The following is a 43,135-nucleotide window of genomic DNA, read 5'->3' on the forward strand; positions in this document are numbered from 1 at the left end:
AGGGCGCCGGCGTCGACGATCGAGGCGTGGCGCGAGCCGATGAAGTCGCTGGAGACCGCGTCGGGGGCGCTGATGAAGTCGATCTGGCGCTTGAGCGGCGAGGTCAGCGACACCTCGCGGAGGTGGTCGAGGACCTCCTCGCGGGTGGTCTCGCGGGCGAGCTGCAGGTTGAGGATGGCGATGGAGACGTCCGGCACCGGCACGCGGATCGAGCTTCCGGTGATCTTCGCCTTGAGGTCGGGCAGGGCCTTGGCGACGGCGGAGGCGGCACCGGTCTCGGTGATGACCATGTTCAGCGGCGCGGAACGGCCGCGGCGGTCGGACTTGTGGTAATTGTCCAGCAGGTTCTGGTCGTTGGTGAACGAGTGGACGGTCTCCACGTGACCGCGCAGCACCCCGTACTCGTCCGCCATGGCCTTCAGCGGCGGGACGATCGCGTTGGTGGTGCAGGACGCGCAGGACAGGATCTGCTCGTCCGGCTTGATGGTGTCGTGGTTGACGCCGTGGACGATGTTGGGGACGTCGCCCTTGCCCGGCGCGGTCAGGACGACCTTGTCGATGCCCGGGCGCAGGTGCTTGGACAGGCCCTCGCGGTCGCGCCACTTGCCGGTGTTGTCGATGAGGATCGCGTTCTTGATGCCGTACGCCGTGTAGTCGACCTGCGTCGGGTCGTCGGCGTAGATCACCCGGATCGCGTTGCCGTTGGCGAGGATCGTGCTGTTGTCCTCGTCGACCGTGATGGTGCCCTGGAACTGGCCGTGCACCGAGTCACGGCGCAGCAGCGAGGCCCGCTTGACGATGTCTTCGGCGGCCCGCTCGCCCCCGCCGCGAACGACGATGGCGCGCAGCCGCAGGCCGTTGCCCGACCCGGACTTCTCGATGAGCAGGCGGGCGACGAGCCGGCCGATGCGGCCGAAGCCGTACAGCACGACGTCGCGCGGCTCACGGCGGTCGATCTTGTTCGCACCCGTGGCCCCGGCGACGGCCTCGGCGGTGAACTCCGCCACCGTCAGCCCGCGGTCGTCGTCCTTGTAGGTCGCGGCGAGCATGCCGATGTCGATCTGCGACGGGCCGAGGTCGAGCGTGGTCAGGGCCTGCAGGAAGGGCAGCGTCTCGGTGACCGACAGCTCCGCGCCGGCGATCTGCCGGGCGAACCGGTGGGTCTTCAGGATGCTGACCACCGACTTGTTCACCAGGGAGCGGCTGTGCAGCAGGACGGTGACGTCCCGCTCCCGGTGCAGCTTCCCGATCATCGGGATCATCGACTCCGCGATCTCCTCGCGGTTCTTCCAGTTGGTGAACGAGTCGTCGTTGACAGTCACGTCTCTATCTTTCGAGCTAGGCGGCGCTCATATGCTAACCCGACCGACCGCGGTGATCGATCAAGTGGGCGGGACTGTGATCAATTGCGCAGCCGGCCGGTCCCGCGGGCCGGTGCGGCGAGCCAGGCGAGCGCGGCCACCGTCAGTGCCCGCACACCGGTGTCCAGCGTGGGCTGCAGGACGGGGGCGAAGGCCGGGCTGTGGTTGTGCGGCACCTCCTCCTGGACCGTCCCTTCCCGCTCCGCGGCGGCGTACAGCTGCGGATCGGTGCCGCCGATGCCCCAGTAGGTGTACGGCACGCCGAACGCCGCCGGGATCTCGCTCATGTCCTCGCTGGCCGTCTGGAGGTCGGCCGTGTGCGCGTCCGCGCCGAAGTGACCGGCGAAGGTGTCGGCCACGGTCGCGGTGACGTCCGCGTCGTTGACCGTGGGCGGGAACGACATCAGGTGCTCGATCTTCGGCTCTGCCGGGGCTCCGGACGCCTGGGCCTCGGCACGGACGATCCGTTCGACCGCGGCGAGCACCCGCTCGCGCACGGCGGGATCGTACGTACGGACGTTCAGCTGCAGGACCGCGTGGTCGGGGATGATGTTCGGGCCGGTGCCCGCCTGGATGCTGCCGACGGTCACCACCACGGGCGTGGTGGCGGCGGTCTCCCGCGAGACGACCGTCTGGAGCCGTACCACGCACATCGCCGCCATGACCACCGGGTCGACGGCGGCCTGCGGCGCCGAGCCGTGGCCGCCGCGGCCGTAGAGGGTGACGCGCAGGTTGTCCGCGGCGGACAGGAAGGCGCCGGGCCGGGTGCCGACGTAGCCGGCCGGATACGGCAGCACGTGCTGGGCGAGGACCACGTCCGGCCGGGGCACCTTCCGGGCCAGACCGTCGTCGACCATCGCCCGGGCGCCGTCGCCGTTCTCCTCGGACGGCTGGAAGAGGACCACCAGCGTGCCGCGCCAGGCTTCGGTGGCCGCCGCCATGAGCCGGGCGAAGCCGACCATGCAGGCCACGTGCACATCGTGCCCGCAGGCGTGCATGACCGGCCGCTCCGCGCCCTCGCCGTCGGTCGCCGTCACCGCGGACGCGTACGGCAGGCCGGTCGCCTCCCGCACCGGCAGGGCGTCCATGTCCGCGCGCAGCATCACCGTGGGCCCGGTCCCGCGCCTGAGCACGCCGGTCACGCCCGTGCCCCCGATGCCCGTCGTCACCTCGTACCCGAAGCCCCGCAGGGCCTCGGCCGCCTTCCCGGCCGTACGGTGCTCCCGGAGGCCGAGCTCCGGGTGGGCGTGCAGGTCCCGGTACAGGTCCTCCACGTCGGACCGGATGCCGTCCAGCCCGGCCAGCACGGCGTCCACAGCGGCCCCAGCGGTCATGGCGATGCCTTCTCTCCGTAGTGCTGCGCGGCGGTCCCTCGCTCGACGATCGGGCCCCGCGTCAGCGAAACACCTCCCCCGACGCGCTGCAACCGCCCCTCGGCGCGGGCAGCGGGGGCTTGATCGAAGGAGCCGGTCGGCCAAAGCCGGTGCCATGCACTCGACCCGGGTGTCCTGGCACGTGAACGCTCCGCGCGCGGCCGTGCACCGCGCCCTGGTCGACGCGGACGCCGTCGCGGCACGGCGTGCGCCGGAGGGCGTGACCGCCCAGGTGCACGCCTTCGACGCCGGTGAGGGCGGATCGTTCCGCGTCTCGCTCACCTACGACCTGCCGACCGGGCCCGGCAAGTCGGCTCCGCACACCGACACCTACCACGGGCACTTCGCGCGGCTCGTGCCAGGCGAGCGAGTGGTGGAGGTGCTCGAGTTCGGGACGCGGACCCGGCGCTGCGCGGCACGATGACGTCGACGACCACGCTGACCGACGCGGACGGCGGGACGGACGTCGTCGTGGAGCATGACGGGATCCCCGACGCGGTGCCCGCCGCGGACGACGAGACGGGCACGCGCATGTCCCTGGCGGAACCGGCCGCGCTGGTGGGGGCCGACGGGCGCCCCGCGAGGAGCCGGCCGGTTCAGCGCGCGGCGTCCCAGGTGTGGGCGACGTCCACCACCACGTGGCCGTCCAGCGTCAGCACCCGGAACGGCAGCCGGGCGCGCACGCCGAGCCCGACCTGCGTCTCGCCCTCGAAGCTGCCGGCGAACCGGGTGTCCCTGAAGGTGCGGTACCCGGCGAGGTCCACACCCGGCAGCGGCCGGCCCACCCGCCCGGGATACGTGGGGGAGCCGGTCTCCGGCCGGTAGCCGGGCGCGGCGACCCGCACCTCCAGCACGGCCCCGCCGGCGACCGGGACCGGGCGGCCCGAGCCGTCCTGATGGAGCCGGTCGACGTACCGGACGGTGTGACCGAGCCGGCCGGCACGCGCGCCGGGCACGTCGACGACCATCCGGTCGAAACACGTGTGACGGCCGGTCCTGACGTTCTTCACCGGGGTCGTCGTCGCCGTCGCCCGGGTCTTGTCCAGGCTGCCCCAGCCGCCCGGGCACTGCGTGGTCCGGGCCGCGGTGCCGGCCGGGGCGGCGTCCGCCGCGACCGTCGCCGTCAGGGCGGTGCTCGCGAGCACCACCGCCACCCATGCCGTTCTGCTTCGTCGCATCGCGTCCCCCTGGGATGTACATGTTCCGGTATTGACGGAGACAAGTCGATTGACCGAAAGGTTGCGGTCCTGACGGAGATGCACCCCTGCGGGGGCGGACCGGAAGCCGCCGCAGCCGCCCGCGTCGAACAGGATTGCCCCCGGGACGATCGGGTACGCGAGGCAGGACCGCGCCCCCGCCGATCAGGTCCGGGCGGGCCGCACGACCGCTGCTACCAGGGAACCTGCCATGGATACACCCGCGAACGAGAACCCCGTCACGCCCGCCCAGCGGGCTCTGGACGCGCTCGCCGAGAACACCGAGAACACGGCTGCGTTCGACACGCTCGCGAGCAGCGACGTGCTCGTCCCGGTGCCCGACGACGCGAGCGACCAGGACGCCGCCGACCCCGCGATGCTGGCACTGCCGGTACTGGAACAGCAGGGCGGCCGACAGGTCGTCCCCGTGTTCACCTCGGAGCTGGAGATGGCCGACCTGTTGCCGTTCGTCTCCCGCTACCGTGTGGTGCCGCTCGGTGCCCTCGCCGCGCAGTGGCCGGCCGACGACCTGTCGCTGTCCATCGACGCCGGCTCGGAGCACCGCCTCACGCTCACCTCGGACGGCGTACGCACCTTGCTGGCCCGGCCGTAGGGCCCGTCCGCGGGGCGGGCCCCCGGGTTCGGGATCAGACCTCTTCGTCGCCCAGCATGCGGGCCAGCACGGCCCGCTGCAGCGGCAGCACCTCGGCGTGCAGGTCGCGGCCGCGGCGGGTCAGGGCGACCCAGACGCCGCGCCGGTCCTCCACGCAGACGGACCGCTCCACCAGGCCGTCCTTCTCCAGCCGGGCGATGAGCCGGGACAGCGCGCTCTGGCTGAGGTGGACGCGGCCGACCAGGTTCTGCACCCGGCACTGGTCGCCCTCCTCGGGCGCCGCGGTCGCGAGGATGTCCAGCACCTCGAAGTCGCTCGCACCCAGGCCGTGCGGGTGCAGTACGCGGTCGATCTCGCACATCGTCCGCGCGTGCACCGCGAGAATGCCGCGCCACCGTTCCTCGAGCCGCGTGCCGGCCGCCTTCACTGCCATACCTGCACGGTAACACCGAAACGGTCTTTCATTGAGCGTGCAACTAGTGCGTCCACGGGCGTCTGCGGCACCCGCGCCCCTCATGTCGACTGCCGCCGCACCCGCTCCGTCGGCAGGATCACCGCCGCCGGGTCCTCGCCGCCGATCTGGGCCAGCAGCACCCGGACCATCTCGGCACCGATGCGGTCCCACGGCTGCCCGACGGTCGTCAGCTCGGGGCTCACGGCGACCGCGGCGGGGGAGTCGTCGAACCCGTTGACCGCCACGTCCTCCGGCACCCGCCGCCCCGCCCGCCGCAGTGCCGCCGGCACACCCTGCGCCTTGAGGTCGGAGGCGACGAACACCGCATCCACGTCCGGGGCCCGGGCGAGCGGCCGGTCCGCGCCCGCCTCGCCGTCGGCCCGGCTGTAGTCGCCGGAGACGATGTGCCGCTCGTCGATCCCGACTCCGGCCTCGGTGAGCACCTCCCGGTAGCCGGCCAGGCGCTCGACACCGCCCGGGGTGTCCGGCGGACCGGTGACCACGCCGACCCGTCGGCGCCCCAGCGACAGCAGGTGCCGCACCATGTCCCGGGCGCCGTCCCGGTCGTCCGCCGCCACGTAGCTCACCTTCGAGCCGAGCCCGATCGGCTTGCCGCACGCCACCAGCGGCACCCCCGCGGTGCGCAGTACCTCGGCCGTGAGCGCGCCGACGCCTGCTACGAGGCGCTCTACGACCGCCACCTCACGGTCGACTTCGCCCACCCGGAAGCCGACTTGTGGGCCCGTCCACCTTGTCGTCGTCCCCGCGCTGTACCTGATGACGGAGGCCGCCGGGAACGACCTCGCGGAGTACGTCGAGAGCGGCGGCACCCTCGTCGTGTCGTACTTCTCCGGCATCGTCGACGAGCACGACGCCGCGCACGAGGGCGCCTACCCCGGTGTGCTCAGGGACGTGCTCGGCCTCACCGTCGAGGAGTTCCCACCCTTGCTGGCGGACGAGCGGGTGCGCGTCACCGGCCCGGACGGCTCCGCACTGACCGGCGACGTGTGCACGGAGTTCGTCGTGCCCCGGGGCGCCGAGCCGGTGTGGACGTACGCCGACGGCCCGGCCGCGGGCCGGCCGGCCGTCACCCGCCACCGCCTCGGCGAGGGCACCGCCTGGTACGTCTCCACCCGCCTCGGCCCCGAGGGCCTGGACGCGCTCCTCGGCCGGGCGGCGCAGGACGCGCGCATCGCCCCGCGCGCCGACCTGCCCAGGGACGTCGAAGTGGTGCGCCGCGCAGGCGAGTCGGGCACCTTCCTGTTCGCGATCAACCACAACTCCTCGGACCCCAGGTGCCGCTGGAGGCGCAGGGCACCGAGTTGCTGACCGGGGAACGTGCCGCGGGCCTCCTCGCGGTCCCGGCGGGAGCCGTCCGGGTCGTCCGGCTCGACGGCTGAGCCGCGACTCCCCTCCGCCCGTGCGAGCGCACGAGCCGCGGGCGGAGGGGCCGTCCCTCCCTCGTACCGCCCCTGCCCGGCACACCGCGCGGCACGGCGATCCGGTACCGGACAAGGGCCGCGGAGTCCGGGACAGCCGGGCCCCGGCTGCGGGACAGTTGGGGGGCAGGTACGGGGACATCCCGGGGAAGGGAGGGCGGGATGCTGAGGACTCCCGTGGGCGGAACGCGTCTGGACATCCTGGAGTGGCTGAAGGACCCCGGCGTCCACTTCCCGCGAGCGCGCCGCGCCGACGTCGCCGCACAGGGTGTCGGCGCCGATCTCGTCGCCGCGAAGCTGGGCGTGCCCCGACGGGTGGCGCTGACCCACCTCGAACTGCTCGTGGACCTCGGCCTGCTCCGCACCAGCAGGATCCGCCGCCGGACGTACTACCGGCGCGACGAGGTGAGGATCGCCGAGGTCGCCCGGATGTTCGAGAAGGGCTGGTAGGCGCCGGCGTGACCGGGGCCCGTCCCGGCGTTAACCTGGCCTCCGGCCGCGGTCACCGCCGCGGCACGGCGGTGGGGCCCGCCGTACCCCGGCCGCGGCACAGCCGCCGCCGACGGTCCCTACGTGCGAACGGGGGCACCTGCTGCCCGGCGAGCAGGAGACGAACCGGCCATGACAGCGCCAGAGACCACCCGGAATCCCGGCGTCCGTCGGGCCGCGCGGCGGCGGCCCGACTGGCGTGGCCAGGCACCCGTCGTGGCGGTCGTGGCGCTCGGCGGAGCCGTCGGCGCCTCCGCCCGGTACGGGGCCTCCCTGTGGTGGCCCACGCCGACCGGCGGATTCCCCTGGACGACCTTCTGGGTCAACGCCGCCGGCTGTGCCGTCATCGGCGTGCTGATGGTGGTCGTCACCGAGCTGCGGGCCGGCCACCGCCTGTTGCGGCCCTTCTTCGGCACCGGGGTGCTCGGCGGCTTCACCACCTTCTCGACGTACGCCGTCGACAGCCGGCAGCTGTTCGCCGCGGGCCACGCCCGTACGGGCCTGGCCTACCTCGCCGCCACCCCGCTCGCGGCGCTCGCGGCGGTGTGGCTCTCCGCGTGGGCGGCCCGCGGCGTCCTGACACGGAGGCAGCCATGACGAGGCCGACCCGCAGCGCCCTGCGCATGACCGTCCTCATCGGCGAGAACGACACCTGGCACCACCGGCCCCTGTACTCGGAGATCGTCCACCGGGCCCACGCGGCGGGCCTCGCGGGCGCGAGCGTCTTCCACGGCATCGAGGGGTTCGGCGCCTCGTCCCTGGTCCACACCGCCCGGCTGCTGTCCCTGAGCGAGAACCTGCCGGTGGCCGTCGTGATCGTCGACACGGAGGAGCGCGTACGGGCCTTCCTGCCGCAGCTCGACGGACTCGTCACCGAGGGTCTGTTGGTCCTCGACGACTGCGAGGTCGTCCGGTACGCCGGGCGGGCGGCGGAACCCGGCGCCCAGGAGGGGGAGAAGCCGTCGTGAACTGGCTGCTGGTCGTCGCGGGCGCCATGGTCGGCGCCCCGCTCCGCTATCTCACCGACCGCGCGGTGCAGTCGCGGCACGACTCCGTCTTCCCCTGGGGCACCTTCGTCGTGAACGTCGTCGGCTGCCTGGTCCTCGGGCTGCTGACCGGCGCGGCGGTGGCGGGAGCCGCCGGCTCCCGCCTCCAACTGCTGCTCGGCACCGGCCTGTGCGGCGCCCTGACGACGTACTCGACCTTCTCGTACGAGACCTTGCGGCTGGCCGAGACGGGCGCCCGCCTCCACGCCGCCGCGAACGTGGTGGCGAGCGTGGCGGCCGGCCTGGGGGCGGCGTTCGCGGGTGTCACCCTGGCCGAGGCCCTCTGGGCGTGACACCACGCGCGCCTCAGCGGGCGTTGCGCAGCGGCTCCCCGACGCTCCGCAGGTGGCCGAGCGCCTCCCGGTGCGAGGCGAGCAGCCCGGTCTGGTGGTACGGAATGCCCAGTTCGGCACAGTACCGCTCGGTGATCTCCTGGGCCCTGCCGAGGGCCGGCGTCGGCATGCTGGGGAAGAGGTGGTGCTCGATCTGGTAGTTGAGCCCGCCCATGAAGGCGTCGATGAGCACACCGCCCCGGACGTTGCGCGAGGTGAGGACCTGACGGCGCAGGAAGTCGAGCCGTGTGCCCTCCTCGATCATCGGCATCCCCTTGTGGTTGGGGGCGAAGACCGATCCGAGGTAGATCCCGAACAGGCCCTGGTGCACGGCGATGAAGGCGAGCGCCTTGCCGGGCGACAGCACCGCGAACAGACCGCCGAAGTAGAGGACGAAATGGACGACGAGCAGCGTCCCCTCCAGCAGCGGCCGCTTCATCGACGGGCTGCGCAGCGCCTTGAAGCTGCTGAAACTGAGGTTGAGCCCTTCCAGGGTGAGCAGCGGAAAGAAAAGGGCAGCCTGGTGCTTTCCGATGAAGCGCGGAATTCCTTGAGCCTTGCTCGCCTGCCGGCGTGACCACACCAGGATGTCGGGGGCGACGTCCGGGTCCTTTCCCTCGTGATTGGGATTGGCGTGGTGGCGGGTGTGCTTGTTCATCCACCAGCCGTAGCTCATGCCGAGCAGCAGGTTGGCGACCAGCAGACCGCCGGCTTCACTGGGGCGCCGGCGGGAGAAGACCTGCCGGTGGGCCAGGTCGTGTGCCGCCAGGCCGAGCTGTCCGAAGACCACCGCCAGGGCGGCGGCGACGATCAGCTGCTGCCAGCTGTCCCCCAGTACGAGGAAGGCGGCGACACCTCCCCCGAGCGTGAGGGCCACGGAGGCGAAACGCACGGTGTAATAAAAAGGGCGGCGCCGGAGCAGCCCCGCCTCGGTCATGCGGCGGGACAGTTCGGAAAAGTCGCTTCCCCTTTCCCCTTCGCGTGTGGACGTGTTCTCCGTGAGCACCATTGGATTGGCCATGCGCTCAAGTATGTGAACGGTTTTCCGGCCGCAGAATGACGCCTGCCCCCGAAGGAGGGTGGAGCCAGCCCCACCGTCCCCCGACCGGCGCGCCCCACCCGCCGGGAGGGACAATGGCGATCATGAGTGCGCCGACGACCTTCCAGCCGATCCTGGAGCGCATCGCCGAGGACATCGAGCGGACCCCCGGCCGCGGCCGGCCCGCCGACTACATCCCGGCGCTCGCCGCCTGCGACCCGCGCCGCTTCGGCATGGCCGTCGCCGAACCGGACGGCACGGTGTACGGCGTGGGGGACTGGCGCGAGCCGTTCTCCACGCAGTCCATCACCAAGGTCTTCACCCTCGCCCTCGACCTGGCCCGCGAGGGCGACGCCCTCTGGGAGCACGTGGGCCGCGAGCCGTCCGGCAACCCGTTCAACTCCCTGGTGCAACTGGAGTACGAGAACGGCATCCCGCGCAACCCGTTCATCAACGCGGGCGCCCTCGTCGTCACCGACCGGCTGCACACCCGCACCGGTGACGCGGCCGGTGAACTGCTGGCCTTCCTGCGGGCGGAGAGCGGCAACCCGGACCTGACCTACGACGAGGAGGTCGCCGCCTCCGAGGCCGCGCACGGCGACCGGAACGCCGCCCTCGGCCACTTCATGGCGTCGTACAGCAACATCGACAACCCCGTTCCCGTCCTGCTGGAGCAGTACTTCCGGCAGTGCTCCGTCGCCGCGTCCTGCGCCGACCTCGCGCTGGCCACCGGGTTCCTGGCCCGGCACGGCATCCGCGCCGACGGCACCCGGCTGCTGACCCGCAGCCAGGCCAAGCAGGTCAACGCCGTGATGCTGACCTGCGGCACGTACGACGCGGCCGGCGACTTCGCCTACCGCGTCGGACTGCCGGGCAAGAGCGGCGTGGGCGGCGGCATCATCGCCGTCGTACCGGGCCGCTGCACGCTGTGCGTGTGGAGCCCCGGCCTGGACGAGCGGGGCAACTCGGTGGCCGGCGTGGCGGCCCTGGACCGCTTCACGACGCTGACCGGACTGTCGGTGTTCTGAGCCGGGGCGGCCGGCCCCGCGGGGACCGGTCCCCGCGGACGTTCCCTCCTCGCTCACACGGCGGCCACACGCAGGCCGCCGGCCGGAAGGCGGCGCGTCGGTTTCCGGCCACCCGGCACCGGCATGCTGACCACGTGGTGTCCGCCCCGCCTTCCGTCGACCTCCGCCGCTGCCGGGCCATCGGCCTGGCCGGCACCGCCTGTCTCGCCGTCGGCGGCGAGACCGCCGGCGCCCTGCCCGTGCGGGAACTGTTCCCTCCCGCCTCCGCACCGGCCACCCTCGGCCTGGTCGCCGTGTACTTCGGTGTCGTGCTGCTCATCGCCGCCTGGGTGCTGCTGGGCCGCCGGCTGCGCGGGCCGGAGCCGCCGACCCCCCGCGCCCTGCTGCTCGTCCTCGCCGTCTGGTCGGCGCCCCTGCTGCTCGCGCCGCCGCTGTTCAGCCGCGACGTCTACAGCTACCTCGCCCAGGGCGCCATGGCCGACGCCGAGATCGACGTGTACACGCAAGGCCCGGCCCGGCTCGGCGGCCCGCTCGCGGCCGAGGTCGCCCCGCTGTGGCAGCACACCGGCGCTCCGTACGGTCCCGTGTTCATCGGTGTCGCCGCCGCCCTGTCCGGGCTCACCCGCGGCGAACTCCCCGCCGGTCTCGTCGGGATGCGCCTCGTCGCGCTGGCCGGGGTGGCGCTCATGGCGGTGGCACTGCCCCGCCTGGCCCGCGCCAGCGGCGCCGACCCGGCCGCCGCCCTGTGGCTCGGCGCCCTCAACCCGCTGGTGCTGCTGCATCTGGTCGCGGGAGCCCACAACGACGCCGTCATGCTCGGGCTGCTCGGCATGGGCCTGGTCGCCGCCCTGGGCCGGTGGCCGGCGGCGGCCGCCGTGCTCGTCACCCTCGCCGCACTGGTCAAGGCACCTGCCGTGCTCGGGCTGGCCGCGGTCGTCGTGCTCCAGGTCCGCGCGGGACGCCGCCCGGCAGGGGCCGTCCTGGCCACCGCCCTCACGGCGCTGGCCACGACCGTCGCCGCCACGGCCGTCACCGGCACGGGATACGGCTGGACCGCCACCCTCAACACCCCCGTGTCGACCGGGAACTGGGCCCTGACCAGCCTCCTCGGCCGGGCCAGCCGCACCCTCCTGGAGCATCTCGGCAGCGACCTCGCACGGCTGGCGGTCCCGGCCTGGCACGCTCTCGGTGTCGTGGCCGCCGTCGTCGCCGTGCTGGTGATCTGGCTGCGGCTGCGCCCGCACCCGGTGTACGCGGTCGGTCTGAGCCTGGCCGCGGTGGCCGCCCTCGGCCCGGCGATACGCCCCTGGTACGCGCTGTGGGGCCTGTTCCTCATCGCCGCCGCCGCGCCCAGCACCGCCGTACGGCACCGCACGGCCGCCGTGACCGGCGTACTCGCGCTCGTCACCCTGCCGGGCGGCGGCCCGGTGGACTCGGGGCAACTAGCGTCCGCGGTCTGTGGCGGTGTGCTCGCCCTGGTCGTGCTCTGGCAGGCACACCAGGTCCGCCACGCCCGGCCGGCCCCTGCGCCGGGAGGAGCGGCGTGAGGCAGCCCCGCACCGACCGCGGCCGGCTGCTGCTGGTCCTCGTCCTCGCCGCCGCCGTGACCGTCTTCACCGCGACGGTGCCGCTGCTGCGGGACTGGTTCGACCTGCGCGTCTACCACGGAGCAGTGCACCACTGGGTCCACGACGGCGGGCGGCTGTACGACTACCGGGTGCCCGGCACGGCGTACGGCTTCACCTACCCGCCGTTCGCGGCGCTCGCCATGCTGCCGATGGCCCTGCTCGGCCTGGGCGCCGCCGTCGCCGTCACCCTGGTGCTGAACCTGGCGGCCCTGACGCTCGTCCTGCGGATCCTCGTGGGGCCGGCCCGGCGGCGCCTCGGCTGGTACGGCTGCGCCCTGGGCGCCTGTTCGCTGGCCCTGTTCGAACCCCTGCGCGACACCGTCAGCTTCGGCCAGGTGAACGTGCTGCTGCTGGCCCTCGTCCTGACCGACGGGTGGCTGCTGGCCACCGGCCGGGGCCGGTGGGCGGGGGTCGGGATCGGCCTCGCGGCCGCGGTCAAGCTCACGCCGGCGCTGTTCATCGTCCTGTTGCTGCTGGCCCGGCGGTGGCGTGCGGCCGGTGTGGCGACAGCCGTCGCCGCCGGGGCGAGCGCGCTCACGGCCTGGGCGGCCCCGGACGCCTCGCGCTTCTACTGGACGGAGGCGATGTGGGACACGAACCGCATCGGCCGCCTCGCCTACGTCTCCAACCAGTCCCTGCAGGGCGTGCTGGCCCGGCTGGACCAGCCGGACCGCGCGGTGTGGGCGACCGTGGCCGTGCTGGTGCTGTGCGTGTGGGCGTGGCGGGCGCGGCGGGCGGTGGCCGCGCGGGACTGGACGGCGGCCTTCGCTCTCACGGGACTGGCCGCCTGCCTGGTCAGTCCGATCACCTGGGTGCACCACCTGGTGTGGCTGCTGCCGTCCTTCGCCGTCCTGGTCCGCGCCGGGCACCCGCGCGTCGCGGGCGCCCTGTACGCGGTGCTGTGCACCAGCGTGGTGTGGCTGTGGACCGACGATCCCTCGGGCCTCGACGGCTTCCTCGGCGCCAACGCCTACGCCTGGATCACTCTCGGCCTGCTGCTGGGGCTGCCGACGGGTCAATCCCGCTCCGCGCGGCGGAGCGTGAGCCGCAGGACCAGGGCGGTGACGCCGGCGCCGAGCCCGGCGGCACCCACGATCGCCCCCGTCTCCGGCCATCCCGGACCGCCCTGAGACGGCCTCGCCGCCGCGCTCGCCGTCGCGGGTACGGCCTGCGGACCCGGTCGCGGCCGGGTCCGCCCGGCGTCGAGGGAGCCGACCGGGTCGACCCGACCGGCCGCCTCGAAGCCCCAGTCGAGCAGCGCGCGGGCCTCCTCGTACACGAGGGGGCCTCCGCCCGCCTGCGGATTCATCACGGTCACCACGAGGGTGCGCCCGTCCCTGCGGGCTGCGGCGACCAGGGTGTTGCCGGCGTTGCTGGTGTAGCCGTTCTTGATGCCGATCAGCCCCGGGTACGGGTCGACACCGTCCGCACCGGTCAGCAGCCGGTTGGTGTTCCGGATCCCGTACGTGCCCCCGTCGCGACCGGGGAACACCGCGTCGATCGTGGCGCAGTACCGCGCGAAGTCGGGGTTGCGCAGCCCCGCGCGGCCGAACACCGCCAGGTCGAACGCCGACGACACCTGACCCGGGGCGTCGTAGCCGTCGGGGGACCGCACCTGCGTGTCGCGGGCCCCGAGCTCCCGGGCCTCGGCCTGCATCCGGGCGGCCGTGGCGTCCCAGCCGCCGGTGAGGGCGGCCAGCACGTGGACGGCGTCGTTGCCGGAGTTGAGGAAGACGCCGTTCCACAGATCGGAGACCCGGTAGCTGAGTCCCTCGACGACGCCGACCAGGCTGCTGCCGGGACCGACGCCGGACAGTTCGCCGGCACTCACCTCGTGGCGGACGCCCCCCGGGAGGACCGGGAGCACGGTGAGGGCGAACAGGGTCTTCAGGGTGCTGGCGGGCGGCAGCTTGCGGTGCGCGTCGTGCGCGGCCAGCACCTCGCCGGTGCGGGCATCGGCCACCACCCAGGACAGGGCCGAGACATCGGGAACCTCCGGCGCCCCGGGGTGGAGCCGGACCTGTGTGCCGGAGCGGTACAGCAAGGACGGATGCGGCGCGGTCGCCCGTGGCCCGCCGGGCGGACCGGGGTCCGGCCGTCCCGTACGGGCCGCCGTGGCGGCGGGCGCGAGCGCCAGCAGGCCCGCCGTGCAGAACACACAGGTGGACAGGGCCGCCCGGGATGAGAATCCGATAGTCATACTGCAAACCTAGGAACGTGCCCCGGCAACGCCGGGCTGCCCGGGCCGAGCCGCGTCCGTGAGCACCCGGATGCCGTATGCGGTGCCGGCGGTCCGTCGGACGGCGATCGGTCAGTCGGCGGGCAGCGTCGGCTGGATCCGCCGCAGGAACGTGGCGTTGTCCGGTGTCCGGCGCATGCGCTCCAGCAGCGTCTCCACCGCGGACCGGTCGTCCCGGGACTGCAGGGCACGCCGCAGCCCGCGCACGGCGGTGGACTCGGCGGCGGACAGCAGCAGTTCCTCGCGGCGGGTGCCGGAGGCGGTGAGGTCCACGGCCGGGAAGACCCGCCGCGAGGCGAGCTCGCGGCTCAGGCGCAGCTCCATGTTGCCGGTGCTCTTCAGCTCCTCGAAGTAGAAGTCGTCGGCACGCGAGCCGGTCTCCACCAGGGCGGTGGCGAGGATGGTGAGCGAGCCGCCCTCCTCGGCCTGCCGGGCCGCGCCGAAAAGGCGTTTCGGCCCGAGCAGCGCACCGGCGTCGACACCTCCGCTGAGGGTCCGACCGCCCGAGGAGGCGGCGTTGTTGTGCGCCCGGCACAGCCGGGTGAGGGAGTCGAGGAGCACGACGACGTCCTCGCCCGCCTCGACGAGCCGCTTGGCCCGCTCGATCACCAGCTCGGCGAGGGCGATGTGCTGCGCCGGCGCCCGGTCGAAGGTCGAGGCGTACACCTCGCCGCGTACGGAGCGCCGCATGTCGGTGACCTCCTCGGGTCGTTCGTCGAGCAGCACCACCATCAGCCGGGAGTCGGGGTGGTTGCCGGCGACGGCGGCGGCGATCTGCTGGAGGAGGACGGTCTTGCCGGTCTTCGGGGGAGCCACGATCAGCCCGCGCTGGCCCTTGCCGACCGGGGAGATCAGATCGGTGACGCGGCCGGTGAGGCCGGCCGCCGGGTGTTCCAGCCGCAGGCGCTCGTACGGATGCAGGGGTGTCAGGTCCCTGAAGTGCCGGCGGCCGCGCAGCCGGTCGGGTGTGCGGCCGTCGACCCGGACGACGTCCGTCGTCCGCCGGTCGCCGCGCACGGCTTCGACCAGATCTCCCTTGCGCAGGCCGTACCGGCGGATCAGCGTGGGGGACAGAGGAAGGTCGGACGGTTCCGGAAGGAGACCCTCCGTGCGCAGGTGGCCCTTCCCGCCCGCGTCGATGTCGAGGACACCGGTGGCGATCTCGGCCGGGGACTGGTGCAGGGGAGGGTGCTCGAGTGTGATGGTCATGGTGGTCGGTCCTCTCGGGGACGCGGGCATGGGACATGCGGAAGGAAGGGGAGAAGCCGTGCGAGGCGGTCGTACGACCGGGCCTGAGGACGGCGGGGAACAGCACCTCGGGTACGGCAGGAAGACCTTGCTCACGAGGTTGTGCCGGGAAGCGGACCGCGCCGGTCGATCAAGGACGGGCGGATCGGCGAACCGAAGGGGAAACAGCACCGGCGCCCGGAACGAGGGCGCAGACAGGTACTGTCCGCACTGTACCACCGAGGGCGGTGGTGTGGCGGTGGGGCGGGACGTTCGGCTTCGTCGCACCCTGCTCAACGCAGTCGGTGCCGCGTCTGTTCCGTCCCGTGGTGCGCGGGTGCTCGCGGTGCTGAAGCGGCGCGCTCCTCTAGGCTGACACGATGTTCAGCCCCGAAGGCCCCAGTCTGCGCGAACTCGCCGTCCAGGCGCTGTCGTCGGTCGAGCGCGGCTACGACCTGCTCGCCCCGAAGTTCGACCACACCCCGTACCGGACGCCGGAATCGGTGCTGGACGCCGTGGCCGCCGCTCTGGCGCCGCTGGGGCCGTTCGGCGCGGGGCTGGACCTGTGCTGCGGCACGGGCGCGGGCGTGGACGTGCTGGCCCGGGTGTGCCGGGACAGCGTGACGGGGCTCGACTTCAGCGCGGGCATGCTGGCGGTCGCGCGCGAGCGCACCCGGCCCCCGGGGCCGGCGGTGTCCTGGGTGCGCGCGGACGCCCGTGCCCTGCCGTTCGGGCCCGCCTTCGACCTCACGGTGAGCTTCGGTGCGTTCGGGCACTTCCTGCCCCGCGAGCTGCCGGGCCTGTTCGCGCAGGTGTACTCGGTGCTGCGCCCGGGCGGCTGCTTCGCCTTCCCCGTCGTCGCACCGCCGCGCCCCGGTTCCGCGGGGTACTGGGCGCTGCTCGGCTTCGACGCGGCCATGCGGGTGCGCAACGCGCTGTGGCGGCCCCCGTTCGTCATGTACTACCGGACGTTCCGGCTCGGGCACGTGGGCCGGGAGCTGGCGCGCGCCGGGTTCCGGGTGGAGCTGCACGCCCTGCCGGGGTTCGGCCGCCGGCCCGACGGCAGTCCGCGGGTCCGGCTGGTCGTGGCGCGCAGACCGGCCCGGGCCCTGTCCGGCGGAGACGGGCTCAGGCCGCCGCCGGCAGGGTGAACTCGTAGACCAGCGCTTCCTGCTGGGCGTCGACGAGGAGGTCGGTGATCTCCAGAGGACGTGCGTACTGGTCGTGCACCCGGCGGGTCACCCGTACCGTCGGGGCACCCGCGAGCCGGGTGATCGAGTCGCGGTGATGCAGCGTCAGACCCGCGCTGGGCATCCAGTCGTAGGCCCGCCGCAGCTGCGCCGCCGCGCCGCCGCGGGCGCGGTCGCGGTACCGGGCCAGCTCCTCGACCTCGGCGAGCGCCACGGCGGAGAACGACGTCACAGCCGAGCGCCGGCCCCGCCCGTCGGCGGTGGCGGACTCGTAGCGGTGCACCAGCGTCGGCCGGTGCGGCGCGAGGCCCAGCGCCTCGGCGTGCTCCGGCGGCGGGGCCTCCCAGGTGACCGTGGCCCGGTCGACGGCGCCCGGGACCGCCGCCCGCGCACCGACCGGGAAGGTGAGCGACGACGGCCTGCGGGCGGGCGGGCCCGTCAGGGTGGCGTGGCTGCCCCGCCGGTCGGTGGTGATCAGGCCGTCCCGGCGCAGGACCTCCAGCGCCTGCCGTACGGTCTCCCGGCTGACCCCGAAGTGCTCCGCCAGCCGGCGCTCGCCCGGCAGCCGCCCGCCCGGCGGCACGGTGCCGTCGGCCAGCTCGCCGAGGAGCTCCACGGCGATCCGTGAGTACAAGGGCTGTGCGAGCGGGTGGTGGTGCGGGGTGGTGCGGGCCATGCCGCCCCTCCTGTCGGTGACGTTCGGCAGCCATGCGGGCTCGGTGCGTCACCAGGACTATCATTGGTCTAAACCAGTTGGGAAGACCGGTCCGCCGGATCGGCCGAAACCGGCCCCGCACACCCGCGCCCGGTCGGCCGGACTCACGCGTACGAGCGCAGCCAGCGCAGCTGGGCGGCCTGCTGGAAGGGACCCCCGCCCTCATGGTCGTTGAAGGCGTAGACCTCTATCGCCTTGTCCTCGTGCGCCCAGGCGTTGAAGGCGGCGAACACCGTCGAGGGCGGGCACGTCTGGTCCTCCAGGGCCGCCGAGAACAGCGCGGGCGCCCGGCCGCGCGCCGCGAAGTGCACGCCGTCGAAGTAGGACAGCGTGCGCAGGGCGTCCTCGGCGCGGCCGCGGTGCGTCTTGAGGTACAGCCCGACCTCCCGGTACGGGTGCCGGTCGGTGAGCGTCGTCGCGCGCGGGAAGTCGCACAGGAACGGAACGTCCGGCGCGACCGCCGTCAGGTCCGGCACCAGGCCGCCGACCGCGATCGTGATGCCGCCGCCCTGGCTGCCGCCGAGGGCCACCGTGCGCGACGCGTCGGTCAGGGGGTGCGAACGGGCCGCCTCGACCGCGCGCACGGCGTCGGTGAAGACCCGGCGGTAGTAGTAGTTCTCGGGTGCGTCGATGCCGCGCGTCATGAACCCCGGGTACGAGGGTGCGCCGCCGACCGGATCCGCCGTCCCGCCCCCGCCGCCCCAGGCGCTGCCCTGACCCCGCGTGTCCATCACGAAGTGGGCCCGGCCCGTGGACGCCCACAGCAGGTGCTCGTGCGGCAGGCCGCGCCCGCCTCCGTAACCGACGAACTCCATGACCAGGGGCAGCGGCTCCTCGGCCGAGGCGGGCAGGATCAGCCAGCCCTTCACCGGGTGACCGCCGAACCCGGCGAACGTCACGTCGTACACCCGCACCGTGGACAAGTCCGTGTCGACCGGTTCGAAGCGGGCGTCCAGGTCGTACTCCCGGGCTTCCTGGAGTGTCTTGGTCCAGAACGCGTCGAAGTCCTCCGGTGCACCGGACTCGCTGCGGTACGCGCGCAGTTCGTCGAGAGGAAGGTCGAACAGGGCCATCGAGAACCGCCTTTGCGGAAGAGACAGGGCGAGGGGTGCCGGATGATCACACGGTACGTGTGTGGTCGGAGGACTCGCCAGGTCTCTGCCGGGCTCACCTCCGGGCGGACCCGGTGCCTCGCTACCCCGATCCGCCGAACAGCAGGTCAACAGGGGGACGGCGTCGGACCGGCGGGAAGCGTGTGCCCCTGGGGGCGATGGCGGGGAACGGGTGGTCGGGTCATCGGAGGCCGGAGGTGCGGGACCGCAGCGGAACGAGTGCCGCGTCAGGCCCGGCGGTGCGTCCACTGCGGCTCGGTACGGGCCCACTCGCGCTCCCACTCGGCCAGCCGGTGCCGCAGGGCCGCCCGGCGTACGACGCAGTTGCCGAGGAGGACCACGAGCGCCGCGCCGACCGTGCCGCAGACGCCGATGGTGACCGTGTGCTGCCAGACGGCCGAGTCACCCATCGGCGGCAGCACGTTGCGGCCACGCGAATCCAGCCACAGGTCGACCACGTCACCGTGCCGTGTGCCGGCCGGAACCCGCGCCATGGTGGTCCGCTCCGCACCGTCCGGCTCGCTCCAGCGCACGGTCGCACGGTAGGAGTGCTGGCCGCCGGTGTTCACCGAGGGAAGCGCGTCGGGACTCCTGCCGACCACCGCTGCGCTGACGCGGTGGCGATCGGCCCGCTGTGCGGCCGCCGTCTCCTGGGCCTGGCCGTGGGCCCACCATGCGGAGGCCGCTCCGAGGAGCGGCGCCCCCAGGAACAGCAGGACCGCGACGGCCAGCACCGTCCACGCCTCGACGACGTCCGACCGGCGCCGCAGCGGATTGCGCCGCCACCGCCAGCCGCGCACCCGGGTTCCCATCTCGACCTCCTCGCGATCATCGTGACCGGAGGGCCGGACGGACGGCCGTACGAAGGTGGGGCCGCCGTTCCCTCCGCATCGCGTCACGCGCTGCGAGTGCCCGCACAGGACTGGTACCCCGTGGGCGCGACTCGCTCACCGCGTCGCCCACCCCGCAACGCCGGACGACCGCTTCGCGCCGCCGGACAGGTGCCCGACGGTGCGAGGGGGAAACCCCCGGACGGGACGGCCTCGCGGTCGCGTCAGCCGAAGCGCTCGATGCGGATGCGGTCCACCGGCTGTCCGGCCGCCACCAGGAGTCGCGAGGCGTGCTCGGCGAAGGCGTTGGAGCCGCACACGTACGCCTCCCAGCCGCCCCCGGGCGGCTCGGCCAGCAGCGGCGCAAGGTGCGCCGCCGCCAGCCGCCCGACGGGCGCCCCGTCCGGGGCGCTCCGGGTGAACACGGGTGTCGTCTCCGCACCGAGCTCCCGCGCGTAGATCAGCTCCTCCGGACTGCGCGCGGACACCAGCAGCCGCAGCGGCACCGTCAGCCCCCGCGCCCGGTGGTGCCGCACCATCGACATCAGCGGGACGACCCCGGAGCCGGCGCCCAGCAGCAGGGCGGGACGGTCGCCCGGCCAGGCGAAGAAGCCGCTCAGCGGACCTCGCACCTCGATCCGGTCACCGGGCCGGGCCACCGTGTGGAACCAGCCCGAGACCTCGCCGTCGGCGACATGGTCGAGGGTCAGCTCGATGTGCCCGGAGTCGTCGGGCGCGGACGCCAGTGAGTAGTGGCGCTGGGCCACGTACCCGTCGCCGGCGGTCAGCCGCAGCATCAGGTGCTGGCCGGGCAGATGGCCCGCCCAGCCGGGCACGGCGAACCGGAAGGTGGCGGCGCGCGGCGTCTCGCGGCGGATCTCGGTGAGCGTGGCGGTCTGCCACGTGCCGGCCACCTGGCCGCTCACCGCGATGCGCCCGGGCACGGCGAACCGCGTCGGGGGAGCGAAGCCCCCGGCCGTGTGCGTCGCTGTCTCAGTCACCGTCTCAGTCACCGGAGTACCGCTGCTCCTCCCAGGGGTTGCCGCGCGCGTGGTAGCCGTTCTGCTCCCAGAAGCCCGGCTCGTCGTGGTCGAGCAGTTCCAGGCCCGCGATCCACTTGACGCTCTTCCAGAAGTACAGGTGCGGCACCACCAGCCGCGCCGGGCCCCCGTGCTCGGGGGCGAGCGGCCGCCCGTCGTACTCCCGCGCGATCCAGGCCCGCCCGCCGGTCAGGTCCGCGAGCGGGAGGTTCGCCGTGTAGCCGGTGTGCGCGTAGGCGACGGCGTGCGTGGCGGACGGCAGCGGGCCCGCCGCATCCAGGAAGGCGTCCAGCGGGACCCCTGCGAAGCGCACCCCGAACTTCGACCAGCCCGTCACGCAGTGGATGTCGCCCTCGTACGCCGACGTCGGCATCCGGCCCGCCTCGGCCCAGCTCCAGGAGCGGGGCTCGGCCACCAGACCGCCGATGCGGAAGGACCAGTCGTCGGGTGACAGGTCGGGCGTGACCTCGGCGGACAGTACGGGCCAGTCGTCGCCGGCGTCGTACTGCCCGGGCGGCAGTCCCGGCCGGGCGGCGCGCGGACGCCCGGTGAAGCCTCGGGTGATGTTCATGCGGTGGGGCCTTTCGGGCCGACGGGCAGGGCGCCCGGATCGGCGGATCGGTGTGTACTCGGTCAACCGTACGTGCCCCGGCGGGGCCGGCCGCCGCCCCCGGTGCCTCAGCCGTTCCCGGGTTCCGGCTCCGGCCACGCGTTGTACCGCTCCAGATACGAGGCGAAGCGCGTCAGGTCCTCCGCGGGCCAGTCCGCGAGACGTTCCCGGAAGGCCGTCCGCCGGCTCTCGGTGACCTGGGCCAGGATGCGCCGTCCCGACTCGGTCAGGTGCAGCACCTGGACGCGGTGGTCGTCCGGGTCGACGCGCCGCTCGACGAGGCCGGTGCGCTCCAGCGCGGCCACCTGGCGGCTGACGGTGGACTTGTCCAGCGCGTAGTGGGCGGCCAGGTCGGTGGCCCGGCAGCCGCCCCTCTCCTCCAGATGGCCGAGCAGCGTGTAGGACACGAGCGACAGCTCGGGATGCATGCGCCCCGCCGAGGCGCGGGCGCGGCGGGCGAAGGCCGTCATCTCGCGCTGGATGGTCTCCACGGCCGTGTCCGCCGCGAAGTCGCCGGGGGCGACAGTCCTCTCACCGGACATCTCGGCTGCCGTCACGGGTCCTCCTTCGCATCTTGGTTGTATAGTACAACTTGAAAAGAGAGTTGTATAAGCCAACCATTGGAGGAATGCGAGCCGATGAGGTCGTACGCCCTGCGCCACGTGCTCACGCACCTGATCACCCCGTTGCTGATGTGCATCGGGATGGGGCTCGCGTACATGGGGGCCTTCGTCACCCCCGAGCCGAACCACCTGCCGGTCGCCGTCGTCGGCTCCGGACCCGAGGCGAAGGTGCTCGCCCAGTCGGTCAAGGACAAGGCGGGGGACGCACTCGACGTACGGACCGTCGCGACCCGGGCCGAGGCCGTCGGCCTGCTGAAGTCCCGGGACATCACCGGCGCCTACGTGCCCGGCACCCACGCGCCCGAGGTCGTCGTGGCCACCGCCGCCTCCGACATGGGCGCCATGGCGGCGGAGAAGGTCTTCTCCCCCCTGGCCGAGCGGCAGGGCGTCCCGCTGAAGGTGACCGACGTGGCCACCCCGGTCGACGACGACCCGACCGGACAGGGTCTGTTCTTCCTGCTGATCGCGGTCAGCATCGGCTCCTACGCGTCCGTGGCCGCGCTCGGCGCCGCCGGGTCCGCCCTGCCCATGCGGATCCGGGCGCTGCTGACGCTCGGCGTCTCGGTCGTGGTCAGCGGCATCGGAGCCCTGCTCGCCGGACCGGTCTTCCACCTCGCGCACCACGACCTCGCCGGCCTGTGGGGCCTGGCGTGGCTCTACGCCGCGGGCATCCTGTTCATTGGCGTGGGGCTGCACACCTTCCTCGGGCGGTGGACCACGCTCGCCATGATGGTGCTGTTCGTGATGCTCAACTTCACCTCCTCCGGCGGCCTGTTCCGGCCCGAACTGCAGAACGGCTTCTTCGGCACCCTGCACGCCTTCTGGAACGGCGCCGGGTTCGTCGAGGGCGCGCGCAGCCTGCTCTACTTCGACGGCGACGGACTGGGCCGCGGCGTCCGGACGCTCGTCACCTGGCTGCTGCTCGGCCTCGCGGTCGTGGCGGCCGCCGCCGTACGCGAGCGCGCGGCGGCACCTGCCACCGCCCTGCCGAAGCACGCGAAGCCGGACGAACGGAAGGCCGTCGAGGCGGCCGAGAAGGAGGCGGACGAAGAGGCCGAGGAGACCGTCGGGGTCTGATCGTTGGGGTAGTGTGACCGTCGGCCGCGGATCGTCCCGGCCGTCGGACGCCGAGGAGGTGAGACCCATTACCGCTGTGTCGGCCCGGGTGTTCTCCTCCCACGGCAGTGCGGTCACCGTCGGCCGGTGACCGGGAGAGCGCCCTTCGGTTCCCGAAAGGCTCTCGGCTTCCATGCCTCCCCTGTCTCCCGCTTCACCTTTCTCCTCTCCTTCGTCTCCTTCCTCTTCCTCGCGTGACTCCGTCGTGGCCGCGCTCCGCGCCGCGGGCTGCGTCTTCGCCGAGGACGAGGCGCAGCTGATCCTCACCGCCGCCCGCACGCCCGAGGAGCTCGCCGCCCTCGTGCACCGCCGCGTCACCGGCCTGCCCCTCGAACTCGTCCTGGGCTGGGCCGAGTTCCGGGGGCTGCGCATCGCGGTCGAGCCCGGTGTCTTCGTGCCCCGCCGCCGCACCGAGTTCCTCGTGGCCCAGGCCCTCGCCCACGCGCCGGACGCGGCCGTCGTCGTGGACCTGTGCTGCGGCTCGGGGGCCGTCGGCGCGGCCCTGGCCGCCGCGCTGGGCCGGCCGGAGGTGCACGCCGCCGACGTCGACCCGGCCGCCGTGCGCTGCGCCCGGGGAAACCTCGCCGCCGCCGGCGGCCTGGTGCACACCGGCGATCTGTTCGAGGCGCTGCCCGGCGCGCTGCGCGGCCGGGTCGACATACTCGCGGCCAACGTGCCCTACGTCCCCACCGACGAGGTCGCCCTGCTGCCCGCCGAGGCCCGTGACCACGAACCACTCGTCGCCCTCGACGGCGGCCCCGACGGCCTCGACGTGCTGCGCCGCGTCGCCGCCGAGGCGCCCGGCTGGCTCGCGCCCGGCGGCTGTGTGCTGGTCGAGACGAGTGAACGCCAGGCGCCGGCCGCGGTCGCCGCCTTCGCCCGCAGCGGCCTGACGACCCGCCTCGCCGTCTCCGAGGAGCTGTACGCGCACGTGGTGATCGGCGTCCGGCCGTAACGGGCGCCGCACCTAGGCCGGCGGCGTGGCCCGGGCGATCAGCAGGGCCACGTCGTCGGAGTTCTCCGGCTCGTGCAGCGTGCGCAGCAGCAGGTCGCAGACTTCCTCGAGCGGGCGGTCCGGACCGTCCAGCAGCCCGAGGAGCGCGTGCAGCCGCTCGTCGAGGGGCTGCCGCCGCGTCTCGACGAGTCCGTCGGTGTACAGCACCAGCCGGTCGCCGGGTTCCAGATCGACGGTGGTGGTGGCGAAGGCGACGCCGCCCACCCCGAGCGGCACCCCGGTGGGCAGGTCGAGCAGTTCCGGGGGCCGGCCGGCGCGGAGGCGGACCGGGGGAAGGTGCCCCGCGTTGGCGATCCGGCACTGGCGCAGGCATGGATCGTGGACCGCGTAGACGCAGGTGGCGATGGCCTGGTCCAGCCCGGCCGCGGTGCGGTCGAGGTGTTCGAGCAGCAGCGCGGGATCGAGGTCGAGGGAGGCGAGGGTGTTCGTCGCGGTGCGCAGCCGCCCCATGGACGCCGCCGCCGTGATGCCGCTGCCCATCACGTCGCCCACGACGAGTGCGGTCTTGCAGCCTTCCAGGGGGATGACGTCGAACCAGTCGCCGCCGACCTCGCTCGTGGCCTCTGCGGGCTGGTACCGGGAGGCGACCTCCAGGCCGCCCGTCACCGGGGGATGGCTCGGCAGCAGGCTCCGCTGGAGGGTCAGGGCGGCGTCGCGGGCGTTCTGGTACCAGCGGGCGTTGTCGATCTGCAGCGCCGCGCGGGCCGCCAGCTCCTTGGCCAGCAGCAGGTCGTCCTCGCCGAACGGCAGCGGATGGCGCATCCGCTTCAGATCGAGGGCGCCGAGCACCTCGCCGCGCGCGATCAGCGGGACGGCCAGATAGGAGTGCACCCCGGCCCGCCGCAGCAGCTCGGCCGCCTCGGGGGAGCGCGCGATCCTGGACAGGTCCTCGTCGCTCACCTGCGGCACCATCACCGGGCGCCCGGTGCGCACGCACTCGGTGACCAGGCGCTCGGGCCCGTACCGGGCGACCTGCCCGGGCGGGTCGGCCGCCCGCAGGGCCTCCGGGGCGTCGTCCGCGTGGACGGCCAGCGCCCGGATCACGGCGGGCTCGGCGGGGCCGAGGGTGCTGCGCCGGCCCTTCACCACGGCCTCCAGAAGGTCCACGGCCGCGATGTCGGCGAGACCGGGCACGGCGACGTCGGCCAGCTCGTGCGCGGTGCGGTCCAGCTCCAGGGTGGTGCCGATGCGGGCGGAGGCGTCGGCGACGGCGACGAGCCGGCGTCGCGCGGCCTCGGTCTCCATGGCCGCCCGGTACTGGTCGGTGACGTCCATGATCGAGACGGCCACACCCAGTACGGCCCCGAGGGCGTCCTCGAGCCGGTACAGCGAGACCGACCAGGCGTGGTCCTCCTCCGGGTCGGCGGGGGTCCGCCCGGTCATGGAGCGGTCGACGACCGGCTGCCCGGTTTCCAGCACCTCGCGGGCGAAGGGCTCCAGCGCGTCGGCGTCGACCATCGGCAGTACGTCGCGGACCGTGCGACCGTAGTGGGCCTCCGCCGGTATGCCGTTCATCTGCTCCATCGCCGGGTTGACCGAGACGTAGCGCAGATCGGTGTCCAGGACCGCCAGGCCGATCGGGGACTTGTTGATCACCCGTGAGGACAGGGCCATGTCCCGCTCCAGCCGGCGCACGGTGGACTGGTCGGCCGCGAGCCCCAGCGCGTAGACGTCGCCGCGGTCGTCCAGCAGGCGCATGTTGCGGAACTCCACCAGCCGGGTGGCGCCGTCCTTGCGGCGGATCGGGAAGGCCCCGGCCCAGCTCTGGCCGGTGTGCATGACGTCGGCGAACAGCTTCACGACCAGGTCGAGATGCTGCTCGTGGACCATGATCCGGGCGGCGTACTCGCCCAGGGCCTCGCTCGCGGAGTAGCCGAACAGCTCCTCCGCCTGCGGGCTCCACAGCACGATCCGCCCCTCGGCGTCCAGGACGACCGAGGCCACGCGCAGCACGTCGAGCAGCCCGCTGGGCCCCGACGGCCCGCGTGGTGGCCCGTCGCCCTCGAACCCGGCAGACCCGGCTGCACTCATCCCACGCCCCGCCTTCGCCGATTCGCGCGGCATGCCTTCCCGATGCCGACTGACCCTGTTCTACCGCGTTCCCACGTGTGCAGGGCCGTTTCTCCGAGGCCCTTGCCGTCTCCTTCCAGCATCTCCCGGCACGGCGCCGACCGCTCCGCGCGAGGGCGGACCAGATTTTGGTCTGTACATGACCGTACACGCGGTCCACACTGGCGCGGAACGCGTACCGCCGCCCGTGTCGCCCACCCCCCACGGAGGAGCCGACCCATGCCTCTGCGCGCCCGGCAACGTTGTCACGCGCCCCTGACCGGACTCGCCGTCCTCGCCGCCGTCGCGGCCCTGTGCGCCGGTCCGCCCGCTTCGGCGGCGCCCGCCGCCCCGGCCGCCGACCTGTGGACCGAGGTGGGCTCCGACCGGGCCGACCCGCTCACCGAGAGCCAGGGCCTCGCCTCGGTCGAGGTCCCGGCCGGCAGCCCCAACCGCTACACCGGGATCGGCACCGTTCCCCTGGGCCTCGCCGGCCGCGGCTGGAACCACGTCGGTGACCCGGACGCGTCCTACGACGGCCACTACATCGAGCCGTACCAGCGGGACACCGGGAGCACCAAGATGTTCCGGGTGCAGGCGCCGGACGGGCGCTGGTCGGAGTACGTCCACACGCTGAGCGCGGGAGAGGCCCTGAACAACTCCTGGGTCGCCGTCTCGCCGGACGGTCAGTGGATGCTGTCCGGCGAGTGGGGCACCATGAACCGGCTGCTGGTCTTCCCGACGCCGGGCGTCAACGCGGCCACCTCGCCCTCGGCGAACCTCCCGCAGGCGGCCACGGTCCACCTCGACCGCGCCGTGCGTGACGTCCAGGGGTGCGACTTCGCCGACGCCACCACGCTGCTGTGCTCCTCCGACGACCCCGCCGGCACCCTCTTCGGCGTCACCAAACCGCTGCTGAGGATCGACCTCTCCGCCCCGCCCGACGGCACGGCGGACGTCACCGGTCATGTCACCGCCCTGCGGCAGCTGCCGCTGCGCAGCTCGTGCTCCGGCACCTTCGAGGCGGAGGGCATCGACTACGACCGACGGACCGGAACCCTGCGCGTGATCGTCGTCTCGCCGGGCTTCTGCGTGCTGACGGACAGCAAGACCTACCGCCTCCTCCGCGGCTGAGACCCGCGGTCGCGCCGTGCCGGTAGTGCTCCGCCCGAGGTGGTGCTTTTCTGGTGGTACGGGCGCGGCCTCCGTGGGGTGGCCGTGCTGCGGGGCGCGCCCGCCGTACCGCACCGCGGCCACGAGAGGAGTGATCGCGATGGCCGGCGAGCATCTGCACCCGGAATCCGTCTCGGTGGAGCTGAGCGGATGCAGCAAGGAGGACGCCCGGATCGTGTTCGACGCCCTGTGCGCGTGCTTCTCGTCCGACCGGTGCGCGGAGGACGTGCCCCGGGACTACCACGAAGTGCGTCCGACCGTGTGGCTGGGCACCTACGACGTGGCCGACGCCCACGAGGGGAAGCGCGGCCCCACCCGGCTCCAGGCCTCCGTCGAGGCCGATGTGCAGGGCGGCTACTGGGCGATCGAGCGGTTCCGCAGCACCCTGGACTCCCTGTTCACCGTGCAGGACCTGAGCATGGCCTCGGGCGACCAGGAGCGGGAACTCCACGTCCGGCTGGCGAGCCGCTGAGCGGGCCCGCTGTGCGCGACCCCACCTTATGCAACTAGTTGCAAAAGGTGGGGTCGTCCTCTACAACAGAGGCACGACACCGCGCACGGAGGGCCCCATGAGCCGTTACCCCCACCTGCTGAGCCCGCTCGACCTGGGCTTCACCACGCTGCCCAACCGGGTCCTGATGGGCTCCATGCACGTGGGCCTGGAGGAGGCCGAGCGCGGATTCGAGCGCATGGCCGCGTTCTACGCCGCCCGGGCACGCGGGGGAGTGGGGCTGATCGTCACCGGCGGCATCGCGCCCAACGACGAGGGCCGGCCGTACGAGGGAGGTGCCAAGCTCACCACCGCCGCGGAGGCCGAGCGGCACCGGACCGTCACCGAGGCCGTGCACCGCGAGGGCGGCCGGATCGCCCTGCAGATCCTGCACTTCGGCCGGTACGCCTACCACGCCGACCTGGTCGCGCCCAGCCCGCTCCAGGCGCCGATCAGCCCCCACGTGCCGCGTGAGCTGACCGACGCCGAGGTCGAGCGCACGATCGACGACTACGCGCGCACCGCCCGCCTCGCCCGCGAGGCCGGTTACGACGGCGTCGAGATCATGGGCTCCGAGGGCTACCTCATCAACGAGTTCATCGCCGCGCGGACCAACCACCGCACCGACCGCTGGGGCGGCTCCTACGAGAACCGCATGCGGTTCCCCGTCGAGATCGTCCGCCGGGTGCGCGAGGCGGTCGGCGAGGACTTCATCGTCGTCTACCGGCTGTCCATGCTGGACCTGGTACCCGGCGGCTCCACGCTCGACGAGGTGATCACGCTCGCGCGGGCCGTCGAGGCCGCCGGGGCGACCATCATCAACACCGGCATCGGCTGGCACGAGGCGCGCATCCCCACCATCGCCACCTCGGTGCCGCGCGGCGCGTACACCTGGGTGACCCAGCGGCTGATGGGCGAGGTGTCGGTACCGCTCGTCACCACCAACCGCATCAACACCCCCGAAGTGGCCGAGCAGTTGCTCGCCGAGGGCACGGCCGACATGGTGTCGATGGCCCGTCCCATGCTCGCCGACCCCGACTTCGTCGCCAAGGCCGCGGCCGGCCGCCCCGAGGCCATCAACACCTGCATCGGCTGCAACCAGGCCTGCCTCGACCACACCTTCAGCGGCAGGATCACCTCCTGCCTGGTCAACCCCCGCGCCTGTCACGAGACCGAGCTGGTCCTGTCCCCGACGCGGCTGCGCAAGCGCGTGGCGGTCGTCGGCGCCGGACCGGCCGGCCTGGCCTGCGCGGTCTCCGCGGCCGAACGCGGCCACGACGTCACGCTGTTCGACGCCGCCGGCGAGATCGGCGGCCAGCTCAACGTCGCCCGCAAGGTCCCCGGCAAGCAGGAGTTCGACGAGACGCTGCGCTACTTCCGTACCCAGCTCGACACGCACGGCGTCGACGTACGCCTCGACACGCCCGTCACCGCCGCCGACCTGGACGGCTACGACGAGGTCGTCGTCGCCACCGGCGTCACCCCGCGGACCCCGGACATCCCCGGTGTCGACCACCCGAGCGTCCTCGGCTACCTCGATGTCCTGCGCGACGGCGCTCCCGTCGGCGACCGGGTGGCGATCCTCGGCGCCGGCGGCATCGGCTTCGACGTCGCCGAGTACCTCACCGACGGCGGCGAAAAGGCGCACGAGGACCCCGCGACGTACTTCCGGCTCTGGGGCGTGGACATGGACTACCGCGCGCCCGGTGGCCTCGCCGCCCCCGAGCGCCCGGCGCCGCCGCGCACCGTCCACCTGCTCCAGCGCAAGACCTCGAAGGTCGGCGCCGGCCTCGGCAAGACCACCGGCTGGATCCACCGCACCGAGCTCAAGCACCGCGGCGTCACCATGGTCCCGGGCGTGCGCTACGACCGGATCGACGACGCCGGGCTCCACGTGACGATCGGTGACGAGAGCACGGTGCTGGAGGTCGACACGATCGTGCTGTGCACGGGCCAGGAGCCGCGCCGCGGCCTGTACGAGGACCTGATCGCCGCCGGGCGCAGCGCACACCTCATCGGCGGCGCGGACGTGGCCGCGGAACTGGACGCCAAGCGCGCGATCCTGCAGGGCACGGAGCTGGCGGCGGCGCTGTAGCCGTCGGCGGCCGTCCCTAGGATGAGCCCATGTCACTCCCGCACGCGATCCTCACCGCCCTGCTCGAGAAGCCGTCGTCGGGGCTGGAGCTCACCCGCCGTTTCGACAAGTCGATCGGGTACTTCTGGTCGGCGACGCACCAGCAGATCTATCGCGAGCTGGGAAAACTGGAGGCCGAAGGGCTGATCCGCGCGCTGCCCGCCCAGCAGCCGGCCCGTGGGCAGAAGAAGAGCTACGAGGTCCTGCCCACGGGCCGGGCGGAACTGACCCGCTGGACGGCCGCAGCCCAGGACCCCAAGCCCCTGCGGGACGTGATGCTGCTGCGCCTGCGCGCCTCGGCCGTGGTCGGCACAGAGGGGATCGAAGCGGACCTCCGACGCCATCTGGAGCTGCACGAGCGGCAGTTGGCGGAGTACGAGGAGATCGAGAAGCGGGACTTCCCGCCGGGGAAGGACAGCACCGAGGACCGGTTGCGGCATCTGGTGCTGCGGGCCGGGATCGACCTGGAGACCTTCTGGACCCAGTGGCTCAGGCACGCGCTGGAGGAGTTCGCCGAGCTGCCCTGACGTCCTCGCGGCGGGGCGCCGTTCACCACCGGCGCGGCTTCGGCCGGCTGCGCCGCAGGAACCAGGCCGCGGCGACGACCCCGGTCCCGGCCAGTGCGCCGCCCGCCACGAGGGTGACCGTGCCGTAGTCCTCGGTGGCGCCGCCGACGCCCCCCAGGACGCCGCGCGGGGACGCCGACGGCGTGGGGGACGCGGTCCGGGGTGCCGGGGCGGCGGGCGCCCCGGAGACGAGGACGGTCTGGGCGCCGGCGGTGCTGCCGTTGGCGCACGCGACGACCACCGTGTACGTGCCCGGGCTGACGTTCGTCCAGGTCGCGGTCTGGCCGGCGCCGGTCCCCGACAGGGGGGCCTGGCGGCCCTGGGCGAAGTTCGCCTGGCCACTGGAGAGCAGGGACGCCGTGCCCCAACTGCCGTTCAGCCGGGCGCAGGCGGTGGTCATGACGGACACCGTGGACCCGCTGGTGCTCACGGAGATCCCCGGCCCCGCGGAGACGGACCCGGCGGCCGGGGCCAGGGGCAGCGCGACTGCGGCTGCCACGGTCAGGCCGGAGCGGAGGAGTGGCGACGGTATGCGCATGGGGACTGCCCTCCGGCGGCACGGTCGGCGGGCATCCCTTGCGCCGCCGGGATCGGGAAGCGTCCGTGCTGCCCTACGGGCAGCCAACAGCGCCGTGGCCCCAGCCGCATGCCGAGCGCGACCGGGCAGGTGACACGCCCCCCGCCGCCGCGGACGCACGGCCGGAGGTCACCGTCGCTCGCCCGTCGTCACCGTCCGCTCCGCCGAGAAGCCGCCCCAGGTGCCGTCGGGCAGCTTGGCCCGGATCCGCACCCGGTGCGTGACCCCGGCCTCCGCTCCCGCGTAGAAGCTGTACTCCGCCCGGTCGCGCGGCGCGTCGCCGCCGTAGACGAGCGAGGTGGCCGGGCGGCCGTCGAGGTGGATCCGGTACTCGGTGACCACGCCGTCCACCCGCGGCGGGACCCAGGTGAGGTCGATGTAGTACGCCTCGTCGGCGTGGTGGGTCGTCGCGCGGAGCCCGGTGGGCGCGCCGGCCCGGCCGTCGTCGGCGCCCGGGGTGGTGAGCCGGACGGCGGCACTGGCGGGGGAGACGTTGTCGGCGGCGTCGCGGGCCCGGACCGTGAAGGAGTAGCGGGTGCCCGGGCGCAGTCCCGCGACGACGGTGGCGGTCTGCCCGCCGCCGACACTGTGGATCCTGGTGTCGCCCTGGTACACCTCGTACGACACCACGCCCCTGTCGTCCGTCGCCGCCGACCAGGTGAGCTGGACGGCCCGGCTGCCGGCCGCCCGGCCACGGGCACCCGGTGGGCGTGTCGGGGCGGAGCGGTCGGCCGCGGCGGCCGCGGGTGTCGTCGCCCGCACCTCCCGGCTGCGCGGTCCGAGGCGCCCGTCGGTGTCCCGCGCCCGAACGGTGAAGACGTACGTCGTCGACGGGCGGAGCCTGGTGACATCCACCATGCGGTCGGCGGCCGGCACCTCCTTCACCTTCGTGGCTCCGCGATACACCTCGTACGCCTCTGCGCCGTCGATCGCGTTCCACATGACGTGCACGCTCGTCGCACTCCCCGCGGCGGCGGTGACGCCGTTCGGCGCCGCCGGGAGCCGGCCGTTCTCCCCGTCACCGCCGGAGTTCCAGCCGCAGGAGGTGATCACGGCGAGTGCTCCGCAGAGGAGGGCGCAGCGGCGCAGGAACTCACGAGCGGCGGGTGCGGCGGGAACGGGGACGCCTCGCACGGCTCTGCCTCCCTGGGGCGACGGCATGACTGCATTGGTCCGGACCAATATGACGCTGATGACGCGACCACATCAAGGGGGCGGTCGTTGGCGACCACCCGGAAGGGTTACGTATGCTGAAGGTCCTGACGGCCGAAATCCCCATGAGAATGGGCGAGTTCGGACCGGTGGCGCGGACGCTGTCGTCGCTGAACCCGCGCCGGCCGGGCGGCCGGGCGGCCGGATCCGGCGTGCCCGGCCCCTGACCGGGACACGCGGAAGTCGCACCGTCCGGCCGTTCAGCGGGGGCCACATGATCCGATACAGGGACAGATCGGCCGACTGTTCGTCACTGTCCCCCAGGAGAGGCTACCCCGTGCGTGTTCAGCTGATGCTGGTAGCGGCCGGCGCCGCCCTGCTCGCCCCCACCACGCTGCCCGTCGCCCCGCCCCCACCGCAGCCGGGCCCACCGTCCCAGCTCCGGTCCGGCCCGCAGGCGCGTACTCCGGCACAGGGCGGAGGAGGAGGCGGCGGACGGGAGGAAGCGGTCGGCGCCGCCGAGCTGCTCGACAAGGTGCGCGACTGCGCCCCCGTCTCGAGCGGGCGGTACCGCAGCGACGCCGGAGCACGGGCGGACATTCCCGTCTGCGGCACCCAGGACGCCGTCTTCTGGAAGGCCGACCTGGACATCGACTGCGACGGCCGGCCCGGTGACGTCTGCAACAGCAGCACCGACCCCCACTTCACCGCCGGCACCGCCTACGTGCAGTCCGACGGCAGTCCGCTGGACGCCGAACGCCTGCCCTTCGTCGTCGTCCCCCAGCCGAGCAGCATCTGGGACTACCGCAAGCACGGCGTCCAAGGCGGTTCGGTCGCGGCCGTCGTCTACGAGGACCGGGTGCGGTACGCGGTCGTCGGCGACGTCGGCCCGCACGACATCATCGGCGAGGCGTCCTACGCCGCGGCGAAGGCCCTCGGCATCCGCGCCGACCCGCGCGGCGGCGGCGCCCCCTCCGGTGTCACCTACATCGTCTTCAAGAACAGCCGGGTCGAACCCATCGAGGACAGCGCCGCCGCCGAACGGACCGGGGAGCTGCTGGCCCGGAAATTCGTCGACGGGAGCTGAGGCCGCGGGCGGTGGGCCGCACCCTTCCCGGCCGGCGCGGACGGAGCCCGAGGCGGCACACGGCCGGCACCCTCCCGGCACGCGTGGCCCGGCCGTCGGGATCCGGGGCGGGACGACGGCCGGAACCCCGTCCCGCCGCCCCGTCCCCGAGCCCGCTACACCTTCCGGTACGAGTAGGCCTCCACGGCCGCCGCCTCCACGGCCTCCAGATCGGCACCGGTGGCCGCCGTGACCACCGCGGCCACCGCTCCCTCGACGAACGGAGCGTCGACCAGGCGGCTGTTCTCCGGGAGTTCGTCGCCCTCGGCGAGCAGGGCCTTGACGGTGAGCACCGCACTGCCGAGGTCCGTGAGGAGGGCGACGCCGGCACCCCGGTCCACGGACGCGGCAGCGGCGGAGATCAACTCCGCGCTGGTGCCGAACCCGCCCCCCTCAGTGCCGCCCGCCGGGGCGACGGGCACCTCCGTGCCACCTCCCGACAGCGCCTTCGCCAGCGCGGCCACCGACGCGGCGACCTCCGCGCTGTGCGACACCAGCACGATTCCGACCAGCCTCTCGTCACTCACCGGCGGCCTCCGCGAGCGCGGCCATCACCAGCGCAGACGAGGTGGCACCGGGGTCCTGGTGCCCGATGCTGCGCTCGCCGAGATAGCTGGCCCTGCCCTTGCGGGCCTGCAAGGGCGTCGTCGCCCGGGCGCCCTCGTCGGCGGCGTCGCGGGCCGCGGCGAACGAGTCGCCGAGGGCGTCCACGGCCGGGACCAAGGCGTCGATCATGGTCTTGTCGCCCGGTGCGGCACCGCCGAGCGTCCTGACCGCGTCCACGCCCGTCCGCAGCGCCTCGGCCAGCTGCTCCGCGCTCACCTCGGCGGCGTCCCCGAGCGCCTTGCCGGTGCGGCGCAGCAGCGTCCCGTAGAGGGGCCCCGACGCGCCGCCGACCGTCGAGATCAGCCGGCGTCCGGCGAGGGTCAGGACCGCACCGGGCGTGTCGGGTTTCTCTTCCTCCAGGGCGGCCGTCACGGCCGTGAACCCGCGCTGGAGATTGGTGCCGTGGTCGGCGTCACCGATGGGCGAGTCGAGGGCGGTGAGCCGTTCCGCCTCCCGGTCGACCAGAGCGGCGGTCGCCGTCATCCAACGGCGGAAGAAATCGGCGTCGAGCACTGGGTCTCCTTGCCTGGTAGGTACGTGGTGAACCCTTACCCGCCGGCCGTCACATGCCCCACCTGAGACCAGGCGTCCTCACCGGCGCGTCCCAGAGAGCGAGCAGTTCCTCGTCGATCTGGCACAGCGTGACCGACGCACCCGCCATGTCGAGGGAGGTGACGTAGTTGCCGACGAGGGTGCGGGCGACGGCGACACCGCGCTCGCCGAGCACGCGCTGCACCTCGGCGTTGAAGCCGTACAGCTCCAGCAGCGGGGTCGCACCCATGCCGTTGACCAGGACCAGGACGGGGTTGCGGGGGCTGAGGTCGGCGAGGACCGCGTCGACGGCCGCATCGGCGATCTCCCCCGCGGTCATCATCGGCCGCCGCTCGCGGCCGGGCTCCCCGTGAATGCCGATGCCGAGTTCCAGTTCCCCGGCCGGCAGGTCGAAGGTGGGGCTGCCCTTGGCCGGCGTGGTGCAGGCGCTGAGCGCGACGCCGAAGCTGCGGGAGTTGTCGTTCACCCGGCGGGCGATCGCCTCGACCTGCTCCAGCGGCCGGCCCTCGTCCGCGGCCGCCCCCGCGATCTTCTCCACGAACAGCGTCGCCCCCGTGCCGCGCCGACCCGCCGTGTACAGGCTGTCGGTCACCGCCACGTCATCGTTGACCAGCACCTTCGCGACCTGGATGCCCTCGTCCTCGGCGAGTTCGGCGGCCATGTCGAAGTTCAGGACGTCACCCGTGTAGTTCTTGACCACGAACAGCACTCCGGCGCCGCTGTCGACGGCCGCGGCCGCCCGCACCATCTGGTCCGGCACCGGCGAGGTGAACACCTCGCCGGGACAGGCCGCCGACAGCATCCCGGGCCCGACGAACCCGCCGTGCAGCGGCTCGTGCCCGGAACCGCCGCCGGACACCAGGGCGACCTTCCCGGCCACGGGGGCGTCCCGCCGTACGATCACCCGGTTCTCGACGTCCACGGCCAACTCGGGATGGGCGGCCGCCATACCGCGCAGCGCGTCCGCGACCACGGTCTCCGGGACGTTGATGAGCATCTTCACGGGTACCTCCTGAAAAGGCTGACAGGTGGGCTATTGGTGTACGTTTTCGCTGGTCAGGGAGACGATGGCCGGTTCGTGATCTCGGTGGTCCGTGGCGGTCGCGAGCGGGTTCTGACGGTGCTGACGCCAGCTCTGCTGACGCAGCGTCAGAGTATTCGTACGGGTCGACTGCGGGCCGGTGCGAGCCCTACGGAGGCAGTATCGACCTTGCGGCCGGGAAGGTCACGTGAGGCGACACCCGGAGCGTTCGGTGGAGGCGACCGAGGCTTTCGGTGTACGCCGCGCCGGCCGTGTGACGCGCAGGGCGGAGCACGACGTGCGCGGGTTGTGCCGACGAGGGTTCTCGGCCGATGTCGAGGAAGCGTTTCCTGCCGACCGAGCATGGTCGACGGCTCATCCCGGGCCCTCGCCGCGAATCCCACGGATTCGGTGATCACCCGGGGGTGATATCGGGGGCGGTCTCGTCACGGGCATGATGCGCGGGAGCGGCCTCCAGGTGTCCGGCCCGGCGGCCGGCCTGTCCGTGCTGGTCTTCGAGGCGGTCCGCGAATGCGGCCTGCCGACGCTCGGTGTGATCGTGGTGTCTGCGGGCCTGCTCCAACTCCTCGAAAGCGTACTGAAGCCGGGTTACTGGTTCGGCCGACCATCTTGCCCACGCCGGAGGCGGGCGCATCCGTTCCGGCCGCCACGTACAGCCGGCTTGCGGTGATCACCGGCCCGATGCCGGCCGGCATTCCCTCGACCACCGACACGCAGATGCCCTTGTAAGGAACACCAGTCAGCGGCGGGTGCTGGTGCGCGGGCCGCCGTACTGGCCGTCGGTGACGTGCTCGAGCCAGTCGACCTCGTCGGTCTCCCACAGCGCGATGTGCGTGGTCCGGAGCGGCGCCGTGCCAGTGCTCCTCGCCCGGCGGCGTCCAGATCACGTCGTCCGGGTGCGCTTCAAGGATCTCGCCGCCGCGGGACTGGATGAGGGCGATGCCCTCGACGATGTAGGGGGTCCGGCCCAGGCCGTGGGAGTGCCAGGCGGTCCGCGCGCCGGGAGCGAAGCGCACCGCGTTCGCGCGCGACTGGGAGGGCTCCTCGCCGCGGTGGATCACATCGGCCCACACATCCCCGGTGAACCCCTCGGAGGGCAGCTTCATCGGCGGCTGCTTCTTCAACGATTCCATGGTGGTGTTCCTGGTGACAGGCGGCGGGTCAGGCTGCGGCCCGCGCGTCGGTGATCTCCTTGAGCTGGGTGATCGCGGTCATGGCGTTCGGCCAGCCGGCGTAGAAGGCGAGGTGCGTGATCGCCTCGGAGAGCTCCTCCACGCTCAGCCCGTTGTCCAGAGCGCCCCCCAGGTGGTAGCTGAGCTGCTCGCCGCGGTACAGCGCCGCGAGCACGCTCACGGTGACCAGGCTGCGGTCGCGCGGGGAGAGCTCGGGCCGCTCCCAGACGTCACCGAAGAGCACCTCGTCGGTGATCTCGACGAGCTTCGGCGCGATGGGGGCCAGCTCCCGAGGCAACACGGGCCGGTACCGGTCCAGGGCCTGGACCCGCGCCCACTGCGCCAGGGGCCTGTCGATGGGCAGATGTCGGGTCTGTGGAGGCCTTGAACGTCCTGACCTGGCCGACCGGCAACGCGAGTTGCGGGGTCTGGGTCGGCACCCATCGGCTTCGGCAGGGACGGGGCACGAGTGCGCTTGGTGCTCTGCCAGGTGGCGGCGCTGCGGTGGGGGCCCGCCAGAAGCCGGCCTTCAGCGGGCGTGGCGAGTGCCGCTAAGCAGGCAAGGGGCGGCCGCACATCTTCGTGGTTACTGGCTGGTTCCGTTCCCCGGGCGACACCTGTCACAGCACAATAATCCTCTTGCGAGGGAAGGGGAGGGGGCGTCATGGACACGGGGAAGCCTCAACTGCTGTTCGTCCATGGGATCGGCGGCCTGAGAGACAGCGTGAGCGAACGCCGGCAGTGGCTCGCAGCGCTCGCCACCGGGGCGCGGGATGCCGGGCTGGCGGATTCGATCTCCGCGCTGACACAGGGCTGGCTCGCGGACGTGACGTTCGCCAACTACAGCGACCTGTTCCACCGCCGTGGCGCCCAGGGCGGGGCGGCCGGTGAGCTCGACCCGGACGAAGTGCCGTTCCTGGCGGGCATGCTGGACTCCATGCTGGAGGAGCTGTCCGAACAGTTCCCGCCGGAGGACAGCCCACAGGATGCTCGGGTCATCCGGGACGCCCGCTTCCAGCTCGACGCCGCGGTGGCAGGACGTCAGGGGCAAGGACCAGGCGACATCGGCCGCCGTCTCGTCGGTGTCACGACGACCGTGCTGCGTCTGCCGGGAGTGCGACGGACAGCGCAATGGATGAACGGCAAGGCGCTTCTGCTGCAGCTTGCCCAGGTGGGGCGCTATCTGGACCGCCGTACGAAGAAGGCGCATGTCGGCGCGGCCGTCCGTGCCCGAGTCGTGGACGGTCTGGACCCTGAGCGCCCTCTGGTGGTGGTGTCGCACAGCCTGGGCACGGTGGTCGCCTACGAAGCCCTGCACGAACACGGCGCCTCTGTGTCCCTCTGGGTCACGCTGGGCTCCCCACTCGCGCTGGGAGCGGTGGTACTGGACCGCCTGGTGCCGACCCCTGCGTCCTGCCCGGAGAACGTCGCGTCCTGGCTGAACTTCTGGGACCGCGACGACATCGTCGTAGGGCGGCCGCAGCTGGCCGACTGGATCGGCCCGAGCACGGGCGGCGTCAAGGCGATCACCACGCGCGTCGACTCCCGTGGTCTGTGGACGCACACCGCCACGAAATACCTGGAGCACGGAGCGGTGGCCCGACCGGTGATCGAGGCTCTGCGCCCGTGAGCAGTGTGACGAATCCTCCGCGCAACGTGCTCGTCGTGGGTGCTCAGTGCAAAGACGGTTCGCGGCTGGAGGGCCTGGAGGAGGCCGCCCGCGCCTTGCACGCTGCCTTGGTGGACCCTCGGCTGGGCGCTTGTGCGGACCGCGGTGGGGACTCCCTGCTGGTCGGAACCGGGCTGGGCAGGGACAGGGTCGTCTCCGCTGTGGAACGCGCTGCTCAGGCGGCGCAGCGTGACGGCGGCCCGCTCGTCCTGGCTTTGCTGGGCCACGGCGAGTTAGGTGACGGCACGCCCCTGCACTTCGTGACGTCGGGGAGGGAGAACGACCCGGAGCTGTCCAACGTGGCTGTCCCCGCCCTGCTGGGCGGTGTGCTGAATCACCCTGGTGTCAGCGGCCTGATCGCCATCGTCGACACCTGTTTCGCCGGCGGAGCGGTGCCGGACTCCTCCCGGATCACCGCCGGCCGGCAGGACGGCAGTGTTCAGTTCGCTCTGCTGTTCGCGGCCACCGCGAAGGAGCAAGCCTTCGACATGCGGCTCAGTACGGAGCTCGTCCGCCTCATGGAAGAAGGCCGGCCCGGCCCGGAGGAAGTCCTGAAGCTGGATGACGATCTTTTGGACAAACTCAGTGAACGGATCCAGGGTCAGCAACCGGGACTGAGCTCCTTCAGAGGAACCGCATCCCTCGGTGCCCCCCTGTGGCTCGCCCGCAACCGCGCCGCCGGGCGCGGTGGCCCTCTCGGTCCGATCGCCAGTAGAGCGGTAAGGGAGACCGTCCAGCGGATCGACCCCGGCCTGCGGCTGTCCACCGAGGAAGAGATCGCTGTCTGGCTGAAAGACGACTCGCCGTCAGTCAATGACGCTTCCTGGTACGCCGTACAGCGGCTGCGGGAGCTGCACGACGAGCTCACGGCCGGACGGAAGACACTGAACGTCATCAGTACCGCGTTCGGCGCGGCATTGACGGAGGACAATCTCAGGCTGGCCGGCATGCTCGCGGGCTTCCCCCTGGACTTCGTGAGGCACGAAGCCCCCCGCCTGAGGGACTTGGTCGAGCATGCCGTCCATCACGGCAGCGCCGCTGAGGGCTCACAGCGAGCACTCGCCCATCTGGTGGCCGCCCTGGCCCATATCACCGGGCACACGGACCGCCTGCCGGAGCAGGTGATCGCCTGGGCCGAGGACCTGGAACTGGCCCCGGCCGTCAACAGCCGCCTGAGCGACCTTAATCAGCAGCGAGACGAGGCGCAGGCCCCGCGTTTGGTACTGGTCCTGGCCGACGAGGGCACCGAAGACGTCGTCGCTGTGGACGCCTGGCTGCTCTTCGGCCGAGCCGTCCTCACCAACCAGCATTTCCCGTGCGGTCGGCAGCGGGACAGCCTCACAGCAGCCATGGCCGAGGCCATCTCCTGGGCAGCGCCCTGGGCGAACATCGTCGGCAGGCCCCTGCAGCACATCGACGTCGCCGCACCTACTCTTGTGCTGCTGGACTGCCCTCCCGAAGAGCAGCTGGTCCACAAGGCCAAGCTGGGCGTCAACTACGTGGTCACCACCCGCTGGTCCGGTCTCCTGACGCCACCTGCGGGCATGACGGTCGACGACATGCTGCAGGTGGGGGAACGGCTCCTGGCCTCCCTGGAAGACGGTGCGTGCCTCGGTCCGGCCTGGCTTCACGAGGAGCACCTGACAGCCCTCGAAGAGCTGCAGGACCACCTGAGCAACCACGGTCGCGGGCAGAAGGTCTGGTCCCTGACCTCCACGCCTGAGGCGGAGTGGGAATTCATCGCGCAGGAACTCCTCGAGCACACGCCTGCCCTGGTGTGGCCTCGGCACAAGGACATCGGCGACGCGCAACTGCTCAAGGACTCCGTCGCCCGTCACTGGCAGGCCCTGCCCCAGCAGATCGCCCACGCCTACCGGACACAGCTGTCCGGAACCAGCCCCGGCGAGGACGGCCTCGAACCCCTCGCCACTGTCAGAGCGGCCTGGCACGACACACACTGGCAGGTCTTCTGTCAAAGACGCGCACGTGCCGTCGTCAGAGCACCGCACGAGACAACGCCCAAGGAGCGAGTATGAACTGGGCCCCGTACTACAAGGGCACGGGCCACCCGGCGGACCAGACCCCGCCCCGCCTGCCGGCCCCGCCCCCCTGGCGCAACCCCGCTCACCGGGCAGACTCCCAGGACGCCGACGCCGAACGGCACACCGACCTGGCGACCGCCTACCGACCGGCTCCAGGGCTCGTCGAAGCTGTCAACGCCGCCCTGCACCTGCGCCGCCCCCTGCTGCTGACCGGCCGGGCAGGGTCGGGGAAGTCCACCGTCATCCGGCAGGTCGCAGCCGAACTCGGCCTGGGCGAGGTACTCCATTGGCACATCACCTCACGCAGCACCCTCGCTGATGCGCTGTACCGCTACGACGCCCTCGGCCGCATCCACGCCCACAACCTGCGCACCCTCACCGGCAAGGCGGAGGGCGCCGAGCACGAGGACGACATCGGCGACTTCGTTCAGCTCGGCCCCCTGGGCACCGCACTGCTGCCCAACGACGTCCCCCGCGCGCTACTGATCGACGAGATCGACAAGAGCGACCTAGACCTGCCCAGCGATCTTCTCGACGTCCTCGAACGAGGCGGATTCGAGATTCCCGAACTCGCGAGGCACCCCAAGCCTGACATCGAGGTCCGGACCGCCGACAAGAACGGCCGGCACGTCGTTCTCGACGGGTGGGTGCAGAGCAGCGAGTTCCCCGTCATCGTGTTGACCAGCAACGGCGAACGTGAGTTTCCAGCTCCGTTCCTGCGCCGCTGCATCCGTTTCGACATGCCGCCACTCTCCGAGCAAGCACTCACTGACATCGTCACCGCCCACCTCGACGCCATCGAGGATCCCGCCACCGCCGACCTCGTCCACAACTTCCTCAAAAGAATGGACAAGGGCGAATACGTCGCCATCGACCAACTCCTCAGCGCCGTCTACCTTCTGCGTGGCGATCACGTAGCGGACCCCGAACAGCGCCAGAGCCTGGAGGCGCTGCTCCTTCAAGGGCTCGGACGTGGCTGAGGACACGGCCGGCCGCCTGGTACGGCTCGCGTCACCGGGCAGTGGCGACATCGACGTCGAACAGGTCCTCGACGCCGTGCTCCTCGCTGCCACCTGGGTACGCGCCAACCGCGGCCACAATTCTTCACGTGTCGGCACGGAAGACACAGGGCAGCCTGAGAGGACACCCCAAGAGGGCGCTTCCCCCAAAGAAGCCACGCAGACAGCAGGTGCCGTGGACACGGCGGGCACCGCTCATCCGACCGCCTCGGTATGGCTCGAGGACCCGACGAGCAATCACCGCATTCCCGGCAAGCAGGCGACCATCGGCCGCGCCACGGCGCTGCCCGACGCCCTGGGTATTGGCCGTGCCCTGCGTCCGCTGCGTCGTCCCTGGCCGTCGGGGGCTCACCGTCGGCTCGATGTCGATGCCACAGTGGAGCACTACACCCGCACGGGGATGCTCATCCCTCGGCTCGCCCCTGCTCCGGAGCCCTGGCTGGAAGTGATCGTCGTCCTGGACCGCGGCACTGCGATGGCCGTCTGGGACGAGGCGGTTCGCGTCTTCACCCAGACGCTGCGCGCCTTGGCAGCCTTCCGTGCCGTCCGCCTCTGGCACCTGGAGCACCCACCCGATGAGCCGCCGGTTCTGCGTGATCACCACGGCAGGACGATTCCCGTGTCGGCGGACACCTCCCACGTCACGCAACCGGCCCGCCGCCTCCTGCTTGTCGTTTCCGACTGCGCAGCACCAGCCTGGCGGCAGGCTGCCCTGTGGCAGACCCTGCACGCCTGGGGCCGCACCGCCCCGGTCGCCCTGATCAACCCACTGCCCAGACGCCTCTGGCAGCGCTCGGGCCTCGACCTGCCTCGCGCCACCGCGACCGCGCCCGTCCCCGCTGCCCCGGGCCGCCTGCTGTCCTTCCGCCCTCCCCGGCTCCTCCGCGAAACCCCGGAAACGAAGCCCTGGCAAGCGCTGCCAGTACTGCAGCTGGAACCCGACCAGATCCTCACCTGGGCACGCACCCTGATGCGTACCGACCCCTCGGGCTGCGGCGCCGTCCTCGTACCCGCCACAGGCCGTTCCCCTCTGCGCCCTCGCCCGGGTATGGCTGCCCAGCCCGAGACCAGGTCCACTGACGACCAAGTCCGCGCACAGGCCGAAGCGTTCACGGACGACCGTGAAGCCCCGGCGGTGCGCCTGGCCATCGCAGCAGTGCCGCTGGGCTCCTTCACACTGCCTGTTCTGGACGTGCTCCGACAGCGCCTCGTACCGGAGGCCGGCCTCGCAGACACAGCCGAGTTCCTCACCGCCGGTCTCCTGACCGCGACGCGATGCGGCGAGGCCGACATCACCTATCATTTCCACCCTGCCGCAGCCGCGCACCTGACCAAGCTGTGCACCCGCCACCAGCTGTGGGACGCCCACTTCGCCCTCACCGACCACCTCGCAGCCAGTGTCCGGGCCCCACACGGCATCCCCGTAGTGCTGCATTCCCCCTTCTCGACCGAAAGCCTGCCCACCGGGGCCCGCCCCATCGCCCGCGCGGCAGCCGCGACAGCCCGACTGCTCGGAGTCGAGCCGACGGAACCTTGGCCGGACGCTGACCGTTCCGTCGCCGGCCGACCATCCGCAGATACGGGCATGGGTCAGGCCGAGGGCCGCGGTCCCGCAAGCGGCCAGCCCGATGCCTCGTCCCCCCGCGCCGATCTCGCCGCATCCTCCAAGCAGCCGAGGGGGACGAGCGAGGCCGTCGAGGCCGAGGAGCAAGAGTCGGCCGGGGCGGAGCAGACGCTGGCGGCGGAAGGTCTCGATACGCTGACCGCGCGCGTCGCTCTCGCCACCTCGCACTGGGACGAGGGGCGGACGAGCGAGGCCATTGCGGTACTCGAGGAGGTGGTCGCCGAAAGCGAGCGGCTTCTGGGTGCGGAAAGCACCGGCACCTTGACAGCACGCGCCAGCCTCGCCGGCTCCTACAGCCTGGTGGGGCGGATGAGCGAAGCCGTGGCCTTGCTGGAGCAGGTGGCTGCGGATCGTGAGCGGATCCAGGGTGCGGACCACGCCGATACTCTGACTGCGCGCGCCAGGCTCGCCACGTCCTATCGGGACG

General features: G+C 72.7%; 41 protein-coding genes and 5 pseudogenes (1 of these 46 running past the window's edge). 24 read left to right on the top strand and 22 right to left on the bottom strand.

The annotated features are described in order from the left end of the window. Together IE260_RS16330 and IE260_RS16335 are read right to left on the bottom strand one after the other, a co-directional pair. Window positions 1-1,322: the 5' portion of a glyceraldehyde-3-phosphate dehydrogenase gene (locus tag IE260_RS16330; protein ID WP_189872434.1), read on the bottom strand. Its footprint begins 133 nt before the window's first position; 1,322 of the gene's 1,455 nt are visible here — the first part of the coding sequence; its start codon is at window positions 1,320-1,322; its stop codon lies beyond the left edge, outside the window. Window positions 1,323-1,402: 80 nt separating this feature from the next. After that, complete coding sequence (locus tag IE260_RS16335) at window positions 1,403-2,695, bottom strand: amidohydrolase (protein WP_189872436.1); 1,293 nt, start codon at window positions 2,693-2,695, stop codon at window positions 1,403-1,405. 154 nt (window positions 2,696-2,849) lie between these two features. Between IE260_RS16335 and IE260_RS16340 the strand changes: the two are divergent. Beyond that, a pseudogene (locus tag IE260_RS16340) lies at window positions 2,850-3,295 on the top strand (SRPBCC domain-containing protein); the annotation flags it as partial. Window positions 3,296-3,330: 35 nt separating this feature from the next. Here the strand turns inward: IE260_RS16340 and IE260_RS16345 are convergent. Continuing rightward, window positions 3,331-3,912 (bottom strand): AMIN-like domain-containing (lipo)protein, encoded by a 582-nt coding sequence (locus IE260_RS16345; protein WP_189872437.1) that lies wholly within the window; start codon window positions 3,910-3,912, stop codon window positions 3,331-3,333. Between the two features lie 229 nt (window positions 3,913-4,141). Between IE260_RS16345 and IE260_RS16350 the strand changes: the two genes are divergently transcribed. Next, the gene (locus tag IE260_RS16350) at window positions 4,142-4,543 is read left to right on the top strand and encodes an SseB family protein (RefSeq protein WP_189872439.1); all 402 of its coding nucleotides are present in this window, start codon (window positions 4,142-4,144) and stop codon (window positions 4,541-4,543) included. Window positions 4,544-4,577: 34 nt separating this feature from the next. Here IE260_RS16350 and IE260_RS16355 read toward each other — a convergent pair whose 3' ends face one another. Continuing rightward, window positions 4,578-4,976 carry a MarR family winged helix-turn-helix transcriptional regulator gene (locus IE260_RS16355; RefSeq protein ID WP_189872441.1) on the bottom strand — a complete coding sequence of 133 codons (399 nt, stop codon included), beginning with the start codon at window positions 4,974-4,976 and terminating at the stop codon, window positions 4,578-4,580. 80 nt (window positions 4,977-5,056) lie between these two features. Next, window positions 5,057-5,653: pseudogene (locus IE260_RS16360) on the bottom strand (LacI family DNA-binding transcriptional regulator); the annotation flags it as partial. Here IE260_RS16360 and IE260_RS16365 point away from each other — a divergent pair. The 5 genes and pseudogenes from IE260_RS16365 to crcB all read left to right on the top strand — a co-directional run. Continuing rightward, window positions 5,654-6,397: pseudogene (locus tag IE260_RS16365) on the top strand (beta-galactosidase trimerization domain-containing protein); the annotation flags it as partial. It lies immediately after the preceding pseudogene. 201 nt (window positions 6,398-6,598) lie between these two features. After that, window positions 6,599-6,886: an ArsR family transcriptional regulator gene (locus IE260_RS16370; RefSeq protein WP_189872443.1), complete on the top strand. Its 288-nt coding sequence runs from the start codon at window positions 6,599-6,601 to the stop codon at window positions 6,884-6,886. A gap of 171 nt (window positions 6,887-7,057) precedes the next feature. Next, on the top strand, window positions 7,058-7,522 hold the full coding sequence (locus IE260_RS16375) for a fluoride efflux transporter FluC (protein WP_189872445.1): 465 nt from the start codon (window positions 7,058-7,060) through the stop codon (window positions 7,520-7,522). Then, the gene (locus tag IE260_RS16380; RefSeq protein WP_189872447.1) at window positions 7,519-7,893 is read left to right on the top strand and encodes a DUF190 domain-containing protein; all 375 of its coding nucleotides are present in this window, start codon (window positions 7,519-7,521) and stop codon (window positions 7,891-7,893) included. The genes IE260_RS16375 and IE260_RS16380 overlap by 4 nt, the downstream gene beginning before the upstream one ends. Continuing rightward, window positions 7,890-8,264 (top strand): fluoride efflux transporter CrcB, encoded by a 375-nt coding sequence (gene crcB, locus IE260_RS16385; RefSeq protein WP_189872449.1) that lies wholly within the window; start codon window positions 7,890-7,892, stop codon window positions 8,262-8,264. The genes IE260_RS16380 and crcB overlap by 4 nt, the downstream gene beginning before the upstream one ends. 13 nt (window positions 8,265-8,277) lie before the next feature. Here crcB and IE260_RS16390 read toward each other — a convergent pair whose 3' ends face one another. After that, complete coding sequence (locus tag IE260_RS16390) at window positions 8,278-9,324, bottom strand: fatty acid desaturase family protein (RefSeq protein ID WP_189872452.1); 1,047 nt, start codon at window positions 9,322-9,324, stop codon at window positions 8,278-8,280. 113 nt (window positions 9,325-9,437) lie between these two features. Here IE260_RS16390 and IE260_RS16395 point away from each other — a divergent pair, with 113 nt between their 5' ends. Genes IE260_RS16395 through IE260_RS16405 form a run of 3 tightly spaced genes read left to right on the top strand, consistent with a single transcriptional unit; the run spans window position 9,438 to window position 13,128 of the window. Next, window positions 9,438-10,370 (top strand): glutaminase, encoded by a 933-nt coding sequence (locus IE260_RS16395; protein WP_189872454.1) that lies wholly within the window; start codon window positions 9,438-9,440, stop codon window positions 10,368-10,370. After that, entirely contained in the window at window positions 10,277-11,917 is a 1,641-nt protein-coding gene (gene mptB / locus IE260_RS16400; RefSeq protein WP_229880807.1) for a polyprenol phosphomannose-dependent alpha 1,6 mannosyltransferase MptB, read from the top strand. Before IE260_RS16395 ends, mptB begins: the two co-directional genes overlap by 94 nt. Continuing rightward, a complete protein-coding gene (locus tag IE260_RS16405) occupies window positions 11,914-13,128 on the top strand; it encodes a glycosyltransferase 87 family protein (protein WP_229880810.1) in 1,215 nt (404 codons plus the stop codon). Before mptB ends, IE260_RS16405 begins: the two co-directional genes overlap by 4 nt. Here IE260_RS16405 and IE260_RS16410 read toward each other — a convergent pair. Together IE260_RS16410 and rho are read right to left on the bottom strand one after the other, a co-directional pair. Further along, window positions 13,014-14,198: a D-alanyl-D-alanine carboxypeptidase family protein gene (locus IE260_RS16410; RefSeq protein WP_189872456.1), complete on the bottom strand. Its 1,185-nt coding sequence runs from the start codon at window positions 14,196-14,198 to the stop codon at window positions 13,014-13,016. The genes IE260_RS16405 and IE260_RS16410 overlap by 115 nt on opposite strands. Before the next feature lie 111 nt (window positions 14,199-14,309). After that, window positions 14,310-15,446: a transcription termination factor Rho gene (rho, locus tag IE260_RS16415; RefSeq protein ID WP_189872458.1), complete on the bottom strand. Its 1,137-nt coding sequence runs from the start codon at window positions 15,444-15,446 to the stop codon at window positions 14,310-14,312. 398 nt (window positions 15,447-15,844) lie between these two features. On the opposite strand from rho, the gene IE260_RS16420 reads away from it, so the two are divergent. After that, window positions 15,845-16,615, top strand: a complete 771-nt coding sequence (locus tag IE260_RS16420; RefSeq protein ID WP_189872460.1) for a class I SAM-dependent methyltransferase — start codon at window positions 15,845-15,847, stop codon at window positions 16,613-16,615. On the opposite strand, the gene IE260_RS16425 is transcribed toward IE260_RS16420, so the two are convergent. The 6 genes from IE260_RS16425 to IE260_RS16450 all read right to left on the bottom strand — a co-directional run bounded on the left by IE260_RS16425 (window position 16,593) and on the right by IE260_RS16450 (window position 21,503). Continuing rightward, a complete protein-coding gene (locus IE260_RS16425) occupies window positions 16,593-17,330 on the bottom strand; it encodes a GntR family transcriptional regulator (protein WP_189872462.1) in 738 nt (245 codons plus the stop codon). The two genes, IE260_RS16420 and IE260_RS16425, sit on opposite strands and share 23 nt — an antisense overlap. Window positions 17,331-17,473: 143 nt before the next feature. Then, the gene (locus tag IE260_RS16430; protein ID WP_189872464.1) at window positions 17,474-18,442 is read right to left on the bottom strand and encodes an acetylxylan esterase; all 969 of its coding nucleotides are present in this window, start codon (window positions 18,440-18,442) and stop codon (window positions 17,474-17,476) included. 266 nt (window positions 18,443-18,708) lie between these two features. Continuing rightward, entirely contained in the window at window positions 18,709-19,293 is a 585-nt protein-coding gene (locus tag IE260_RS16435) for an Rv1733c family protein (RefSeq protein WP_189872466.1), read from the bottom strand. Window positions 19,294-19,535: 242 nt separating this feature from the next. Beyond that, a complete protein-coding gene (locus tag IE260_RS16440; RefSeq protein WP_189872468.1) occupies window positions 19,536-20,312 on the bottom strand; it encodes a ferredoxin reductase in 777 nt (258 codons plus the stop codon). Between the two features lie 4 nt (window positions 20,313-20,316). After that, window positions 20,317-20,922, bottom strand: coding sequence for a sulfite oxidase-like oxidoreductase (locus tag IE260_RS16445; protein WP_189872470.1), 606 nt, complete (start codon window positions 20,920-20,922; stop codon window positions 20,317-20,319). Window positions 20,923-21,029: 107 nt separating this feature from the next. After that, a complete protein-coding gene (locus tag IE260_RS16450; RefSeq protein ID WP_189872742.1) occupies window positions 21,030-21,503 on the bottom strand; it encodes a MarR family winged helix-turn-helix transcriptional regulator in 474 nt (157 codons plus the stop codon). A 96-nt stretch (window positions 21,504-21,599) separates the two neighbouring features. On the opposite strand from IE260_RS16450, the gene IE260_RS16455 reads away from it, so the two are divergent. Then, complete coding sequence (locus IE260_RS16455) at window positions 21,600-22,661, top strand: ABC-2 transporter permease (RefSeq protein WP_189872472.1); 1,062 nt, start codon at window positions 21,600-21,602, stop codon at window positions 22,659-22,661. Window positions 22,662-22,905: 244 nt separating this feature from the next. Continuing rightward, a complete protein-coding gene (locus tag IE260_RS16460; RefSeq protein WP_229880814.1) occupies window positions 22,906-23,655 on the top strand; it encodes a putative protein N(5)-glutamine methyltransferase in 750 nt (249 codons plus the stop codon). 12 nt (window positions 23,656-23,667) lie between these two features. Here IE260_RS16460 and IE260_RS16465 read toward each other — a convergent pair whose 3' ends face one another. Next, window positions 23,668-25,746: a SpoIIE family protein phosphatase gene (locus tag IE260_RS16465; protein WP_189872475.1), complete on the bottom strand. Its 2,079-nt coding sequence runs from the start codon at window positions 25,744-25,746 to the stop codon at window positions 23,668-23,670. Window positions 25,747-26,004: 258 nt separating this feature from the next. On the opposite strand from IE260_RS16465, the gene IE260_RS16470 reads away from it, so the two are divergent. From IE260_RS16470 to IE260_RS16485, 4 genes are all read left to right on the top strand, one after another. Next, window positions 26,005-26,898 (top strand): hypothetical protein, encoded by an 894-nt coding sequence (locus IE260_RS16470; RefSeq protein WP_189872477.1) that lies wholly within the window; start codon window positions 26,005-26,007, stop codon window positions 26,896-26,898. A 139-nt stretch (window positions 26,899-27,037) separates the two neighbouring features. Further along, window positions 27,038-27,409, top strand: coding sequence for a hypothetical protein (locus IE260_RS16475; protein WP_189872479.1), 372 nt, complete (start codon window positions 27,038-27,040; stop codon window positions 27,407-27,409). A 97-nt stretch (window positions 27,410-27,506) separates the two neighbouring features. Continuing rightward, window positions 27,507-29,522, top strand: a complete 2,016-nt coding sequence (locus IE260_RS16480; RefSeq protein ID WP_189872481.1) for an NADPH-dependent 2,4-dienoyl-CoA reductase — start codon at window positions 27,507-27,509, stop codon at window positions 29,520-29,522. Window positions 29,523-29,551: 29 nt separating this feature from the next. Further along, window positions 29,552-30,088: a PadR family transcriptional regulator gene (locus tag IE260_RS16485; RefSeq protein ID WP_189872483.1), complete on the top strand. Its 537-nt coding sequence runs from the start codon at window positions 29,552-29,554 to the stop codon at window positions 30,086-30,088. A 22-nt stretch (window positions 30,089-30,110) separates the two neighbouring features. Here IE260_RS16485 and IE260_RS16490 read toward each other — a convergent pair whose 3' ends face one another. Together IE260_RS16490 and IE260_RS16495 are read right to left on the bottom strand one after the other, a co-directional pair. After that, entirely contained in the window at window positions 30,111-30,665 is a 555-nt protein-coding gene (locus tag IE260_RS16490) for a hypothetical protein (RefSeq protein WP_189872485.1), read from the bottom strand. Between the two features lie 168 nt (window positions 30,666-30,833). Further along, complete coding sequence (locus tag IE260_RS16495) at window positions 30,834-31,838, bottom strand: fibronectin type III domain-containing protein (protein WP_229880817.1); 1,005 nt, start codon at window positions 31,836-31,838, stop codon at window positions 30,834-30,836. A 113-nt stretch (window positions 31,839-31,951) separates the two neighbouring features. Between IE260_RS16495 and IE260_RS42590 the strand changes: the two genes are divergently transcribed. Beyond that, window positions 31,952-32,083, top strand: coding sequence for a hypothetical protein (locus IE260_RS42590; protein WP_268254926.1), 132 nt, complete (start codon window positions 31,952-31,954; stop codon window positions 32,081-32,083). Window positions 32,084-32,193: 110 nt separating this feature from the next. Further along, window positions 32,194-32,943 (top strand): glycoside hydrolase family 75 protein, encoded by a 750-nt coding sequence (locus IE260_RS16500; RefSeq protein ID WP_189872489.1) that lies wholly within the window; start codon window positions 32,194-32,196, stop codon window positions 32,941-32,943. 155 nt (window positions 32,944-33,098) lie between these two features. Here the strand turns inward: IE260_RS16500 and IE260_RS16505 are convergent, their stop codons facing one another. The 3 genes from IE260_RS16505 to dhaK are packed head-to-tail and all read right to left on the bottom strand — an operon-like array spanning window position 33,099 to window position 35,143. Then, window positions 33,099-33,509 (bottom strand): PTS sugar transporter subunit IIA domain-containing protein, encoded by a 411-nt coding sequence (locus IE260_RS16505; RefSeq protein ID WP_189872491.1) that lies wholly within the window; start codon window positions 33,507-33,509, stop codon window positions 33,099-33,101. Further along, on the bottom strand, window positions 33,502-34,101 hold the full coding sequence (dhaL, locus tag IE260_RS16510; RefSeq protein WP_189872493.1) for a dihydroxyacetone kinase subunit DhaL: 600 nt from the start codon (window positions 34,099-34,101) through the stop codon (window positions 33,502-33,504). The genes IE260_RS16505 and dhaL overlap by 8 nt, the downstream gene beginning before the upstream one ends. A gap of 49 nt (window positions 34,102-34,150) precedes the next feature. After that, window positions 34,151-35,143: a dihydroxyacetone kinase subunit DhaK gene (dhaK, locus tag IE260_RS16515; protein WP_189872495.1), complete on the bottom strand. Its 993-nt coding sequence runs from the start codon at window positions 35,141-35,143 to the stop codon at window positions 34,151-34,153. Window positions 35,144-35,591: 448 nt separating this feature from the next. Here dhaK and IE260_RS41675 point away from each other — a divergent pair. Continuing rightward, window positions 35,592-35,780 (top strand): annotated as a pseudogene (locus IE260_RS41675) (SulP family inorganic anion transporter); the annotation flags it as partial. Between the two features lie 304 nt (window positions 35,781-36,084). Here the strand turns inward: IE260_RS41675 and IE260_RS42795 are convergent. Further along, window positions 36,085-36,315, bottom strand: a pseudogene (locus IE260_RS42795) (cupin domain-containing protein); the annotation flags it as partial. Window positions 36,316-36,343: 28 nt separating this feature from the next. Continuing rightward, window positions 36,344-36,652 carry a carboxymuconolactone decarboxylase family protein gene (locus IE260_RS16525; RefSeq protein WP_229880819.1) on the bottom strand — a complete coding sequence of 103 codons (309 nt, stop codon included), beginning with the start codon at window positions 36,650-36,652 and terminating at the stop codon, window positions 36,344-36,346. 366 nt (window positions 36,653-37,018) lie between these two features. Here IE260_RS16525 and IE260_RS16530 point away from each other — a divergent pair, with 366 nt between their 5' ends. The 4 genes from IE260_RS16530 to IE260_RS16545 all read left to right on the top strand — a co-directional run. Then, window positions 37,019-37,984, top strand: coding sequence for a lipase family protein (locus tag IE260_RS16530; protein ID WP_189872499.1), 966 nt, complete (start codon window positions 37,019-37,021; stop codon window positions 37,982-37,984). Beyond that, complete coding sequence (locus IE260_RS16535) at window positions 37,981-40,059, top strand: vWA-MoxR associated conflict system protein (protein WP_189872501.1); 2,079 nt, start codon at window positions 37,981-37,983, stop codon at window positions 40,057-40,059. Before IE260_RS16530 ends, IE260_RS16535 begins: the two co-directional genes overlap by 4 nt. After that, on the top strand, window positions 40,056-41,045 hold the full coding sequence (locus IE260_RS16540; protein WP_189872503.1) for an AAA family ATPase: 990 nt from the start codon (window positions 40,056-40,058) through the stop codon (window positions 41,043-41,045). Before IE260_RS16535 ends, IE260_RS16540 begins: the two co-directional genes overlap by 4 nt. Then, window positions 41,038-43,135 (top strand): SAV_2336 N-terminal domain-related protein (locus IE260_RS16545; RefSeq protein WP_189872505.1); only part of this gene is annotated, 2,098 nt, incomplete at its 3' end. The genes IE260_RS16540 and IE260_RS16545, both read left to right, overlap by 8 nt.

Origin of the sequence: Streptomyces viridiviolaceus (assembly GCF_014650995.1) — a bacterium.
In the GTDB taxonomy this organism is placed as follows: Bacteria; Actinomycetota; Actinomycetes; order Streptomycetales; family Streptomycetaceae; genus Streptomyces; species Streptomyces viridiviolaceus.

Coding starts and splice junctions, on each gene's coding strand:
- IE260_RS16335 (WP_189872436.1), bottom strand. CDS start 2,695: ATGACCGCTGGGGCCGCTGTGGACGCCGTGCTGGCCGGGCTGGACGGC.
- IE260_RS16345 (WP_189872437.1), bottom strand. CDS start 3,912: ATGCGACGAAGCAGAACGGCATGGGTGGCGGTGGTGCTCGCGAGCACC.
- IE260_RS16350 (WP_189872439.1), top strand. CDS start 4,142: ATGGATACACCCGCGAACGAGAACCCCGTCACGCCCGCCCAGCGGGCT.
- IE260_RS16355 (WP_189872441.1), bottom strand. CDS start 4,976: ATGGCAGTGAAGGCGGCCGGCACGCGGCTCGAGGAACGGTGGCGCGGC.
- IE260_RS16370 (WP_189872443.1), top strand. CDS start 6,599: ATGCTGAGGACTCCCGTGGGCGGAACGCGTCTGGACATCCTGGAGTGG.
- IE260_RS16375 (WP_189872445.1), top strand. CDS start 7,058: ATGACAGCGCCAGAGACCACCCGGAATCCCGGCGTCCGTCGGGCCGCG.
- IE260_RS16380 (WP_189872447.1), top strand. CDS start 7,519: ATGACGAGGCCGACCCGCAGCGCCCTGCGCATGACCGTCCTCATCGGC.
- IE260_RS16390 (WP_189872452.1), bottom strand. CDS start 9,324: ATGGCCAATCCAATGGTGCTCACGGAGAACACGTCCACACGCGAAGGG.
- IE260_RS16395 (WP_189872454.1), top strand. CDS start 9,438: ATGGCGATCATGAGTGCGCCGACGACCTTCCAGCCGATCCTGGAGCGC.
- IE260_RS16410 (WP_189872456.1), bottom strand. CDS start 14,198: ATGACTATCGGATTCTCATCCCGGGCGGCCCTGTCCACCTGTGTGTTC.
- rho (WP_189872458.1), bottom strand. CDS start 15,446: ATGACCATCACACTCGAGCACCCTCCCCTGCACCAGTCCCCGGCCGAG.
- IE260_RS16420 (WP_189872460.1), top strand. CDS start 15,845: ATGTTCAGCCCCGAAGGCCCCAGTCTGCGCGAACTCGCCGTCCAGGCG.
- IE260_RS16425 (WP_189872462.1), bottom strand. CDS start 17,330: ATGGCCCGCACCACCCCGCACCACCACCCGCTCGCACAGCCCTTGTAC.
- IE260_RS16430 (WP_189872464.1), bottom strand. CDS start 18,442: ATGGCCCTGTTCGACCTTCCTCTCGACGAACTGCGCGCGTACCGCAGC.
- IE260_RS16435 (WP_189872466.1), bottom strand. CDS start 19,293: ATGGGAACCCGGGTGCGCGGCTGGCGGTGGCGGCGCAATCCGCTGCGG.
- IE260_RS16445 (WP_189872470.1), bottom strand. CDS start 20,922: ATGAACATCACCCGAGGCTTCACCGGGCGTCCGCGCGCCGCCCGGCCG.
- IE260_RS16450 (WP_189872742.1), bottom strand. CDS start 21,503: ATGTCCGGTGAGAGGACTGTCGCCCCCGGCGACTTCGCGGCGGACACG.
- IE260_RS16455 (WP_189872472.1), top strand. CDS start 21,600: ATGAGGTCGTACGCCCTGCGCCACGTGCTCACGCACCTGATCACCCCG.
- IE260_RS16465 (WP_189872475.1), bottom strand. CDS start 25,746: ATGAGTGCAGCCGGGTCTGCCGGGTTCGAGGGCGACGGGCCACCACGC.
- IE260_RS16470 (WP_189872477.1), top strand. CDS start 26,005: ATGCCTCTGCGCGCCCGGCAACGTTGTCACGCGCCCCTGACCGGACTC.
- IE260_RS16475 (WP_189872479.1), top strand. CDS start 27,038: ATGGCCGGCGAGCATCTGCACCCGGAATCCGTCTCGGTGGAGCTGAGC.
- IE260_RS16480 (WP_189872481.1), top strand. CDS start 27,507: ATGAGCCGTTACCCCCACCTGCTGAGCCCGCTCGACCTGGGCTTCACC.
- IE260_RS16485 (WP_189872483.1), top strand. CDS start 29,552: ATGTCACTCCCGCACGCGATCCTCACCGCCCTGCTCGAGAAGCCGTCG.
- IE260_RS16490 (WP_189872485.1), bottom strand. CDS start 30,665: ATGCGCATACCGTCGCCACTCCTCCGCTCCGGCCTGACCGTGGCAGCC.
- IE260_RS42590 (WP_268254926.1), top strand. CDS start 31,952: ATGCTGAAGGTCCTGACGGCCGAAATCCCCATGAGAATGGGCGAGTTC.
- IE260_RS16530 (WP_189872499.1), top strand. CDS start 37,019: ATGGACACGGGGAAGCCTCAACTGCTGTTCGTCCATGGGATCGGCGGC.
- IE260_RS16540 (WP_189872503.1), top strand. CDS start 40,056: ATGAACTGGGCCCCGTACTACAAGGGCACGGGCCACCCGGCGGACCAG.